The sequence below is a fragment of the Phenylobacterium sp. genome (assembly GCF_037968635.1).
GTDB lineage: Bacteria > Pseudomonadota > Alphaproteobacteria > Caulobacterales > Caulobacteraceae > Phenylobacterium.
The window spans coordinates 1-54612 of record NZ_JBBKVV010000115.1 but is presented as its reverse complement, the minus strand read 5'-3'; the positions used below and the strand labels follow the sequence as shown (position 1 = coordinate 54612).

The following is a 54612-nucleotide window of genomic DNA, read 5'->3' as shown; positions in this document are numbered from 1 at the left end:
CACGCCGATCGACGGGACCGCGATCGACATCAGGAAAGACGCCACCGTCAAGATAGCGAAGGCGGTGGCGAACACCTCCGCCAACTCCGACCATCGGAACCGCGACGCCATAACGATCCCGGCCAGGGTCGTGGCGTAGACGGCCACAACCCGACGCACCGTCAGGTCAGGGGCTGTTGACCACAGGATCGAAAAGCCGACCACGGCCATCAGAACGATCAGGAAGGGTGTTCGCATCACCGCGCTGAAGGCGCTGAGAGGCGTCAGGGCCAGCAGCAACAACGCCGCCCCGTAGGCCGGCAGATAGGCCACCCGGATCAAGCTGTCGAAGGTTGTGAGACCGGCGTCGCCCCGCAGGGGGAAAACCCAGCCCTCGCTGAAAATCAGCATGATGAAGACGCTGGTGGCGAAGATCGCCAGTCGCCACAGGTCCACCTGGGGCCGACCGCTGCCCACCGCGTTGTGCCAGATGGCCTGGGTCACGGCAGGATGGCCTTGAGGAAGCCGGGCTGACTCACCGTGACGCGATTGAAGAAGATGCCCGCCACCGTGCCCCCCGCGGCGACGATGGCGTCCCGCAGCTGGGCCGGCGCGCGGACATCGGCCTCGTCGGCGGCCACCACCAGCACCGTCTGGTCCATGAAGGGCGCGACGGTCAGCGCCGCCTGCGACCTCTCCGGCGACGGACAATCGACAATGATCACGTCGGCGTAGCGACGCAGAGCGGTCCAATAGTCGCCCGTGGGCAGGATATGGACCCCCTGCCGGCCCTTCAGGCCCTCACGGCGAAAGCGTGTCACCCACCAGCGGACCGCGCCCACGCGATGGGCTGACAGATATCGGGCGTCGGGCCAGGGCTGGCCGTCAGGACCACTGGACGACGGCTGAACCGTGAAGAAGATCGAACCGTCGGGGCTGGCGGCGGCCGGCTCGCCGAGTACGCCGTAACGGTCAGCCTCATCGCGCACCGCAAGGTACTGCGGCGAGGCCAACAGATCGAGGTCCACCAGCCAGACGGAGCGCCCTGCGCGCTTGGCCGCGAACCAGGCAAGCTCCCGCGCCACCGTGGACGTGCCCTCCCCCCGGCGTGCGGCCACGACCTGGATCACCCGCGCGCGGCCTGCGGCCGGCGCGCCCAGTGACGCCCAGAGGTCGGCCATCTCGGCGTTCAGGTCCACCATCCCTCGAATCGATACACGCGTGAGGCTTTCAAACTACCGCAAGTTCAAGGCGAGCGGACGGCGCCGGTTCCGCCTGATCCTAGCTGACCTTCATTTGCGCCGTGGCCAGCACCGGCAGATCCAGGGTTCGCGACGCCGACTGCGCCGTCGGCAGGCCGGGGCGCAGGAACATTCGCAGCAGGCCCGCGCACAGCGCGGTGAAGGCGGCGAACAGGAAGGCCAGCACAATCACCGGCTTCTTCAGGCTCTTGCCCTTGGTGGGGGCCACGGCGCGGCTGACGATGCGGATATTGTCGTTGGTGGTCGAGGCGATTTCGTTGGCCGCTCGGCTCTGCTCTTCCTTGACGGTGAAGTCGCGGACATTGGCTTGCAGTACGTCGCGGTCGAGGGACAGGGCCTGGAACCTGGGCTCCAGTTCGGCCAGGCGCAGCCGGCGCTCGGTGAGTTGGACGACCTGCCCCGCCAGTGCGGCCTGGGACTGTCTCAGAGCGGCCACCTCGGCGGTCAGCTGGATCTTCTCAGTCTGGATGGTCTGGTAGACAGGGTTGATGCCGAAGCGTTTGGCGCCGTCGGCCTGGGTACGCCCTGCCGCGATACCGGCCTCCAGCTGGGCGATCTGGGCGTCGAGTTCCTGCACCGGCCGCGCGTCGTTCTTGTAGCGCGACAGCAGGTCTTCACGCTGCAGCTTCAGGGTCACCAGCTTGTCGCCCACCGCGCTGGAGACGTCGCGATAGAGCCCCACCTCCTGCGACACTTGGCCCAACTGGGATCCGAGCATCGCCAGGCGCCCCATCCGGTCCTGGAGCTGGGCGTCTGTCTGATACTTCTGCTGCTCGATCTGCTGCTGAAGCTGACCGAGGGAGACTTTCTCGGCCATGAAATCGCCGATGCGGTTGTTGTTCAGGAAAGCCTCATAGGCGGCGTCAGCCTGGATCAGCCGTTCCTGGAAGGCCTCCCGCTGCCGGCCCAAGGCGGGCGACGTCGGGTCGATGAGCACAGATCGCCGATAGATCAGGTATTCTTCCAGGAGGGTGTTGAGCACCAAGGCGGCGGTGTCGGGATTCTCGTTGGTGAAACTCACCCGGATGATTGGCGTGTCCGGCGCGGTTTCGATCTTGGTGTTGGTGTCCAGGGCGCGCAGGGCCTGGCCCATGATCAACTTCTTTTCGGACGCGGTGGCGCCGGCGTACTTGGCGGCGAGCTCGGGATAGATCCGCGCCATGCCCAGTCTGTCGATGAGCCGCTGCTTGAGGGCGGCTGATCCAAGGATTTCCGTCTCCGACTGGATCAGGGCGTCGGCTTCCGGCACCGCGCCTCGGCCGGCGTCGCCCGAAAGCGGCTCATAGACATACTCCTGCCCCAGCCGGACCAGCACGCTGGCGTTGGCCGGATAGCTGGTCTTCATCATCAAGGCGGCGGCGGCCCCAAGGACAAAGATGATCGAAAATACGGCCACCATCAGGTAGCGCTCGCGCCAGAGCAGCGTGGCGAAGTCGGAGGCGGCATAGCGCGGCCGGCCGGCCCAGTCGGTCCGGACGGACGAGTCGTGCGATCTGATTGTCCAAGCCCCTGGCGCGGCCATGCGATTCCGACTGTTCTAGCCCTACGAAGGGGACCGTGGCGGGGGACGATTAACGTTCCATTACCCATTGTCGTTAAGGTTTGCGGTCATGCGTCCCAGCCTGAAATTCGCCTCCGCTCTGATGGCCTGCGCCAGCGTCGCGCTCGGCGCGTGCGGCGCTCACATTCCCCGCCTGCCACGCATGGACATGCTGGGCCGGATCGACGAGCCGGAGAGCCGCGAGCAGAGGGACGCGCGCGCCGCCCGAGAGGCTGGCGCCGGGTTCAGCAATATCCCCTACGCAAGCTGGAGTGACTATGAGCCGCCCTACCGCTTCTATCCGGGCGATGAGATCGAGGTGTCCCTCCCCTCCGCGCCGGAACTGAACAAGACCGTGACGGTCCAGCCGGACGGCCGCATCTCCCTGCCGCTGATCCCGGCGGTGATGGCGGCCGATCGCACGATCCCCGAGGTGCAGGGTTCACTGTCTCAGGCCTATGCGAGCCTGCTCCTGCGGCCGGCGGTGGATGTCTCCCCGAAGGCGGCGCCATTGAAGGTCTTCGTCGGGGGCGAGGTGGGCAATCCTGGCATCTTCGATATGGCCGGCGACGCCGACGCCCTGCGCGCGGTGATCCAGGCTGGCGACTTCAAGACCAGCGCCAATCGGGACGGCGTCATAATCCTGCGGCGCGGGGCGGACGGGCGCGGCATGATGCGGACGGTGAAGCTGGGCAAGGGTCTTCGGAATCCGAACGCGGACCTCGTGCCCTTGCGTCGGTTCGACATCGTCTACGTGCCACGCAGCGGCGTGGCCAACGCAGGCCTGTTCATCCAGCAGTACTTCCGCGATCTATCGCCGATCCAGTTCGGATTCAGCTACGCGCTCGGCGCACAGACCGCAGGGCAATAGCCGCAGGCGGCGACGCCAGCAAACGCCGGCGCCGGGGTTGGGACAGATCAGCCGTGGGCCAGCCATTCGCGCGCCTGGCGCTGGGCTTCGGCGACCTGGTCTGAGGCCATCTCCTGGCTCAGTTCCTTGCGATAGATCTTGGCTTCCATCGACCCGCGCATGGCGGCCAGGTTGAACAGCATGTGGGCCGACACGTAGTCCAGCGGCGCGCCGCCCTGACCGGTCGAATACAGCAGGCCCATGCGGAACAGTTCGTCCCCAGAGGCGTCGGCGGTCGGCAACGGCAGGCCGCCTTCCGGTTCCACGCTCGTAAGCATGACTAAGTTTCCCTCTCCTGATCGGCCATCCCCCATTCTGGGAGCGTGTCTCCGATCTTCACGAAACCAGAGAAGTCGATAGCGACTAAACATATGGTTAAACTGAAAGACTGCGTTGTTCGGCCGCAGTTCAACGCAGCATTCGCAGGCGTTGCTCGAGGGGAAGTCTGCGGCGCAGATGTATACCCATAATGGGCGCATTTCGAACCAGGGCTAACGCCGAGCGCGAGCCTCCATCGCCCGCCGCGAGAAGTGGGCTTACAGCCGCGCTTAGATTGCGTAGCCCTGTGGAACACATCCCCTGGCTGAGTTCGGGGACAATTCGACCAGGAGAGTTCGGCGTGAAGCGTTTTGGTTTGAGCATGACCGCCCTCGCGGCGATTTCCGGCGGTCTGGCGATATCCGCCACGGCCCAAGCCCAGTCCTGGGACTCGCGTTCGAACTCCAGCTACTCGCGCCAGAGTCGCGAGGAAATTTGCGACTGCTACGACTATGGCGCGCGCCGCGACGACTTCCCGCGTGATGATCGGAACGGTGGCTATCGCGGCGGCCATCAGGACCACCGCCAGGGCCACCGCCCGCCGCCGCCGGCCGGCAGCAGCTACTACGCCCCGCCCGGTGGTGGTCAGAGCAACATGGGCTATTTCGAGCAGTATGAGCCCGGCCGCAGCGCGTTCCGTCCCGGCCTGATCCTGCCGCCCTACTTCCGCGGCTACATGGTCACCGACAACCGCCTGGCCCGCAAGAAGGGCTTCGCCTGGTACAAGGTCGGCAACGAATACATCCGGGCCAGCACCTCCACCGGCGAAGTGACGAGCATCGTCACCTTCCCCTGAACCAGGCCCCGGTCGGCGGCGTTCCGTCTCCACGATGCGTTCAGGCCCGGTTCAGGCTGGCCGCGTCATCGTGAAGTTCGAGGGATGTCCGCCCATCAGGGCGTGGTGAAGGAGACGTGGGCATGAAACGTCTGATCTTGAGCTTGGCCGCCGTCGCGGCCGTCGCCGGCCCGATGGCCGCCACTGCCACCGCCGCCCAGGCGCAGGGCTACCATCGCGACCACCGGGATCGCCGCGACCATCGCGGACCTGACCGCTATGATCGGCGTGACTGGGATCGAGGCCGCCACAACGGCTACTACTACGGCGAACGCTGGAATTACGGCCCGCCGCCCCAGGCCTATTACGGCAACCCCTACTACCGCCCCGGCTACAACCAGTGGCGGCGCGGCGCGCCCCTGCCGGCCTATTACCGCGGCGCCCCGGTCTACGACTATGGCCGCTACCGCCTGCGCCAGCCGCCGCACGGCTACGCCTGGTACAGGGCCGGCAACGACTACGTGCTGGCAGCCATCGCCACCGGCATCATCTTCGAGATTATCAACAACTAGCGTTCCCGCGTCAGCAGGCCCCGGAGTTCAGGCTCCGGGGCCTTGTCCGTTCCGGGAGGTCAGTCGATTCCGAGCTTGGCCTTTAGCAGTTGGTTGACCGTGCCCGGATTGGCCTTGCCGCCCGTTTCCTTCATCAGTTGGCCGACAAACCAGCCGATGGCCTGAGGCTTTTCCTTCACTGCGGCGGCTTGACCCGGATTGGCGGCGATTAGTGTGTCGATCATCGCCTCCAGGGCGCCTGTGTCGGAGACCTGCTGCAGCCCCTGCTTGTCGACAATGGCGCGGGCGCCGCCCTCGCCCGCCCACATCCGATCGAAGACGTCCTTGGCGATCTTGGAGGAGATAACACCCTCCTCAATCAAGGCCACCAGTTCGGCGATGTCGGCGGGCTTCAGCGGGCTGTCCTGGATGTCCTGTCCGGCGCCGGTCAGCCGCGCCGCCAGTTCATTGGTCACCCAATTGGAGGTCAGCTTGGCGTCGCGGCCCTTGGCGGCCGCCTCGAAGAAGTCGGCGCGGGCCTGCTCGGTGATCAGCACCCCGGCGTCATAGGCTGAGAGGCCGTACTGGGTTTGCAGCCGCGTCTTCTTGGCGTCCGGCAGCTCCGGCAGCGAGTCCTCGATCCGCTTCACCCAGACCGGGTCGAGGATCAGAGGGAGCAGGTCAGGATCGGGGAAGTAGCGGTAGTCGTGCGCCTCTTCCTTCGAGCGCATCGAGCGGGTCTCGACCTTGTTGGGATCGAACAGCCGGGTCTCCTGCGTGATGGAGCCCCCGTCTTCGATGATCTCAATTTGCCGGCGGGCCTCGTACTCGATGGCCTGCTGGATGTAGCGGTAGGAGTTGACGTTCTTGATCTCGCAGCGCGTGCCCAGGTGGCTGAAGTCGCCGGTCGCCCGGAACTTCTCGTAGCTGCCTTCGCGGCAGACCGAGACATTGACGTCGGCGCGCAGGTTGCCCTTCTCCATGTCGCCGTCGCAGGTGCCAAGATAGACCAGGATGGTGCGGACCTTCTTCACATAGGCCGCGGCCTCGGCCGACGAGCGCATGTCGGGCATGGAGACGATTTCCATCAGCGCGGTGCCCGCGCGGTTCAGGTCGACATAGGTGGCGTTGGGGTCCTGGTCGTGCAGCGACTTTCCCGCATCCTGCTCCAGGTGCAGGCGCTCGATGCGCACAGTGAAGGTGGAGCCGTCGTCGTGTTCGACAATGACCTCGCCCTCGCCCACGACCGGATCCTTGAATTGGCTGATCTGATAGCCCTGCGGCAGGTCGGGATAGAAGTAGTTCTTGCGGTCGAAGCTGGAGCGCAGGTTGATCTGGGCCTTGAGGCCAAGACCGGTCTTCACCGCCTGCTCGACGCAGAAGCGGTTGATCACCGGCAGCATGCCCGGCATGGCGGCGTCAACGAGGCTCACCTGCTCGTTGGGACCGGCGCCGAACCCCACGGCGGCGCCGGAGAACAGCTTGGCCTTCGAAGCCACCTGGGCGTGGATCTCCAGCCCGAGAACGATTTCCCACGAGCCGGTTCGGCCCACGATCAGCTTGGAGGTGTCAGTCATGGGACTTTCCTAAACCGGGCCGCGCGCCAACGAAAGCACCTTGCAAGGCCAGAGATTTTGCAGCTTTGCTGTGGACGTAAAAACACCCCCTCGGGGAAGGGAACTCACCATGAAGAAGACTCTCGCCGCCGGCCTCGTCGGCCTGTCGCTTTCGTTCGGCCTGATGGCCACCGCTCCGGCGATGGCCCAGGCGCCCGCCGCGCTCTCGACCGAAAACACGCCGATCGAAACCCTGGTGGCCAACCCGGCCGCCAAGGCGGTCCTGGAAAAGAACATCCCGGGCATCACCACCCACGAAGCCTACGAGCAATTCAAGGCGATGACGTTGACCCAGGTCGCCCCGATGAGCCAAGGCGCGCTGACGGAAGAGATCATCAAGAAGGTTCAGGCCGACCTGGACGCGCTGCCGAAGTAAGCAGGTTTCTGACGTAGATCGATGGGCCCCCGCAGACCACGGCGGGGGCCTTTTTCGTCACCACCAGCGGGTGGGTTTGGCGCGGAAGTCCGCTGCTTCTTCAATCACTCCGCCGAGAGAGAACAGAGTCCCCTCGTCCAGGGCCTTGCCGATCAGCTGGAGACCCAGGGGCAGGCCCTTGTGGTCGACGCCGGCGGGGATGCTCATGCCGGGCAGGCCCGCCAGGTTCACCGTCACCGTGAAGATGTCGTTCAGGTACATGGCGACCGGATCGTCGGCGTTCTCGCCGAGACCGAAGGCGGCCGAGGGCGCGGTCGGGGTCAGCAGGGCGTCGACCTTCTGGAAGGCCTGGTCGAAGTCGTCGGCGATGCGGCGGCGGACCTTCAGCGCCTTGACGTAATAGGCGTCGTAATAGCCGGCGGAGAGCACATAGGTGCCGATCATGATGCGGCGCTTCACCTCGGTCCCGAAGCCCGCCGCGCGGGTGTTCTCATAGGTCTCGGTGAGGTTGCCGCCGTCGACGCGCAAGCCGTAGCGCATGCCATCATAGCGGGCGAGGTTTGAGGACGCCTCGGCGGGCGCGACGATGTAATAGGCCGGCAGGGCGTACTTGGTGTGCGGCAGGGACACCTCGACGATCTCGCAGCCTGCGTCCTTCAGCCAGGCGATGCCCTTTTCCCAGAGCTGTTCGATCTCGGCGGGCATGCCGTCGACGCGGTATTCCTTCGGAATGCCGATCCGCAGACCCTTCACCGACTTGCCGACAAAGCTCGGGAAATCAGGGACTTCGATGTCCAGGCTGGTGGAATCCTTGGCGTCGTGGCCGGACATCGACTTCAGCAGGATGGCGGCGTCTTCCACCGTCTTGGCGATGGGGCCGGCCTGGTCGAGGGACGAGGCGAAGGCCACCACGCCCCAGCGCGAGCAGCGACCATAGGTCGGCTTGATCCCGACCGTGCCGGTGAAGGCGGCAGGTTGGCGGATGCTGCCGCCGGTGTCTGTGGCCGTGGCTCCCAGGCAGAGGTCAGCGGCGACGGCGGTGGCCGAACCGCCCGACGAGCCGCCCGGGGTCAGCTTCCTGTCGGACCCTTCGGCGCGCCAGGGATTGACCACCGGTCCGAAGGCGCTGGTTTCATTGGACGAGCCCATGGCGAACTCATCGAGGTTGAGCTTGCCCAACATGACCGCCCCGTCGCGCCACAGGTTGGCGGTAATGGTGGATTCGTAAGTGGGGACGAAGTTGCCGAGGATGTTCGAGCAGGCCGTCGTGCGGACCCCCTCGGTGCAGAACAGGTCCTTGATGCCGAGCGGCGCGCCTTCCAGGGCGCCGGCCTCGCCCTTGGCCCGGCGAGTGTCAGCGGCGCGGGCCATGTCGAGGGCCTTCTCAGGCGTCTCAAGGACAAAGGCGTTCAGCGGCTTGGCCGCGGCGATGGCGTCAACGTGGGCCTCAGTCAGCTCCACCGCGGAGAAGGACTTGTCGGCAAGGCCCGCCAGGGCGGCCTTGAGGGTCAGGGAGGTCAGGTTGGTCATGAGCTTACTCGACCACCTTGGGGACGACGAAGAAGCCGCCCGTGGTCTTGGGGGCGTTGGAGAGCACGCGAGCGGCGCTGCCGCCTTCGGTGACGACATCCTCGCGCATGGGGGCGGCCACGGCCACGGCCGAGGTCATAGGCTCCACGCCGTCGGTGTTCACCTCGGAGAGTTGCTCGATCCAGTCCATGATGCCGCTGAGCTCCCTGGCCAGCGGTTCTATGCGGTCTTCGGGTTCGGCGATGCGGGCGAGTCTGGCGACCTTTCGAACGGTCGCCGCGTCGATGGCCATGGGGGCCTCCTGATTGTTCGACGCAGGGGTTAGCCGTGCGGCCCCGCCTTTGACAAGCGATCCCTGTGTGGAAACCGCCTCAGGCTGCCTGGGCGGCGGCTTGCGCAGCGCCGTCGAGGGCCGCTTCGATGGCGGCGAACAGCTTCTCGGCCTCGATGGGCTTGGAGACCACGCCCGTCATGCCGACGGCCAGATACTCCGCAACCTGCTCGGACATGACGTTGGCCGTGACCGCCACGATGGGGGTGGGCGGCGCGCCGCGCTCGGCCTCGCCCTGGCGGATTGCCAGGGTGGCCTGGACCCCGCTCATCTCCGGCATCTGGATATCCATCAGCACCAGGTCGAAGCCGCCCATGGCGAACAACTCGGTAGCCTCGCGCCCATTCTCGGCGATGGTGAGGTCGATCCCGAAGGGTTCCAGAAGGGAGGCGAGGATCAGTTGGTTGGTCTTGTTGTCCTCGGCCGCCAGCACGCGCAGCGGCACGGCGTCGGCATTGGGTTCAAGATCGGTCAGGGCTTCGGCCTCAGTTGGGGCCGCCGCGGCGGGGGGCAGCTTTTCCAGCGGAACCTCCAGGGTGAAGATCGACCCCCTGCCCTCCTCGCTGGCGACGGAGATCTTGCCTCCCATCAGGCCGGTGAGCTCGCGAGCGACGGAGAGTCCCAGGCCCGCACCGGCGGTGGCGCGGGTCGCCGAGGCGTCCACCTGGCTGAAGGCCTCGAAGACCTGCTCGATCCATTTGGTCGGGATGCCGACACCGGTATCGGCGACGCGGACGCGAACCGTGCCGTCCTGGTGATCGACGGCGACAGTGACCCCGCCCGACGGCGTGAATTTCACGGCGTTGGAAACCAGGCTGGCCAGCGCCTGGGTCAAGCGCTGGGCGTCGCCCCGCCAACGGCCCTGGCTTTCAGCGGCCACCACGACATCGAAGCTGAGCCCCTTCGCGGTCGCCGCCGCGCCATCAGCGGCGCAAGCGTCGCGCACCAGGGCGGCGAGATCGAAGTTCTGAACTTCAAGGGTCGTGTTGTCGGCTTTGGAGATTTCGAGAATGCCGTTGAGAATCTTCAACAGCGCCTCGCCGGACTCCCGGATCACCGACAGGCGCTTGGCGTGAGCGGCGTCGGCCGGCTCGCGGGCCATGATCTGCGCCATCCCGAGGATGCCGTTCAGGGGCGTGCGAATCTCGTGGCTCATATTGGAGAGGAAGTCGGTCTTGGCGCGATTGGCGGCCTGCGCCTTCTCGGTGGAGAGCGTCAGGGCGCGCTCGCGTTCACGGATGCCCTGGGCCATGGCGTTGAAGCTGCGTTCCAGGGATCCGATCTCGTCGGTTCCCTGGGCCTCGACCTGCACGGTCTCACCACGCTCCAGCCGCTCGGCGGCCTCGCGCAGCGCCAGTAGGGGGCGGGTGACATTGCGGGCCAGCGCCCAGCTGCCAGCGGCGAGCACACCGATGCCTACCAGGGCCAGCAAGAGCATGGCCCCCAGCAGCCAGTTGTAAGGCTCCAAGGCGCGCGCCAGCGGATATCGCAGCAGAAGGACGACCCGGTCCTGCGCGATGGAGGCTAGCGGCTTGATCACCGCCACAGCCGGGCCGATACGGGTGACGCTGGCCTGGCGCTTCGACTTCGGAGCGTCGAGGAAGCGAGCCACGGCCTCCAACTCAGCAGTGGAGGCGGCCCAGGTATTGGCCTTCCAGCCACCATCGGCGCCGCGCACCAGCACGACCGCCTGGAGGGGAATGGCGGAGAGCCGCTCCAGGGCCCTCATCTCAGCCTCATCCAGGCGAACGGCGAAGACCACCCAACCGCTGAGCATCGGAGCCATGATCGGCGCAGCGACGGTCTCGTAGGGTGTGCCCGCCATGACGATCACCCCGGCCGAGGTGTCCTGCCCGGCGATGGCCTCAAGAACTGCGTCACTGGGACGAGCGGAGGCCTTGCTGGAGGCGGTCAGGACCTGACCATCGAGGCCGATCACGAAGGCCGCATCTATGCCGAGGCGCTTACGCAGATTGTCCAGGGCCGATTGAATGGTGGCCGCGTCCTCGGTGGCCACAGCGGCGCGGAAGCCGAAGTCGCGAGCCAGGACATTGGCTCCGCTCTCCAGCTCCTTGGCGCGCAGGGTCCAGATGCGGTCGAAGACCATGCCGCTGACCGCCAGCTCGTCGCGGACGATGCGCTCGGCATTGCGAGCCACGGCGGCGTACACCGCCGAAAGGATCACAAACAGGATGGCGACGAAGAGGCCCGCATAAAGCACGGTCAGCTTGGTGCGCAGGTGCGTGAACCGCGGCGGCCAGGCGGGCTCGCCGCCAGTCTGTTTGAACGTTCTGGCCAGGTTCGGAAGCTTGGGCATCTCTCCCCGTCATCCCGGAGTGGCGACCCGCCACCTGAAGTCGAGCGATGACTAGCCCAGAGACTCTAAGGTCAGGTGAACGGTGTTCAGGCGGCGTGCGACAGGACGCCGCACCGCGGGGCGAAAGGCAGGGACGCCAGGCGGCGGGACGACCTTTCGCGCTGCTGAAAAGGTCGCGCCGGAATGGCGGTTAAGGACGGTCGAAGCCGGGGGCTAGCTCGGCGGGCGGAAATAGCCAGGCGCAGAGTCCCGCGGCCGCCACGGCGCCTGCGAATTGCATGGCGATGAAGGCTGGCGCCGAGGCCGGGGCGATTCCGGCGAAGGTGTCTGACAGGCTGCGCGCCAGCGTCACGGCCGGATTGGCGAATGAGGTTGAGGCCGTGAACCAGTAGGCGGCCGTGATGTAGAGGCCCACGGCGACGGCGGTGAAGTCGGGGCGGAACCGCTGCGCGCCGAAAATGGTCAGAAGCAGGCCGAAGGTGGCCACGAACTCCGAGAAGGCTTGCGCGGGGCCGTCCCGGAACTTGGTCGACAGTTGCAGGATGGGTTCGGCGAACATGGCGTGCGCGATAAACGTCCCGATGAGCGCACCACCGATCTGGGCGGCAACATAGGTGAGCGCCAGGCCTGCCGACACTTCCCGGCGCAGGGCGAATGCTAGGGTGACAGCGGGATTGAAGTGCGCGCCGGAGAGCGGGCCGAAGATCGTGATGAGAACGACCAGGGCGGCGCCTGTGGCCAAGGTATTGCCTAGCAGGGCGATGGCGTCATTCCCGCCAGCCAGACGCTCTCCCATGATCCCCGAGCCGATGACCACCGCGAGCAGCAACGCCGTTCCCAAAACCTCGGCGACGAGCCGTCGGGGGGTATCGACCGCCGCGCGGCGCGGCTCCCGATTGACCTCACTCATGCCGGTTGGGTGTCGTTGATCGTGCCAATGTCGCGAACACGCCGCTGCAGCGACATGCGGTCCAGTTGCGCGGTGGGAAGCGCCAGAAGCAATTCGATACGGGTTCGCAGCTGCCGGGCTGCGTCGCGGAAGGCCACCGCGATCTCGGCCTGGCTCCCGGTGGCCGCCGCAGGGTCGGGCACACCCCAGTGGGCGGTGATCGGCTGTCCTGGCCAGACGGGGCACACTTCGCCTGCGGCGTTGTCGCAGACGGTGATGACGAAATCGAGCACCGGAGCGCCCGCCACCGCGAACTCGTCCCAGGGCTTGGAGCGGAAGTCCTCATCCCTGAACCCCAGGGTCCGCACAAGCGGGAGGGCGTGTGGGTTGACCTCGCCCTTCGGCATCGAGCCCGCAGAAAAGGCGCGGAAGTGTTCCGCTCCCAGATGGTTCATCAGCGCCTCGGCCATGATCGATCTGGCCGAGTTTCCGGTACACAGGAAGAGGACGTTGAGGGGCTGGCTCATCAGCAGACTTTTCCTTCGGCCCCGCAGGGCTGGCTCGCGAGAGCGGCGAGCGGCGCGCAGATTTCCGGGTGACCCGCGCAGCAGTCCTCCATCAGGAAGCCGAGCAGGTCGCGCATCTGGTCATAGGCCGCGGTGTAGATGATCGACCTGCCGTCCCGACGCGACGCGATAAGGCCCGCTCGGTGGAGGATGGCGAGGTTGGCCGACAGGGTGCTCGCAGGGGCGTCGGTCGCCCTCGCGATATCTCCAGCGGCCATGCCATCCGCGCCGGCGCGGACCAGCCGACGAAAGATGTCGAGCCGCGCATCGTGGGCCAGGGCGCTGAGCGCCGAGACGGCTGAGGTCTTTTCCATGACCGGGCTTAGCAGCAGGGCGGCGCGGCCGCCACGGGGGTCGGGGCGCCGCAACAGGCGGCGGCGGGCGCTATCGCGAGAGCTTCGTCCTCTCCGTAGCTGGTGGCCTGGCCGAAGGTGTAAAAGGTCTCCCAGCGCAGGCCCGAGGGATCGTTCACCCAGCTCTTGTCCGACTTGGCGTAGCAGCAGGTCGTCGCTTCCTGATCGAAGGTGACGGCACCGGCGTCCTTGAGGCGGGTGGCGAGTTCGCCAAGCTCCGCGGCGCTGTCGACCTGGATGCCCACGTGGTCGACCCCACCGGCGCGGTCGCGCTGGGAAATCGCGAAATTCACACGCGGATCGTCCAGCATCCACTTGGCGTAATCGCCCTCCACCACCGAGGCGGGCGCCCCGAAAAGCGTTTCGTAGAACTGGATGGACCGGGCAAGGTCGGGCACGCTCACGTGCAGATGGATGCGCTTCATCGGGGAGATCCTTGTTTGTCGTTGTGTTCTCATTTCTATATTTCGCGTTTTATCGAATCGTCAAGAGGCAAGCCAGAAAATTGGGACGTAGTCGTGCCTGAGCCGCGAACCCCTGGGCCAGATCACGGCCTGGACCGACCAGGCAAACTCCCTGACGGTCGACAACGACGATGGGCACGCCCGGCCCGACCGCCTATGGAAGGCCATGGCCGTTGTAGACCTGACAGACCTCCCGCCCCTGCTTCCGCGCTATGGCGCCCTCGTCGGCCTCGACCTGGGTGAGAAGACCATAGGGGTCGCGGTGTCGGACACGACACGGATGGTGGCCAGCCCGCTGGAGTTGATCAGGAAGACCAAGTTCACCGACGATGCCAAGGCGCTGTTCAAGCTGATGGACGGCCGCGAGGTGGCGGGCGTCGTCATCGGTCTGCCGGTGAACATGGACGGCACGGAAGGCCCACGCGCCCAGTCCAGCCGCGCCTTCGCCCGCAACCTGCTGCGCCTGCGCTCGGAGCTGGTGATCGCCTTCTGGGACGAGCGGATGAGCTCGATGGCCATCAACCGCTTCCTGATCGACGAGGCCGACATCAACCGCGCGCGCCGCGCCGAGGTGGTGGACAAGATGGCGGCGGGCTGGATCCTGCAGGGAGCGTTGGAGCGGCTGCGGGGGCTGGGGGCCTGATCAGCCAATCCGCGCCAGCAGTCCATCGATGAAGGGCGCCTTGGCGGCCAGGTACTGGCCAATGCCGCCGGTGTTTTCGCGCTCCAGCCGGAGTTTCAGGGCCTGATAGGCGGCGCGATCCGCCGGATCGCCGCGGAGGTGATTGCGGAACCTCAGCATTCCGTCGATGCTCGTATGGCCCGGGTCGCAGACGTGGAGCTTGTGAGTGCGGACGCCCTCCACGTCGCGCTTGAAGAACCTGTGGCCGGGAGACAGGTCGCCGCCCCGGCCATAGCCCAGGTCGCCGAACCCCCTCGTCCAGGACTCCGGTACCACCGTTATGTCGACCACGGCGAGCAGGTCGATCTCCGGCTTCGCGGCGAGGTCGGGCACCGCTGTACTCCCGACGTGATGTAGGCCGACGAGAGCACGCCCGAAGATGGGGCTGAGCCGCAACGCCTCATCGGCGTATTTCCCCGGCCATGCAGGATTATAGAGCTGGATTGTGCTGGTGAGGGCCATCGATCCGAGCCTAGTCAGGGCTTTGGGAACTGCCAAGGTCCGCCCAGATTGTCGCCAGCAGATCAGGCCGCGACTAACAGAGCGTCCTCGTCGGCCTGCGGTTCCTGGAAGCTCGCCAGGAACCTGACGATCGTGGCCTCGTCGATGGGCAGGGCGGCGTTGGCGTCGAACCTGACGCTCCGCCCTGCGATGCGTGACCTCAGGAGATCTTCCGACGCCTTGAGATAGACGATCCGGTGTTTGCCGCCGCCCCGCGCCACGATGGCCGCGAAGTCCTCTCGGTGCGTCCGGCTCCAGAAGGCGGAGTCCACCACCACCGCCTGCGCCTGAGCGAGGGCGGCCTGGAGTTGGGTCTTGATGGTGATCCGCGCGGCGGCGACGGCCTGGTCATAGGCCTCGGGCGGGTAGTCGAGGCCATAACGTCCGGCGGTGTTCCAGACCTCCTCGTCCAGGGACAGCCGGACGAAACCCCTGGCCGCCAAGGCCTGGCTGAAGGTGGTCTTGCCGCTGCCCGCGACGCCGCACATCAGCACCACCAGGCGCGGCTCCGGGCTCAGCAGCGCCAGGGCGTCGGCGATGAGGATCGGATCGCGCATGGCGAAGGGTCGCCAGTTGGCGGCGCGATGGCAAGAGCCATCCCTCCCCCGAGCCCCGTTGTCGCCATCGACACCTGTGGGCGAAAAGGCGAGTTCACTTGGCGCCGCCTGCCGCGTCCGTTACGACGCGCCTTTAATGACATCCCTGCCCCCTGGTCTGAACGAGGTTCTTGGCAGAACCTTCCCGTTCCCGCGGCGACACTTCCTGTCCGTCACCGATCTGAACGAGGTGGAGGTGGCCAGCCTCCTCGACCTCGCCGACGGCTTTGTGTCGCTCAATCGCCAAACCTCCAAGAAGCTCGACCTGTTGAAGGGTCGGACGCTGATGAATCTCTTCTTCGAGAACTCGACGCGGACCCAGAGCTCCTTCGAGCTGGCCGGCAAGCGGCTGGGGGCCGACGTGGTCAACATGAGCCCGCGCTCCTCATCGATCTCCAAGGGCGAGACCCTGATCGACACCGCCGTGACCCTGAACGCCATGCAACCGGATCTGCTGGTGGTGCGGCACGCCTCGTCGGGGGCGGCCAGCCTGCTGGCCCAGAAGGTCACCTGCTCAGTGATCAACGCCGGGGACGGGCAACACGAGCACCCGACCCAGGCCCTGCTGGACGCGCTTTCCATGCGGCGCGCGTTCGGGCGAATCGCGGGGCTGCGCGTCGCCATCTGCGGCGACGTCCTGCATTCCCGGGTGGCGCGTTCCAATGTGAGCCTGCTTCAGATGCTGGGCGCCGAGGTGCGGCTGGTGGGGCCGCCGACCCTGATGCCGGCCGCCGTCGATCGCTGGAAGGCCCAGGTGTTCCACAACATGCGCGAGGGCATCGAGGGCTGCGACGTCGTGATGATGCTGCGCCTGCAACTGGAGCGTATGGACGGGGTGCTGGCGCCGTCGCAGCGGGAGTATTTCCGTTTCTACGGACTGGATCGCGAGAAGCTCGCCTGCGCCGCCCCCGGGGTGCGGGTGATGCATCCAGGGCCGATGAACCGAGGCGTCGAGATCGACTCCGACGTCGCAGACGACCTGTCCGTCAGTCTGATCCAGGATCAGGTGGAGATGGGGGTGGCCGCTCGGATGGCGGTGCTGGCCTCCATGGCCGCGCGTCTGGACAACGCCTGATGCGATCGGTCTGCGTATTCTGCGGCGCAAGCCCTGGCGGGGACCCGGCCTATATGGCCGCCGCGCGCGCCATGGGGACCGCCATCGCCGGTCGAGGGCTGGCGCTGGTCTATGGCGGGGCCAAGGTCGGGCTGATGGGCGCCCTCGCCGATACGGCCCTGGCGGCCGGGGGCGAGGTGTTCGGCGTGATGCCCGAGGCGCTGATGGACAAGGAAATCGCCCACACCGGCCTGACCCGCCTGGACGTCGTGCCGTCGATGCACGAGCGCAAGGCGCGAATGGCGGAGATGGCGGACGGCTTCGTCGCCCTACCTGGCGGCGTGGGCACGATGGAAGAAATCTTCGAGATCTGGACCTGGGGCCAACTGGGCTTTCACGCCAAGCCGGCCGGGTTCCTGAACGTTCTGGGCTATTTCGACCACCTGCGGGCCTTCGTCGACCACGCCGTCGGCGAGGCGTTCCTGAAGGCGCCACACCGCGACATGCTGGTGTTCAGCCAGGACTGCGGCGAGATGCTGGACAAGCTGGCCGCCTACAAGGCTCCCAAGGTGGAGAAATGGATCGGACGGCAGGAACTATGACCGCGCAGCCGACCGCCTTCATCAATGCCCGAATTGTCGACCCGGCCAGCGGCTGGGACGGCCCCGGCGCCCTGCTGGTCCGCGACGGCAGGATCGCCGACGTCAGCCATGGCGGCGACCTGGGCGGGCTGTCCCCCGACATCGAGATCATCGACGCCCGCGGCGCCATGCTGGCGCCGGGCCTGGTGGACCTGCGGGTCAAGACCGGCGAGCCGGGTTCGGAGACCAAGGAGACGCTGAAGTCGGCGGGCCTGGCCGCGGCGGCCGGCGGGGTCACCTCCATCGTGCTGCAGCCCGACACCGATCCGGTGATCGACGAGGCCTCGGTGGTGGACTTCATCCTGCGTCGGACCCGCGACATCGAACTGGTCCACGTCTATCCCGCCGGCGCCGCCACCAAGGGCGCGCGGGGCGAGCGGATGGCGGAGATCGGCCTGATGGCCGAGGCCGGCTGCGTCTACGTCACCGACGCCGACCGGCCGATCGTGAACTCCAAGGTGCTGCGCCGGGTGCTGGCCTACGCCAAGAGCTTCGGGGTTCTGGTGGCCCACCGTCCGGCCGATCCGTGGCTGAGCGCCGGGGCCGCGGCCACCGAGGGCGAGTTCGCCGGCCGCATGGGTCTGCCCAGCGCGCCGACCTTCGCCGAGAAGATCATGCTGGAGCGCGACCTGGCCCTCGTCGAGATGACTGGAGCGCCGTTCCTGGTGGACCAGGTGACCACCGCCTGCGCCCTGGAGACCCTGGCGCGGGGCAAGGCCAAGGGCCTGCCGATCACGGCGACGACCTCGATCAACCACCTGTCGTTCAACGAGGTGGATATCGGCGACTACCGCACCTTCATGAAGTTCGACCCGCCGGTGCGCGGTGAGGACGATCGCCAGGCGGTGATCGAGGCCCTGGCCACGGGGCTGATCGACATCGTGGTCTCGGCCCACGCGCCCGCGCCGGCCGAGGACAAGCGCCTGCCCTATGACGAGGCCGCGCCCGGCGCCATCGGCCTGCAGACCCTGCTGCCGGCCCTGCTGGCGTTCCACCACGAAGAGCGCATCCCGCTGATCGACCTAATGGCGGCGGTGACCAGCCGGCCGGCGAAGTTGCTGGGCCTGAACGCCGGGACGCTCTCCAAGGGCGCGCCCGCTGACCTGGTGCTGTGCGACCTGAACGCCCCCATCGTCATCGACGCCGACAAGCTGCGCTCGAAGTCCAAGAACTCTCCCTTCGACGGGCGGCGGCTGCAGGGCGAGATTCGCATGACCCTGGTGGATGGCCGGGTGGTCTACCGGGTCTGAGGTTGTCTGCGCGCGCGCCTCGACCTAGGCTTCCAGCGAAACTTAGCCAATTGGCGATATGACGAACGCACTCGCCTTCAAGGCCTTGGGCAACGACCGCCGCCTGCAGATCCTGGCGTGGCTGAAGAATCCCCGCGCCAACTTCCCGCCGCAGGTGGATGGCGACCTGGTGACGGACGGCGTCTGTGGTGTGCGAATCGCCGAGAAGCTGGGGGTCAGCCAGCCGACCCTTTCCGAACACATGCGGGTCCTGACCCAGGCCGGTCTGGTGACGCCCAAGCGGATCAAGCAGTGGACCTTCTACCGCCGTGACGAGACGCGGCTGGCGGCCCTGACCGCCGCTCTGGCGGAAGAGATCTGAGCGTGCGGCGAGTGGTGATGGTCTCGGGTGCGCCGGGCGCAGGCAAGTCGACCCTGGCCTATCCGTTGGCCGAGGCCCTGGCCCTCCCCCTGCTCTCCAAGGATGTCATCAAGGAACGGCTGGCCGACGTCCTGGGGCAGCGGGCAGAGCCGGAGGTCTGGACCAAGGCGCTGGGCAGCGCGTCCATGGAGCTGATCTGGACCCTGGCGGCCCTGTCGCCCGCCGTGGTGCTGGAGGCCAATTTCCGGCCAAAGAATCCCTATGAGCGCCGAATGCTGAGCGGCCTGGGCGGCCGGCTGGTGGAGGTCTATTGCCGCTGCCCACTCGACGAGGCCAGCCGGCGCTATTCGGCACGCTCGCTGATCGGCGAGCGCCACGCCATCCACGCCCTGCGCGACTTGCCCGCCTCGCTGCTGGCGGAGTTCGACCGCCCTGTCGGCCTGGGACGTGTCATTGAGGTCGACACCACCGAGCCGGTTGATATCGCCGCCCTCGCGGCGAGCGTCCGCGCGCTGCTGGATGACGAAAGCGCTCCGGGCAGCTAGCTTCCCGTCAACAGGGGGAAACCACATGTTCGAGTCACTCAGTCCCGTGCTGATCGCCGCCGCCGTTCTCGGAGGCTATCTGCTGGGCTCCATCCCCTTCGGAGTCATCGCCACCCGGCTCGGGGGCGCGGGCGACGTGCGCAGCATCGGCTCGGGCAGCATTGGGGCGACCAATGTCCTGCGCACCGGCCGCAAGGACCTGGCGGCCATCACCCTGCTGGGGGACGGCGGCAAGGGCGCGGTGGCCGTGCTGATCGCCTGGCTGGCGACGCGGGACGGCCCCAAGGAGGCCCAGGCGGTGCTGATCGCCCTGGCCGCGGCCAGCGCGTTCCTGGGGCATCTGTTCCCCGTCTGGCTGAAATTCAAGGGCGGCAAGGGGGTGGCCACCTTCTTCGGCACCCTGCTGGCCGCGGCCTGGCCCGTGGGGATCGCCGCCGGCGCCACCTGGCTGGTGGTGGCCTTCCTGTTCCGCATCTCGTCCCTGGCGGGACTGACGGCGGTGGCCTTGGCGCCGCTCTACGCCTTCGTCTTCCACCGCGGCCTGCCGATGATCTATCTGACCCTGTTCATGGCCGTGCTGGTCTTCTTCCGCCACGCCGACAACATCCGCCGGCTGCTGAAGGGCGAGGAGCCGCGCATCGGGGGCGGAAAGAAGGACGCCGCTTGAGCCGAACCCTAACCGAGGCCGGACGGCGCGACTGGCTACGGCTGGCGCGCACCGAGAACGTCGGGCCGGTCACCTTCGACCAGCTGATCTCCCGCTATGGCGAGGCCTCCCTGGCGCTGGCCGCCCTTCCCGACCTCGCACGGCGCGGCGGGCGGGTGTCGCCGCTGGGCGTGCCGAGCCTCGAGGATATCGAGACCGAACTGGCGGACGGCGCGGCGCTAGGCGCACGACTGCTCTGCGCTTGTGAAGCCGAGTTCCCGCAAGCCCTGGCGGCTCTTGACCCGCCACCGCCCCTCCTCTGGGTCTGGGGTGACGCCAAGCTGTTGCAACGCTCCATCGTCGCCATCGTCGGGGCGCGGGTAGCCTCGGCCGCCGGCCAACGCTTCGCGCGTGGGCTGGCGGCCGAACTCGGACAGGCCGGCCAAGTCATCGCGTCGGGCATGGCCCGCGGTGTGGACGGCGCGGCGCACGAGGGCAGCCTGCCGACCGGGACCATCGCCGTGCTGGGCGGCGGGATCGCCGACATCTACCCGCCCGAGCACCGGAACCTGCATGCCCGCATCGTCGAGGCCGGGTGCGTGGTCTCCGAAAGCCGGCCGAGACAGACCGCCCAGGCCAAGGACTTCCCCCGCCGCAACCGGATCATCGCGGGCCTGTCCCGCGCCGTCGTCGTGGTCGAGGCTGAGATTCGCTCCGGCTCGCTGATCACCGCCCGGCTGGCCAACGAACAGGGCCGCGAGGTGTTGGCCGTGCCGGGCTCGCCCCTGGATCCGCGCGCCAAGGGGACCAACGACCTGATCCGCCAGGGCGCGGCGATCTGCGAGGGCGCGGAGGACGTTCTGCGAGCGCTGGAAGGCTTCGGCGGCTTCCGAGAGCCGGATCAGGATCGCTACGCCGTGTCAGGCGACATCCCCGAGGCCGGGGCCGAGAAGCTGCGGGAAGCCATCGCCGACCTGCTCTCCCCCACCCCGGTGTCGCGCGACGAGATCGTGCGCGCGGCGCAGGCGCCCCTGCCCCAGGTTCTGGCGGCCTTGATGGAGCTGTCGCTGGCGGGCCGGGCCGAACTGCTGCCCGGCGGCATGGTGTCACGCGCCTAGCCTGGTCTATCCGGAGGACCGGCAGCGGCCCGAGCAGCGTCCAAGGCGGCCATCATCAGGGTCGTCGCAAGGGATTGGTAGCCCCGCGTCGACGCCAATTCCGCCAACTGGTTCAAGACCTCTTCGATAAAGGTCGCGGTCGCCTGAGGCGAAGCCTTTGGGTTCCACTGTTCCATGTGCCTGACACCGGATTATAACCGATTCTAACGCGCCAAGCGTGCAATGGTTGTGGCTCAACCCAACATTGCACAGCTTGAATTGAAATCGGCCCGTTGACAGCGCCTAGGTGGACACCCCACCTTCCGGGCCCTTGAAATTCGGGCGCTTCGGCCCTTGGACCACCCTTAAAACCGCATGAACCTCGTCGTCGTCGAGAGCCCGGCCAAGGCCAAAACCATCAATAAGTACCTGGGCTCGGACTATAAGGTCCTGGCCTCGTACGGCCACGTGCGCGACCTGCCGGCCAAGGATGGCTCGGTGAAGCCCGACGAGGACTTCCTGATGCTGTGGGACGTGGACGCCAAGTCCGCCAAGCGTCTGTCCGAGATCGCCGACTTCGCCAAGTCCGCCGACAAGATCATCCTGGCCACCGACCCCGACCGCGAGGGTGAGGCCATTTCCTGGCACGTGCTGGAGGTCCTTCAGAAGAAGAAGGCCATCAAGGGCGCCACGGTCCAACGGGTGGTTTTCAACGCCATCACCAAGTCGGCCGTCACCGAGGCGATGAAGCATCCGCGCGACATCGACATGGAGTTGGTGGAGGCCTATCTCGCCCGCCGCGCCCTGGACTACCTGGTGGGCTTCACCCTTTCGCCGGTGCTGTGGCGCAAGCTGCCGGGCTCGCGCTCGGCCGGCCGGGTGCAGTCGGTGTCCCTGCGGCTGGTGGTGGACCGCGAGATCGAGATCGAGCGCTTCAAGAACCAGGAATACTGGACCGTCGAAGCCGATGTCAGCGCCGGGGGCGACCCCTTCCTGGCCCGCATGGTCAAGCATGACGGAAAGCGGCTCACCAAGTTCGACCTGGGCGACGAGACCACCGCCATGGCCGCCAAGGCGGCCGTGGACGGCGCGGTCCTGAAGATCGCCTCGGTGGAAAAGAAGCCGGCGCGCAGGTCCCCGGCCCCGCCCTTCACCACCTCGACCCTGCAGCAGGAGGCTGCCCGCAAGCTCGGCTTCTCCACCCAGCGCACCATGCAGGCGGCGCAGAAGCTGTACGAGGGCATCGACATCGGCGGCGAGACCGTGGGTCTCATCACCTATATGCGGACCGACGGCGTTCAGTCGGCGCCCGAAGCCCTGGACGAGGCGCGCACCGTGATCGCCGGCGTCTATGGCAAGGAATACGTTCCCGAAGCCGCGCGGATCTACAAGACCAAGGCCAAGAACGCCCAGGAGGCCCACGAAGCCATCCGCCCCACCAGCCTGACCCGCAACCCCGGCTCCCTGCGGCTGGAGAGCGACCTTGGCCGGCTCTATGAGCTGATCTGGAAGCGGATGATCGCCTCACAGATGGAGGCCGCCCGCATCGAGCGGACCACCATCGAGCTGGAGAGCGCCGACGGGAAGACCGGCCTGCGCGCCACCGGCCAGGTGATCCTGTTCGACGGCTATCTCGCCGTCTACGAGGAAGGCCGCGACGACGATGCTGACGAGGAAAGCGGCCGCCTGCCCCAGGTCAACGAGGGCGCCGCCGCCAAGGTGATCACCGCCCGCGCCGACCAGCACTTCACCGAACCGCCGCCGCGCTATTCGGAAGCCAGCCTGGTGAAGAAGATGGAAGAGCTCGGCATCGGCCGGCCGTCCACCTACGCCTCCGTGCTGACCGTGCTGCGTGACCGGGAATACGTCCGCATGGACAAGAACCGGTTCATCCCGGAGGACAAGGGGCGGCTGGTCACCGCCTTCCTGGAGCAGTTCTTCAACCGCTACGTCCAGTACGACTTCACCGCCGCCCTGGAGGAGAAGCTCGACCTGGTCTCGGCTGGCGAGCTGAACTGGAAGGCGCTGCTGCGCGAGTTCTGGCAGGACTTCCACGCCGCCGTCGGCGAGATCGCCGAACTGCGCGTCACCCACGTGCTGGACGCCCTGAACGAGGCGCTCGGCCCGCACATCTTCCCGCAGAAGGAGGACGGCTCCGATCCGCGCGCCTGCCCCACCTGCGGCGCGGGGCAACTGTCCCTGAAGACCGGCAAGTTCGGGGCCTTCATCGGCTGCTCCAACTATCCGGAATGCCGCTATACCCGGCCCATCGCCCAGTCGGCCGATGACGCCGAGGGCGAGAGCGGCGACCGCGAACTCGGCGTGGATCCGGAGACCGGCGAGACCGTGTTCCTGAAGTCAGGCCGCTTCGGCCCCTATGTCCAACTGGGCGAGGCCGAGAAGCCTAAGCGTTCCAGCCTGCCCAAGGGCTGGTCGGCGCCAGCGATGGATCTGGAGAAGGGCCTGCGTCTGCTGCGCCTCCCCCGCGAGGTCGGCGCTCACCCGGAAGACGGCATCATGATCACCGCCGGCATCGGCCGGTTCGGGCCCTTCGTCCTGCACAACGGCACCTATGCCAACCTGCCGACCGCCGACGAGGTGTTCGAGGTGGGCTTGAACCGCGCCGTCACCCTGCTGGCGGAAAAGCGCGCCGGCGGCCGAGGCGGTCGCGGCGAGTCTGCGGCGCTGAAGGACCTGGGCGCCCACCCGGTGGACGGCCAGCCCGTGAAGATTCTCGCCGGGCGCTACGGCCCCTACATCAAGCACGGCTCCACCAACGCGAACGTGCCCAAGGGCTCCGATCCGCAGGACCTGACCCTCGAGGAGGCGGTCAAGCTGATCGCCGAGCGCGTGGAAAAGGGCGGCGGCAAGAAGCCAGCGAAGAAGGCCAAGGCGGCTCCGAAGGCGAAGGCCGCGGCCAAGCCCAAGGCGGAAGCCGGCGCGGCGGCGACGGTGAAGAAGCCGGCAGCCAAGAAACTCCCCGCCAAGAAGCCGCCGGCCAAGAAGGCGGCGAAGGCCTAGGGACAGATGCTGCTGCCCGTCAGCGACTTCTCCGCTTCGGGCTACCGATCGCTTCGGCAGATCGCCTATCCGGTCTCCAACCTGGAGGTCTTCGTCGGCGCCAATGGCGTCGGCAAGTCCAACCTCTATCGGGCCCTGGAGCTGCTGCGGGCGGCGGCGTCCAACACACTAGGCGCCGAGATCGCCCGCGAAGGGATGGAGGCCGCCTTCTGGGCCGGGACGCGGCAGAAGAACCAGCCGGCGCGGATGGCCTTCGCGGTCAAGCTGTCCGTGCCGGGCCGGCCGGGGGTCGGCTACCGCTACGAGGTGGAGGTGGGCTTCCCCTTCCCCACCGCGCCGGCCTTCCCCACCGAACCGCAGATCAAGACCGAACAGCTATCCTATCTCAGCGGCGCGCGGCCTGTGCGCCTATTGGACCGCAAGGGCGCATCCGTGATGGCCCGCGACGAGGAGGGCCGCCCGCAGGAGGTGGATATCGATCTGCTGGCCTCGGAAACCGTGCTGGCCCGGCTGGAGGATCCCGGTAAGTACCCGGGCCTGGATATCGTGCGTCGAACCCTGCTGGAGTGGCGGTTCTATCACGACCTGCGCACCGACGCCGCCTCACCCCTGCGTCGTCCCTGCACGGCGGTGGCGACCCCGACACTGGCCTCGGACGGCGCGAACCTGGCCGCCGTCTTCGCCACCCTGGCCCACATCCGGCAGGACACCGTGGAGCTGGACGCGTTGATCGACCAGGCCTTCCCCGGCGCGCGGCTTGTGGTCCCGCAACCGGATCGGACCGCCAGCTTCGGCATGAGCTTCCCGGACTTTCCCCGGCGGGTGTTCGAGGCCGCCGAGCTCTCGGACGGCACGCTGAAGTTCCTGGCCCTGGCCGGCGCCCTGATGGCCTATCGCCTGCCGGCCTTCGTGGCCCTGAACGAGCCGGAGTCCAGCCTGCACCCGGCCCTGATGACGCCCCTGGCCCGCCTGGTGGGCCAGGCGTCGGAGCGGTCGCAGGTCTGGTTGGTCACCCATTCCGAGGCGCTGGCGGCGCAGATCGCCGCCACGACCGTGGGCTCGGTCCGCACGGTCACCAAGACAGAGGGCGCCACCACCATCGAGGGTTTGACCCGCTTGGGCACGTTCCGCGAGGATGACTGAGGGGCAGGCTTTACAGGTCTGCCCCCGCGCCTAGAGTTCGCCCAACACAGGACGGGAGGACAACCGATGAAACTCGAAGGCGGATGCTATTGCGGCGCTCTGCGGTACGAAGCCGAGGGCGAGCCGATGATGCAGGCCCAGTGCCATTGCCGGGAGTGTCAGCACATCAGCGGCGGCTCGCCCAATGTGTTCATCGCCATGCCGATCCCCAGTTTCCGCTACACCAAGGGGGCCCCCAAGACCTTCACCCGCGCCGACTTGGAGCGTCCGGTCACCCGCGAGTTCTGCGCGGAGTGCGGCTCCCACATCCTCGCCCGGTCCCCAGGCTTCCCGGCGATGATCCTCAAGGTCGGCTCGCTGGATGATCCCAGTGTCTTCACGCCAGGGATGGCGATCTTCACCGTGGATCAGCAGGCCTTCCACCGCGTGCCTGAGGGCATCCCCAGCTTCGAACGGCTGCCGGGCTAGGGTTCACCTAGGCGAGGTACGCCGTTCCACGATACAAGGCGCCATGCCCAAGACCCGTGCGCCCAAGGCGTCCCGCTTCAAGTCCGCCGCCGCCAAGCCGGCCCAGGGCCTTCCCGACCGCGAAACCCTGCTGAAGTACATCCGCGAGGCGGGTGAAACCGACAAGGCCGAGATCGCCAAGGCGTTCGGGCTGAAGGGCGCCGACCGCAAGGCCCTGCGCGAGATGCTCAAAGAGCTGCAGGAGGGCGGCGAGCTGGGACGCCGCGGCCGCCGCGGCCTGGCCCAGGCGGGCGCCCTGCCCCCGGTCGGCGTGGTGGACGTCATCGAGAAGGACAACGACGGCGACCTGATGGTCCGCCTGACCAAGGGCGACGACACCGCCCTGGTGCGCCTGGCGCCGGGGCGCAGCGACCCCACCGGCGGGGCGCCGGGGCTCGGCGACCGGCTGCTGGTGCGGTTCGAAACCCTGGAGAACGGCGAGACCGAGGCCAAGCTGATCAAGAAGCTGGGGGCCAGCGTCCACAAGATCCTCGGCGTGATCCGCAAGTCCAACCGCGAGGTTCGGGTTGAGCCGGTGGACCGCAAGTCTAAGGAAAGCCTGATCCTCACCGATCCCAAGGCCCAGGAACTGCGTGACGGTGACCTGGTCCTGGCCCAGGTCGGGACCTCCGAACAACGCTACGGCCCCAAGCGCGGCAAGCTGCTGGAGGTGGTGGGCCGCGAGGACCAGCCCCGCGCCGCCTCGCTGATCGCCATCCACTCCCACGGCATCCCCACCGGCTTCCCAGCCGCTGCGGAGGCTGAGGCCGAAGCCGCCCAGCCGCCGACGCTGTCGGGCCGCGAGGACCTTCGCCAGGTCCCCCTGGTGACCATCGACCCGCCGGACGCCCGCGACCACGACGACGCCGTCTATGCCGAGCCGGATACCGAGGCCGGCAACAAGGGCGGCTGGGTCGTCTGGGTGGCCATCGCCGACGTGGCGGCCTACGTCCGCCCCGGCTCGTCCCTGGACACCACGGCGCGGGAGAAGGCCAACAGCGTCTACTTTCCCGATCGGGTGGAGCCCATGTTGCCTGAGCGGCTGTCGGCAGGGCTCTGCTCCCTGCGCGAGGGCGAGAACCGGGCATGCCTGGCGGTGCGGATGGTGTTCGACAAGTCCGGCCGCAAGAAGGGCCACAAATTCGTGCGCGGCCTGATGCGCTCAGCCGCCAAGCTCTCCTACGAGCAAGCCCAGGCGGCCATTGACGGTGAGCCGGACGATGTGACCGGCCCGCTGCTGGCGCCCATCCTGGAGCCCCTGTGGGCCGCCTACCGGTGCATGCTTCAGGGCAGGCTCGCCCGCTCGCCCCTGGCCATCGAGAGCGCCGAGCGCCGCATCCTGATCAATCCGGTGGGCGAGATCACGGCCATCACGCCGCGCGCGGCCCTTGAGGCCCACAAGCTGATCGAGGAGATGATGGTGCAGGCCAATGTCTGCGCCGCCGAGACCCTGGAGGCCAAGAAGACCCCGCTGATCTACCGGATCCACGACACGCCGAGCCAGGAGAAGGTGCAGTCGCTGTCAGAGTTCCTGGCCACCCTGGACATCCCCTGGAACAAGGGCGAGGCGCCGCGCACCGATCGTTTCAACAAGCTGCTGGCCGAGACCCGCGAGGGGCCGAACGCCGACATCATCAACGAGGTGGTGCTGCGCAGCCAGATGCAGGCGATCTACTCCACCGAGAACATCGGACACTTCGGCCTGAACCTGGCGCGCTATGGCCACTTCACCTCGCCGATCCGACGCTACGCCGACCTCATCGTGCACCGGGGCCTGATCCGCGCCCTGGGTCTGGGAGACGACGGCCTGAGCGACCAGGACATCAGCCAGATGAAGTCCACCGCCGAGCAGATCACCCTGGCCGAGCGCCGCGCCATGGCCGCCGAGCGCGACGCCACCGACCGCTATGTGGCCGCCTTCCTCGCCGACCGGGTGGGCGCGACTTTCGCGGGCCGGATCACCGGGGTGACGCGCTTTGGCCTGTTCGTTCGGCTGGCCGAGACCGGCGCCGACGGCCTGGTCCCGGTGTCCAAGCTGGGGGGTGAGTTCTTCATCCACGACGACCGCAGCCACGCCCTGGTCGGGGAACGCTCCGGCGCCCGCTGGCCGCTGGGCATGCAGGTGGAGGTCAAGCTGGTGGAGGCGACGCCGATCACCGGCGGCCTGCTGTTCGAGATGCTGAGCGAGCCGCAGCCTCGCGACCCCAACGCGGTCCGGCCCCGCCTGGGGGCCATCCGCCGCGCCCCGGGGTCCTTCGACGCCAAACGCAAGGGCGGGCCGCCCAAGGGGGTCCGGAAGGGCAAGCGGCGCTAAGCCGCAATGGCTTGACCCAACGGCAGGCTTCCCAGGCGGGCGGCTGCGGTCATACAGTTGTTTGATGTCACAGAGTCAGAACGAATCCGAGAACCCGCTGGGCGGCCGGGGCAACGGCGGCGGACCGCCCCGCAAGCCCGGTCAGAAGGCTGTACGTCCCCGCGACGCCGCCACCCTGATCATCGTGCGCCGCGACGCCGCCAAGCCGCGCCTGCTGATGGGCAGGCGGGCTAAGGGCCACGATTTCATGCCCGACAAGTGGGTGTTTCCGGGCGGCCGCATTGACCGGTCCGACTTCAACGCGCCCTACGCCACCGACCTGACGCCGGAGGTGACCGCCAAGCTCACCTACAACACGCCGGAACGCCGCGCCCGGGCCCTGGCGCTGACCGCCATCCGCGAGACCTTCGAGGAGGCCGGCCTGCTGCTGGCCAAGAAGGCCCCCGAGCGGCCCGGCGCCGGCCCCTGGCGGGAATTCCTGCAGCAGGGCGCGGCGCCGGACCTGGCGGCCATGCAGTTCGTGGCTCGCGCCGTCACTCCGCCCATGGTGGGCAAGCGCTTCGACGCCCGCTTCTTCATGGCCGAGGCCGATCGGCTGATCAGCCTGGAACGCCAGGCCGACTGCGGCGAGCTGGACGAGATCGCCTGGGTGGACCTGGACGAGGCCCTGGCCCTGGACCTGCCCAGCGTCACTCGCTTCGTGGTGCGTGAGGTGGCCCACCGCCTGGAGGTTCCGGAGCGGCCGATCCCCTACATGCGCTTCGTCCGCAAGGGCTCCCAGATCACCCACATCTAGTCATTCCTTTGAGCGGATTGACTTTGGGTTCGGGATTCGTATTGTCCGCGGCTCTTTAGAACCCAGCCGGCGCGACTGCGCAGCCGGCCGCGCGAGGACCGACCATGGCGAAGCCCGCCTCAATTAAGATCCGCCTGAACTCGTCGGCCGACACCGGCTTCTTCTACGTGACGAAGAAGAACGCTCGCACCAAGACCGACAAGCTGGTCATGAAGAAGTACGACCCGGTCGTGCGCAAGCACGTCGAGTTCAAGGAAGGCAAGATCAAGTAAGTCTGCCGACCTGCACGATTCGAAAACGCCCGGTCGCGAGACCGGGCGTTTTTCTTTTGCGTCAATGACTTGAAAGCCTAAGCCGCCCGGGCGATGACCTTGTTGCGGCCCGAAGCCTTGGCCTCGTAAACGGCTTCGTCGGCGCGCTTGAGCAGGGCTTCGGGGCGGTCCCCTGCCCCCAGCGTTGCGGCCACCCCGATAGAGATGGTGACGGTCAGCAGCTCAGAGCCATTCATCACCCGGAAGGGCGAGCCGGCCACATGCAGCCGGATGCGTTCGGCGATGCGCTCGGCGTCCTCGATCTTGGTGTCGGGCATGACCACCACGAACTCCTCACCGCCGTAGCGGCACGGCAGGTCGATGGCGCGCACATTGGAGGCCAGGCGCACGGCGAACTCACGCAGCACCTCGTCGCCGACATCGTGGCCGTAACCGTCGTTGATCTTCTTGAAGTGGTCGATGTCGATCAGCAGAGTGGCGACGGGATCGCCCCCCAGGGTCGCGCGCTTCACCAGGGCCTCCAGCTGCCCCACCATGTAGCGGCGGTTATGCAGGCCGGTGAGCTGGTCGGTGACGGCCAGTTCCAGGGAGTGGTCGAGATTGTCGCGCAGATAGTCTGTGTAGCGCTTGCGCCGGATCTGGGTCTTAGCGCGGGCTGAGAGTTCCTGCGGGTCGATCGGCTTGGACAGAATGTCGTTGACCCCGATTTCCAGGGCCTTCACCAGGCGCTCGCGTTCGTCGAAGTCGACGATGGCCAGGACCGGCAGATGGCGGGTCGCCTCGTCGGAACGGAGCTGGGCGGTGAAGCGCAGGCCGTCGAAGGCGCGGGCGGCCGCGTTGACGATCACCAGATCCACCGGCCCCTTGGCGGTCATCAGGGCTTTTTCGGGATCGCTCTCGATGATCGGCCGGTGCTCGATGGCCAGTTCGCTGGCGACGCGCTGAGCCTGGCGTTCATGGTCATCGACGATCAGCACCCGGCCGCCCGATCCGCCGAGGCGGGAGGCGGCGCCGGCGATGACCCCCATGCGGCGGCCGGAGGCCTCGCGGTCACGCAGTTCGTCGATCACCATTTTCAGGCGGGTCAGGCTCCGCACCCGGGCGAACAACATGACATCGTCGATGGGCTTGGTGAGGAACTCGTCGGCCCCGGCCTCCAGGCCGGCGATGCGGTCGGCGCGGCCGTCCAGGGCCGTGACCAGCACCACCGGCACGTGCCGGGTCTCAGGGTCATCCTTCAGCCGCCGACAGACCTGGAAGCCGTCCATGCCGGGCATCATGACGTCCAGCAGGACGATATCGGGTTTTTCCTTGGCGGCGATGGCGAGCGCTGTCGGGCCGTCATAGGCGATGAGCACTTCGTAATACTCAGCCGAGAGCTTGGCTTCGAGGAGGCGGACGTTGGCCTCGATGTCGTCGACAACCAGGATGCGCGCGGTCATGGCGGCTAACTCAACAGGCGGCGGATAGTGTCGAGGAAGTGCGACACCGAAATGGGCTTGGAGATGTAGGCCTCGCATCCGCCCTCGCGAATGCGCTCCTCATCCCCCTTCATGGCGAAGGCGGTGACGGCGACCACGGGGATATGGGCGAGGTCGTCATCTTCCTTGAGCCACTTGGTGACCTCCAGGCCGGAGATCTCGGGAAGCTGGATATCCATCAGGATCAGGTCCGGACGGTGCTCGCGTGCGAGCGCCAGCGCCTGCAATCCCTCACGGGTCTGCAGCGTTTCGTAGCCTTGGGCATCGAGCAGATCATGAAAGAGCTTCATGTTCAGCTCGTTATCCTCGACGATGAGGACCTTCTTGGCCATTTCGTCCGACGATCCTTGGTCTGGCGAATCGGTAACCGATCTCACCTTGGGCCTCTTGATCTCACGGATATCCTTAAACTCGCGTTAGTCGCATTTGGAGGCCCCCGTGGCCGAACCACCCCGCGCGCCCCGGCTGACCGACCTGGGGGTCGACACCACCCGTCCGCTGTTGATCGTCGACGTCGACGAGGTGCTGGGCCTTTTCATGCAAGGCTTTGGGGCCTTTCTGGAGGATCGGGGCCTGGAGTTCCGGGTCGACAAGTTCGCTCTGTTTCAGAACATCTACCGTCCAGGCGAGAGCGAACACCTGGCGATCGAGGACGGACGTAAGCACTACGACGACTTCTTTCGATACGGCTGCGGCGACATGACGCCGACGCCGGGGGGCTCCGCAGCTCTCCAGGCCCTGTCGAGGCAGGCCGGGATCGTGATCCTGACCAATGCGCCAGGGCCGGCCCGCTTGGCACGCGCCCGCTGGCTGGGCCGCCACGGCATGGACTATCCGCTCATTCTCAACACCGGACCGAAGGGGCCGCTCGCGGCGGGCCTGGCCGAGCAGACGGGCGGCCCCACGGTGTTCATCGACGACCTGATCTCCAACCTCGACTCGGTTGCGGTCTCTGCGCCCCAGGTGACCCGCTTCCAGCACGTCGCCGATCCCCGACTCCGCCCGCTGGCGCCGGCCAAGCTCGACCTGCACACCCGCATCGACGACTGGGACGAACTGCGGGCAGCCATCGAACAGACCATCGGCTAGCGGAACAAATCGGGTATGCTGGTCCCATGATCCGTATGGGCACCGGTCTGTGAGCGCGCTCTGCCGCGATTGCTTCCACCGCGGCGCGTTCGAGCGCCGCTGCCCCGCCTGTGGGTCGCCGCGGATCGTGGCGCACACGGAACTGGACAGCCTCTCCATCGCGCACATGGATTGCGACGCCTTCTACGCCTCGGTGGAGAAGCGCGACCGGCCGGAGCTACGCGACGTCCCGGTGATCGTCGGCGGCGGCCGGCGCGGCGTGGTGACCACCTGCTGCTACATCGCCCGCATCAACGGCGTCCGCTCGGCCATGCCGATGTACAAGGCCATCAAGGCCTGCCCTCAGGCGGTGATCATCAAGCCGGACTTCAGCAAGTACCGCACCGAGAGCCGGCGGATCATGGCGATGATGGCCAACCTGACGCCGCTTGTTCAGCCGCTTTCCCTGGATGAAGCCTGGATGGACCTTTCAGGAACCGAGCGCCTGCATGGCGCGACGCCGGCCGAAACCCTGGCGCGGCTGCAGAGCCGGATCGAGGACGAGGTGGGGATCACCGTCTCGATCGGCCTGGCGGCGAACAAGTTCCTGGCCAAGATCGCCTCGGATCTGGACAAGCCGCGGGGCTTCTCAGTGATCGGAGCCGAGGCCCAGGCGTTCCTGGCGAAGAAGCCCGTGGGCATTCTGCCGGGGGTTGGGCCGGCCATGGTGGCCAGCCTGGAGAGCTCAAACTTCATCACCGTCGGCGACATCGCCCGCGCCGACAGCAAGGATCTGGCCGCCCGCTTCGGTCCCAATGGCCTGCGCCTGCATGGGCTCGCCCACGGGCGCGACACCCGGGTCGTCAACCCCGACCAGATCCGCAAGTCCATCAGCGCCGAGACCACCTTCAACGAGGATCTGCGTTCTCAGACCGATCTGGAGGCGCAACTGCCGTGGCTGGCGGAAAAGGTCGGGCGGCAGGCGCGCGGCGGCAATGTGGCCGGTCGGGTCGTGACGCTGAAGCTGCGGGGCGCCGACTTCAAGATCATCACCCGGCGCAAGACCCTGCCCGTGCCGACCCAGACCACACGGTCCATCCTGGCCATCGGCAAGGAACTGTTGGCGGCGGAACTGAAGATCGGCGGGCGCAACCGCTCCTGGCGATTGATCGGCGTGGGGATCACCGACCTGATCGAACCACAGGACGTCGAGGACGACTTCTTCGGCGGCGATGAGCGCCGCACCCTTGCCGGCGAAAAGACCGCCGATGCGATCCGGGCGCGATTCGGAGCCGCGGCTCTTACCTCCGCACGCGCCCTACACGGGAAATCCTCGGCTCAGGATTGAAAACGAAGGGTCCGAGCCCCATCTGCGGCTCGTTAGCATGGTAAAAACTGTGGCCTTTGGAACGATCTCGCCCCGCGCGACCATTTCGACCCTTCCATACGGCCGTCTTTTCCATATCTAATCCATCTGTAGGGCGGTCCCGTGACCGTCGAGGAGACCTGTTCGATGGCCGAGCGAAAGCAAGGTGATCAGGAGACGGGCGTAAAATCGGCGGTCATCACACAGACCAAGCCGAAAACGCAGAAGCCGTCTCTGTACCGGGTGCTGCTCCTCAACGACGACTACACTCCGATGGAGTTCGTCGTTTATGTGCTTGAGCAGTACTTCCACAAGTCGCGCGAAGACGCGACGCGGATCATGCTGCATGTCCACCAACACGGCGTGGGCGTGTGCGGCGTGTTCACTTACGAAGTGGCGGAAACAAAGGTGGCCCAGGTCGTTGATACCGCGCGCCGGCATCAGCATCCGTTGCAATGCACCATGGAAAAGGATTGAGGCCCAGCTTGCCGTCATTCTCACGCCACTTAGAAGAATCCCTTCACCGCGCGGTGGCCTTCGCCAATCAGCGAAAGCACGAATACGCGACCCTGGAGCACCTGCTCCTGTCCCTCATCGACGATGAGGACGCCGCTGGCGTGATGCTCGCCTGTGACGTCGCGCTCCCGTCGTTGAAGACGACCCTGACCAACTACGTGGACAACGAGCTGCGATCGCTCGTGGTGGATGACGGCGAGGACGCCAAACCCACGCCCAGCTTCCAGCGCGTGATCCAGCGCGCCGTGATCCACGTGCAGTCCTCGGGCCGCGAAGAGGTGACCGGCGCCAACGTGTTGGTGGCCATCTTCTCTGAGCGCGAAAGCCACGCTGCCTACTTCCTGCAAGAGCAGGACATGACGCGCTACGACGCGGTGAACTACATCGCCCACGGCATCGCCAAGAAGGCCGGCGCCGAGGGCGCGGCCAAGCCCGTCAAGGGCGCGGAAGACGAGGACAAGCCCGCGGTGAAGACCGGCGGCGAGGCCCTCGAGGCCTACTGCGTCAACCTCAACGAGAAGGCCAAGCAGGGCAAGGTCGACCCCCTGATCGGACGTTCGTCCGAGGTGGAGCGCTGCATCCAGATCCTTTGCCGCCGCACCAAGAACAACCCGCTGCTGGTGGGCGACCCCGGCGTGGGCAAGACCGCGATCGCCGAGGGCTTGGCGCGCAAGATCGTCAACCATCAGGTCCCCGAGGTCCTCGCCAACGCCACCATCTTCTCCCTCGACATGGGTAGCCTGCTGGCCGGCACCCGTTATCGCGGGGATTTCGAAGAGCGCGTGAAGCAGGTGGTCAAGGAACTGGAGAGCCACGCCGACGCGATCCTGTTCATCGACGAGATCCACACCGTGATCGGCGCCGGCGCCACCAGCGGCGGAGCCATGGACGCCTCCAACCTGCTGAAGCCGGCCCTGGCCTCGGGCTCCCTGCGCTGCATGGGCTCGACGACCTACAAGGAGTTCCGTCAGCACTTCGAGAAGGATCGGGCGCTTGTCCGGCGCTTCCAGAAGATCGACGTGAACGAGCCGACGATCGAGGACACCATCAAGATCCTCAAGGGCTTGAAGACCTACTACGAGGAGTTCCACAAGCTCCGCTACACCAACGACGCCATCAAGGCGGCGGTGGAGCTGTCGGCCCGCTACATCACCGACCGCAAGCTACCCGACAAGGCCATCGACATCATCGATGAGGCCGGCGCCAGCCAGATGCTTCTGCCCGAGGGTCGTCGCAAGAAGACCATCGGCTTGAAGGAGGTCGAGGCCGTCGTGGCCAAGATCGCCCGCATCCCGCCCAAGTCGGTCTCCAAGACCGACACCGAGGCGTTGAAGCAGCTGCACGAGGACCTGAAGCGCGCCGTCTATGGTCAGGACGACGCCATCGAGCAGCTGTCGGCGGCCATGAAGATGGCCCGGGCCGGCCTGCGCGATCCCAACAAGCCCATCGGCTGCTACCTGTTCTCGGGTCCCACCGGCACCGGCAAGACCGAGACCGCACGCCAACTGGCCGGCACCATGGGCATCGAGCTCCTGCGCTTCGACATGAGCGAGTACATGGAGCGCCACACGGTCAGCCGCCTGATCGGCGCGCCTCCCGGCTATGTCGGGTTCGACCAGGGCGGCCTGCTGACCGACGCCGTCGATCAGCACCCCCACTGTGTGGTGCTGCTGGACGAGATCGAGAAGGCTCACCCGGACGTCTTCAACATCCTGCTGCAGGTGATGGACCATGGCGTCCTCACCGACTCCAACGGCAAGAAGGTCGACTTCCGCAACGTGGTCCTGATCATGACCACCAACGCCGGCGCTTCGGACGCCCAACGCAACGCCATCGGCTTCGGCCGAGGGAAGCAGGCCGATGAGGTCGACGAGGCCCTGAAACGCCTGTTCACGCCGGAATTCCGCAACCGTCTCGACGCGGTGGTGGCCTTCAAGCCGCTGACCCAGGACATCATCCGCCAGGTCGTCCAGAAGTTCGTGATCCAGCTGGAAGCCCAGCTGGCCGACCGCCACGTCACCATCGAAACCACGGACGAGGCCGCCGATTGGCTAGCCAAGAACGGCTTCGACGAGCTCTACGGCGCCCGGCCCCTGGCCCGCGTGATCCAGGAGCACATCAAGAAGCCGCTGGCCGACGAGATCCTGTTCGGCAAGCTGGTGAAAGGTGGCCACGTCAAGGTGGTGCTGAAGGACTCCAAGCTGGCCTTCGAGATCGAGGGCGAGAACACCGAGCCCGGCGCGCCGATCATCGAGAACCCCGCAGAGGACGCGGCGGCGGCCGCCCCGGAACTGGCTGGCTAAGCCCCACCAACAAGCTGAAATGGAAAACCCCGGTCTCGCGACCGGGGTTTTTCTTTGGCTAGACGATCTGCGCCGCGATCTGGTCCGCCAGCGCCTTGAGCTCCGTCGGGTCAGCCATGCCGCCCTCGCCGTGGCGGCCCAGGGCCTGGCCCTCCCAGCGCGGGATGATGTGGAAATGCAGGTGATAGATGGTCTGTCCGGCCGGGGCGCCGTTGAACTGCGTCACCACGATGCCGTCCGGCTTCAACGCCGTCCGCACCGCCCGAGTCACCCGCTGCACGCCCAGGATCAGGGGGCCGAGCGACGCCGGGTCCTCCTCCAACAGATTGCGGGCGGTGGAGTGCTTGGGGATCACCAGGGTGTGACCCCGCGCCTGCGGGAAGACGTCCATGAAGGCATAGACGTGACTGTCCTCGAAGACGCGCGCGCTGGGCATCTCCCCGCGCAGGATCCTGGCGAAAATGTTGCCGTCGTCGTAGGTCCCGTCCAAGCTCATGGCGCGCTCCTGATGAAGTCATGTGAAGCGTCCTAACACAGAGGGAGGCCCGCATGGGAACCGCCGACGCCGACAATGCGAAGGGCCTGAGCCCTCGCCAGCAGAAGTGGTTCGCCACCGCCCGGTCCAGCCTGGAGAAGGAGACCGGCAAGACTCTCGATGAGTGGGTCGCCATCGCCAAGACCTGCCCCGAGACCAAGACCATGACCCGCATCGCCTGGATGAAGGAACATCACGGCCTGGGAATGAACCGCGCCAATATGGTGATGTCGGCCGCCTTCCCCACCGGGTCAGGCTGGGACCAGCCCGAGAAGCTGCGCGCAGGCGTCTGGAGGGACCCGCAGGCGACCGCCATCTTCGAGGCGGTTGAACGCGCCTGCACCGCCCTGCCCGATGTGGTCACCGGCCAGCGCAAGGCCTTCACCGGCTTCTCGCGCAACTTCCAGTTCGCTTCGGCCAAGCCCATCAAAGGCGGCCAGGTGGTGCTGGGCCTGGCCGTGCCGCCGGACGCCGACCCGCGTCTCACGGAACCCAAGGCCGAGGGCTGGTCGGAGCGACTGAAATCCAAGCTCACCCTCGCCTCCCCCGCCGATCTGGACCCCAAGCTGATGGCCCTGATCGAGCAGGCATGGGAGGCTTCCTAGCTGTCCTGCCGGAATGGCGAAAACTCTTCGGCCAGCCACTCCATCTCGCCCTCCACCGCCTCACGCTCACGGGCGACAAAGTCCTCGACGGGTCCGCGCAGCATGGGGTCGGCGATGAAGTGCGCCGAACGGACGGGGCTGGGGAGGTAGCCACGGGCGATCTTGTGCTGGCCCTGCGCGCCCGCTTCCACCCTCGCCAAGCCGCGGCCGATGGCCCACTCGATGGCCTGATAGTAGCAGAGCTCGAAATGCAGGAAGGGGATGTCCTCGACGCAGCCCCAGTTGCGTCCGTAGAGGCAATCGCCGCCGATCAGGTTCAGGGCGCCGGCCACCCAGGCGCCGTTGCGCCGCGCCATCACCAGCAGCACCCTGTCGGCCATCCGCTCCCCCAGCAGAGAGAAGAACGGCCGGTTCAGATAGGGCCGCCCCCACTTGCGCGACCCGGTGTCCATGTAGAAGCCGTAGAAGGCGTCCCAGTGTTCCTCGGTGATGTCCGCGCCGGTCAGCGGCAGGATTTCCACTGCGGCCTGCGCATCCCGCCGCTCGCGCCGGATCGTCTTGCGGCGGCCTGACGACAGGGCGCCCAGGAAGGCGTCGAAGTCGGCATAGCCGGCGTTCTCCCAATGGTACTGCTGGCCCTCCCGCATCGAGAGCCCCTGCCCGCCCAGCCAGGTCCACTCGTCGTCCGTGGGGAAGTTGATGTGGAGGCCCGAGGAGTCGTAGCGCTCGCACAGCGTCACGGCCCCGGTGAGCAGGGTCTTGCGCGCCGTTTCCACGTCGACGCCGGGCCGCACAATCAGGCGCGGGCCGGTGGCGGGGGTGAAGGGGGCGGCCGAGATCAGCTTGGGATAGTAGCGGCCCCCGGCCCGCTCATAGGCCTCGGCCCAGCTGTGATCGAAGATGTATTCGCCCTGGCTGTGGGATTTCAGGTAGAGCGGCATGACCGCAGCGACTTGGCCGTCGGTATCCTCCACCGACAGGTGCTGCGGCCCCCAACCCATGCGCTCGATGGCGCAGCCGGACTGCTCGACGATATCCAGGAAGTCGAAGGAAACAAAAGGGTTGGCGGCATATTCTGGGTTGAGGGCACAGGCGTCCCAGGCCTCGCGGCCGATGTCAGCGATCCGGCGGCTGACCTTGACCGCCGACGTCAGACTCACGCGGCCCAACCCTCGAAGATCAGGTTGTCGCAGTGGTCTTTGAGCGCGTCCCACTGCTCTGGCTTGCGCACCGTCCAGGCCACGATGGGCATACCCTCGGCGCGGTGCTTCACCGCCGCTTCGCTTTGCACCATGTCCAGGCTCATGGCCAGGAAGTGCGGCCGGGCGATGGAGACCTGCTCCAGCCGCGCGAATGACTTCCGTTGTTCGGCCGAGAGGTGAGGCGTGTCCTCTTCCCAGCTGTAGCTGTCCAGGCCCCGCAGCACGCCCGGGAAGCGGTCGGCGAACCAGGCATGGGAATAGGGATTGAACCCGATCACGCAGGTGGGGCCGGCGTGATCGATGAGAACCTCGTGCACCCGTTGCTCCAGAGGGCCCACGGCCCCGAAGTCGGTCTTCAACTCGATATGGACCATGGCCCGATGGCCAATCAGAGCCAGAGTCTCCATGAGCGTCGGGATGCGCTCATCCGTCCCCTTGAGCCGAAGTTCGGCGAGCTCAGCCGCCGTTCGATCCTTCAGCTTGCCCTCGACTCCGGTCATGCGCTTCAGCCCATGGTCGTGGAAGACCACGGCCTCGCCATCCGCTGACAGATGGACATCCAGCTCGATGCCGTAGCCCGCATGGCAAGCCGCCTGAAAGGCGCCCAGGGAATTCTCCGGCGCGCCGTCCGGTGACCACAGCCCGCGGTGCGCGACGGGCGGATGGAACAGGAAGTCCCAGGCTTCGCCGAATTGAGTCTTGAGCTCGTTCACCGGATTTCCACCACGGCGTCGACCTCGACGGCGAAGTTCATCGGCAGGCGGTAGACACCCACCGCCGAACGGGCGTGCTTTCCGGCGTCCCCGAAGGCGGCCACCATCACGTCGGAGGCGCCGTTCACCACCTGAGGAATCTCGAAGAACCCAGGACCGGCCTGCACGAAGCCGCCCAGCTTCACCACCCTGACAACCCGGTCGAGGTCACCGTCGCAGGCGGCCCGCATCTGGGCGATCAGATTGATTCCGCATAGGCGCGCGGCCCCCTTGGCGGTCTCCATGTCGACATCTTCGCCGACGATCCCACGCACGCCACCGCTCGCATCCAGGGAGACCTGGCCGGAAATGTGGACGAGGCCGCCGACCCGGACGAACGGGACATAGTTGGCGACCGGGGCGACGGGCTGCGGGAGGGTGATCCCTTGCGCGGCTAAGCGTTCTTCGACCTGTGACATAGCCCAAGGTCTACCGCGCTTTCAGCGCTCTGGGAAAGCACGCGAAAAGTGAAAAGGCCCGAACCGTTTCCGGTCCGGGCCTTCGCAGGGTCCGCGCCAAATACGCAGGCGCGGCTGGAGGGACCTTGAAAGGCTTAGCGGACGGCCTGCAGCTTCTCGACAGCGGCGGTGACGCGCTCGTTGAGGGGCTTCATGGAGTCCTTCAGGGAGGCGGAAACGATCTCGCCCATCTTGGAGAGCTCGGCCATGTAGGCTTCCATCGAGGACTTGGCGAAGCTGGTCTGCAGCTCGACAACTTCCTGGATCGACTTGGCGCCCGACAGCGACTTGGCGGCGGCGACATTGGCTTCCACGGCCTTCTTGGAATAGGCGGTGGCCTGGGCGCCGAGGGCTTCAGCACCCTTGGTGGCGGCGGTCACCGAGGCGATGACGGCTTCCAGGTTCTTCTTGGAATGAGCGTTGGCGTCGGCGAGGCCGGCCAGGGACTTTTCGATGGCGTCCTTGAAGGCGGCGTTACCAGCGGTGGTGAACTGTTCGACGGTGTTCTTGACGGTTTCGGCGGCGGCCATGGTGTAAAACTCCGGAATAGTGGTTGACGGGCTTTGCCGCGTCGCACCACTCGGGCGTTGCGGCTCTTTGATCTCGCAGCCTATTTCTCATGTTGCAGTGCAGCAGTCAAGCGCTTTTGTTGCGGTGCAACATCGCCGTTTGCGCGAATTCGGCCGACCACCCGGGAAACTCGCAACGTGACAAATGGGCTCGCTCAAGAGGTGTTTACTCTCGCGCAAGCTCCGAGGTGTCATGATAGGGTTTCAGTACGGCGACCGGGGGGTCGTCCAACCCTTTGATTCGACGGACGAACCGCAATGTTCGAGCGCGCCCGCCGCCTGTTTGTCGCCCTTGGCGCCGCCGCCCTGACGGCGGCCTCCCCCCTGGCGACCTCCGCCCAGGCGCAAATACCTTATCTCTCGATGCCGTCCCTTCCCACGACCGCGCCAAAGTACGCGGCCATCGTGGTGGATGCGAAGACCGGCGAGGTCCTCTACGCAAAGCGCGCCGACAGCCCCCGCTATCCGGCCTCCATCACCAAGATCATGACGCTCTACCTCGCATTCGAGGCGCTGAGCTCCGGCCGCCTGCGGCCAGACGACACTATCATCATCTCGCCGCGCGCCGCGGCGCAGGCCCCCACCAAGCTCGGCCTGTCCCCTGGAGAGTCCCTGACGGTCAACGAGGCCATGCAGGCCCTGTCCATCAAGTCGGCGAACGACATCGCGGTAGCCATGGCTGAGAAGCTGGGGGGATCCGAGGCGCGTTTTGCAGCCATGATGACTCTCCGCGCCCAGGAACTGGGCATGGCCAACACCCGCTTCGTGAACGCCTCGGGCCTGCCCGACAGCCGCCAGCTCTCGACGGCCCGCGACATCGGCATCCTTTCGCGCGCCGTGATGCGCGACTATCCGCAATACTATCGGCTGTTCAGCCAGCAATCGTTCACGTTCCGCGGCGCCTCGATGAACAACCACAACGGCCTGTTGGGGGCGATGCCCGGCGTGGACGGGTTGAAGACCGGCTACACCAACGCCTCGGGCTACAACATCGCGATCTCGGCCGTGCGCGACAACCGCCGCCTGATCGCCGTGGTGCTGGGTGCGCCGTCCACCGCAAAGCGCAACAACAACGCCGAAGACCTGCTGCTCACCGGCTTCGATGTGATGAACCGCAGAGCTCGCGGCGAGCAGATCACCATCGCCCAGAACCTGTTCGAGCCCGAACCCGCCGGCCCTATCGAGCGGCCATCCATCGAACAGGGCGACGGTGAACAGGACGGTCTGCGGATCGTGCTGGCGTCGGCGCCGCCGCCGGCCTCCTTCTCCAGCAATGACTTTGTCTCACCCACCCGCAACCTCCTGCGCGGCTCGCAGTCAAGTGACACCTCGAAGGTCGAGAGCAAGAAAACGTCGGCCAAGGATGACAAGAAGCCCGGGGGAAAGTGGATCGTGCAGGTGGGCGCCTTCAAGTCCAGGTCGCTCGCCAAGGAGCAGCTTTCCCTCGTGGAACAGCGCTTCGGCAAGCACTTCGGCCGGGCGGACGGCGGCACCGATTCCATAGGCGGCACCTATCGCGCCCGCTTCTCGGGCTTCACAGAATCCTCGGCCAAGGATGCCTGCGGAGCGCTGAAGGCCAAAAAGCTTCCCTGCATGGTCGTCAAGCCGGGGTGAGAAGCGACAGGCGATGCGGATGCCGTCGTCGGCCCACCTCGTACGAAAGACCGCTACTTGCGAGTGAGCTTGTCGCGCGCCGCGTTGAGCTGGGCGGCTAGGCCGTCTGTCCCGCCCTTGTCGGGATGGGCCAGACGCATCAAGCGATTGTAGGCGGCCTGGATTTCCGCAGGCGTCGCCCCTGCCCCGACTCCCAGGATCGAGCGAGCCTCGACCTCGCTCATGGCCGCGCTGGCGCGGGGCGGCATGACGCCGGTGCGGCGGGTGGAGATCGCTAGCCCCATGCCCAACACCACCAGGACGATGGCCGAGCCCCAGGCGCCCTTGAGGCCCACATAGGCCGCGCCGGCGAAGGCCATGATCGCGAAGCCCCCGGAGAGAAAACGCCATTCGCGGCGCTTCAGGATCGCCTTGCCACCGCCGGCCCACATCAGCAGCGCCAGGATCACGCAGCCCAGCGCGATATAGGACACTACTGGGCGGCCATAAGCTCATCGCCCACGTCCAGGCCGAGCGACCCCACCAGGGCGCGAAGCTCCTGGCGGGCCGCCACATGCTGCAGCGACATGGCCACGGGGCGGATGGTGGGGGACAGGTCAGCGATGGTCAGGCCGAAGGGGAAGAGCTCGCGGTAGATGACCCGGTCACGCAGGCCCGGGCCGACCCGGAAGCCGACCCTGCGCGACAGGGCCTGGACCCGCTCATCGACCCGGCGACGGTTGCGGGCCTCGGTAGGCGCCAGGCGATTGCGCAGCACCACCCAGTCGATGGACTTGCCGCAGGCGGCCGCGCGAATCTTGCGGCTGTTCCAGACGGTCTCGGAATAGAGGCTGGGGCGCTTCAGATCGAGGGTCACCGGATCGACCACGCCCAGCATGTCGAAGTCGACGAAGCTGTCGTTCATCGGCGTGACGATCAGGTCGGCCATCCCGTGGGCGGCGCGGCTGACCGCGGTGTCGCCGCCGGGGGTGTCAATCAGGATGTAGTCGGAGGACTCGGCGGCGCTGAAGGCCTCTTCGAAGCGGCCCAGAGCCTCCTCGTCCGACGCCTTTGCCAGATCGGCGCTCAGGGGATGCTCGACGGGCATGGGCGCGGTGACGCCATTGGCGGCCAGCCAGGCGGCCCGGTGAGCGAAGAAATGCCCCATCGACTGCTGGCGCAGGTCGAGATCCAGCACGGAAACTCTCGCGTGGGAATGCAGCAGGGCGGTGGCGATGTGGATGGCGAGCGTCGACTTGCCGGCGCCGCCCTTCTCGTTGCCGATCACAATGACCTTGGGTTGGGACATGGTTCCTTAAAACTCCACACCATCTCAGCCAGCGGCGTCGCGCTGATTCGATTGGTTAACAGGTGAGGCCGCCACCCCTGCTCCGTCAACGCGCCTGACGCCGCCGCCTGTGGACGGATGCCCACATCAAAGTCATAAGCGGCCCGCCTTTTCGTGACGGAGCCTCCCCCATGCCCCTCGCCATCGTCCGTACCGTCGCAGACCTTCGCGCTCAAGTGGCCGCTTGGCGGCGGGCTGGAGAGACGGTCGGTCTGGTTCCCACCATGGGCGCCCTGCACACCGGCCACCTGTCCCTGGTGACCCTGGCCAAGACCAGGGCCCAGCGCGTCGTCGCCAGCGTGTTCGTGAACCCCACCCAGTTCGCGCCGCACGAGGATTTCGACGCCTACCCCCGCGACGAGGCCAAGGATGCGAGCCTGCTCGAGAGCGCCGGCTGCGACCTGCTGTTCGCGCCGACCGTCGCGGCGATGTACGCGCCGGACTTCTCCACCACGGTGACCGTGACAGGGGTCTCAGAGCCCCTGGACGGCGCGGCGCGGCCGGGCCACTTCGCCGGCGTGGCGACTGTGGTGAGCAAGCTGCTCCTCCAATGTGGGCCTGACGTCGCGGTGTTCGGCGAGAAGGACTACCAGCAGCTTCAGGTGATCAAGCGACTGGTGGCGGATCTGGACATCCCGGTGGAGGTGATTGGCGCGCCGACAGCGCGGGCCGATGACGGCCTGGCCCTCTCCTCGCGCAACGCCTACCTGACGCCGGTCGAGCGTGAGGCCGCCCCCAGCCTGGCCGCCGCCCTGCGCGACGCCGTGGGACGGCTCCGCGACGGTGTGGCGGTGGATCGCGTGGAGAACACCGGCCGCGCGGCCCTGGAGCGGGCCGGTTTCAGCCGTGTGGACTATTTCGAGGTGCGAGATGCGTCGAGCCTGGCTCAGCTCGGCCCCGGTCCGATCAGCGGCCCCGCCCGCATCCTGGCCGCCGGAATCCTCGGCAAGACACGACTCATCGACAATATGGCCGTCTAGCCTACCAGGCCCCGGCCTCCCGGAGCTGGCGCGCCAGTTCCATCGGAATTTCCCCATCGGGGCTGGTGTCTAGGTCCGGCGGCACGTCCTTCGGATCGAAATAGCGCCACCCCTGGAAGGCGCGGCGCGGGGTTGGCGCGACACGAATGATCTCGGGATCAAGGGTGATCTCGCAGCGCGCGTTGGGATGCTCCCCCACCGTGCGCACGGCGAGGATTTTCTGCCGACACAGGATCATGCCCTTGAAGATCCGGTAGAGCGACCCGCCGTCGATCAGTTCCTCGGCGCGCTTGGGGCTCATGCGGGTGTGCAGCAGCCAGGGTTCGCTGTCGTCGGGATGGTAGGCCAACAGGTCCTCGATGGTGTCGCAGCCGACGCAGAGGCGGAGCATATGCAGGGCCATCAGGCCGACGCCTTCAGCCGCGCCAAGGTTACGCCCTCGCTGACCTGATCGCCGACGGAGACGTTCAGGGCCTCCACCTCGCCGTCGAAGGGCGCAGTGAGGGCGTGCTCCATCTTCATGGCCTCCAGGGTCAGCAGCGCTTGGCCGCGTACCACAGTGTCGCCGACCGAGACGGCGACAGCCACCACCTTACCCGGCATGGGGGACCTCACCTGAGCGTCACCGGCCATATCGTCGAGATCTCGAAGGGGCGGACGGGTTGCCAGGACATAGGTCTCGCCGCCTTCAAAGACCACGACCTCGCCGTCCTCTGTCATCAGGATGTCAGCCTCGATGTCCCCATCCGGCAAGGGGGCGTCAAGGGGCCGCCCATCGAGGAACAGGCGCACGGCGGTCTCTGCCGCTGCGTTCATGCGGAACCCGGTCAATCCCTTCCAGGGATCGCCATGGTCCTCGTCATCCTCGGCCAGGGCGGCGGCGGCGGCCACCGCCAGAATTTCGTCGGAAGGGGCAGGCGTGGAGGCAAGATCGTCGAGGTGGCGCTCGATGAAACCGGTGTCCACCTCACCAGCGATGAAGTCGGGGTGATCCAGGCAGCGGGCCAGGAAGCCGGCATTGGTCTTCACCGGCCAGATCTCCACCTCGGCGCAGGCCTGAGCCAGTCGGTCGCTGGCGCCCTCCCGCGTCGACGCATGGGCGATCAGCTTGGCGATCATGGGATCGTAGAAGGGACTGACCTCGCCTCCCTCTTCCACCCCGGTGTCGACCCGAATGTCGTCGGGAAGGACGAAGTGCTCCAGCACCCCGATGGACGGTAGAAAGCCCGCGGCGGGGTTCTCGGCATAGAGCCGGGCCTCGACCGCGTGCCCGTTGAGATGAATTTGATCCTGCCGGAGCGGCAGAGGCTCACCCGAGGCGACGCGGAACTGCCATTCCACCAGATCAACACCGGTGACCGCCTCGGTGACGGGATGCTCCACCTGCAAGCGGGTGTTCATCTCCATGAACCATATCCGGTCCGGCCTTAGGCCTGCGCTGGCGTCAGCGATGAACTCCACGGTGCCGGCGCCGACATAGTTCACGGCCTTGGCGGCCTTGACCGCAGCCTCGGTCACGGCCGCGCGAGCGGCGGCGCTCATGCCCGGCGCCGGAGCCTCCTCAATGACCTTCTGGTGCCGGCGCTGCAGGGAGCAGTCGCGCTCGAACAGGTGGACCACGTTGCCGTGGCTATCCCCGAAGATCTGCACCTCGATGTGGCGCGGCCGGGTGACGTAGGTCTCGATCAGAACCTTGGCGTCGCCGAAGCTGGCGGCGGCCTCCCGCTGGCAGGAGGCGAGCGCGGCGGCGAAGTCCTCAGGCCTGTCGACCTTGCGCATGCCCTTGCCGCCACCGCCGGCCACGGCCTTGATGAGCACGGGATAGCCGATCTCTCCCGTCACCGCTTGCAGATGTTCCAGGGACTGGTCCTCCCCGAGATAGCCGGGAGTGACGGGAACTTTGGCGTTCTGCATCAAGGACTTGGCGGCGTCTTTCAGGCCCATGGCCTTGATGGCGGCTGGCGGGGGGCCGATCCAGATCAGCCCGGCGGCGACCACGGCTTCAGCAAAGGCGGCATTCTCTGAGAGGAAGCCATAGCCGGGATGGATCGCCTCGGCGCCGGTCTGCAGGGCGGCGCCGATGATCTTCTCACCCACCAGATAACTCTCGCGCGCGGCGGCGGGGCCGATCAGCACCGCCTGGTCCGCCTCGCGGACATGAGGCGCATCGGCGTCAGCCTGCGAATAGACGGCCACCGTGGCGATACCCATGCGCCGGGCGGTTCTGAAGACCCGGCGGGCGATCTCCCCACGATTGGCGACGAGGACGGAACTGATCATGCCGCGATCCTAGAGGGGCGTGGAGAGTCCTGCCAGCGCAGGATCAGACGACCCAGGACGCCTTGCGCTTTTCGAGGAAGGCGCGAACCCCCTCCTGACCTTCGGGGCTCACCCGGGTGCGGGCGATGCGCTTGGCGGTCTCTTCCATCACATCCTCAATAGGTCTATAGGCGACATCCTCGACCAACTTCTTGGAGTCGGCCACCGCGCCGGGAGCGCAGGCCATCATCTCGGCGGCGATGCGCGCGCACGCGACGTCGAGGGCTGCGGTGTCGGCCACCACCTCGGTGATCAGGCCGACCTTCTCGGCATAGGCGGCGTCGAACACCGAGCCCGTGGCGAACAGGGCGCGCGCCGTGCGAGGCCCGACAGCGCCCACCACATAGGGGCTGATGGTGCCGGCGATCAGGCCCAGGCGGACCTCGGAGAAGCTGAACTTGGCGGCCGCCGTGGAGATCGCCATGTCACAGGTGGCGGCCAGGCCGGCGCCGCCGCCAAATGCCCCGCCTTCCACCAGGGCCACGGTCAGGGCTGGTATGTCCCACAGGCTCTTGAGCATCTTGGCCATGGCGTAAGCGTCTTCGCGGTTGTCACTCTCCGTGCGGTCGGCGGCCTCGCGCATCCAATCGAGGTCAGCCCCGGCGCTGAAGGTTCCGCCAGCGCCCCTCAGGAAGACGACCCGAACCCCTTCCGCGCCCTGCAAGGTCTCGAAGGCCTCGGACAGGGCCGCGATCAGCCGCGCGTCAAAGGCGTTGCGACGTTGCGGACGATTGATGGTGACCATGGCGACACCCTCCCTCGTGGCCTCGATCTTCACCAGGGTCGCGTCCAGGTCGGTGTCGGGAACCTCGACCAGGGGATCGGCGATGGGATTGGTCATGAGTGCCTCGTTCGGAACGGTGTGATGGGGACATAAGCCCAACGCGGCGACTTGGACATAGGTCCTGGGTTCGCATGGGCGGTGAATGGCGATTCTGTCACCACGGCGGGAAAACCACCCCATTGCGGGCATATTGGCGGTTGATCCGCAGGCCGCTCTGTCCGAAACAGCAGATCGATACGCGACGCGCTTCCCCCCAACGTCGCGAAAAGGATTGAGCATGCGCAGGACCAACGACGAGCCCTCTCTGAGTCAGATTTTGGGCGCCCCCCGCTTCGCGACAGGCATCCCCCGCCGCCCACGGACGTCCGTCGCGCGCCGCGCGACGGCGAACCTCGCCTTGGTCCTCGGCGTCATGGCCACATCTGTCAGCCTCGGCGTGCTGGTGGGCCAGTTGGGCCGTGCGCTGATCGGCGGCTAGTCGAGCAGAGTATCGGCGCCCTCGGTCAGCCCCCCTCGAAACCCGCTACATCCGGAAGACGCCGAACCTGGTTTCCGGGATCGGCGCGTTAAGCGCCGCCGAGATCGAGAGGCCGAGCACATCGCGAGTTTGAGCGGGATCGATTATGCCGTCGTCCCACAACCGCGCCGTGGCGAAATAGGGATCGCCCTCGGTCTCATAACGGTCGCGGATCGGAGCCTTGAAGGCTTCTTCCTCGGCGGCCGGCCAATCGCCGCCTCGGGCCTCGACCCCGTCGCGGCGGATGGTGGCCAGCACGCTGGCGGCCTGCTCCCCGCCCATCACGCTGATGCGGCTGTTGGGCCAGCTCCACATGAAGCGCGGGGAATAGGCCCGGCCGCACATCCCGTAATTGCCGGCCCCGAACGAGCCGCCGATCAGGACGGTGAACTTGGGCACCTCGGCCGACGCCACCGCCGTCACCAGCTTGGCCCCGTCCTTGGCGATGCCGCCGGCCTCGTATTTCCCGCCGACCATGAAGCCGGAGATGTTCTGCAGGAAGACCAGCGGGATCCCGCGCTTGCAGGCCAGCTCGATGAAGTGGGCGCCCTTCAGCGCGCTCTCCGAGAACAGCACCCCGTTGTTGGCCAGGATGGCGACGGGCTGGCCCCAAATGCGGGCGAAACCGGTGACCAGGGTCGTGCCGTACAGCGCCTTGAACTCGTCGAACTCCGAGCCGTCGACGATGCGGGCGATCACCTCGCGCACATCATAGGGCGCGCGAACGTCGGTTGGGACGATGCCATACAGCTCCTCCGGGTCGAACAGCGGCTCGCGCGGCTCGGCCAGCACCACTTGCTCGGGCTTGCGGGTGTTCAGGTTGCCGACGATGGAACGGACGATCTGCAGGGCGTGCTCGTCGTCCACCGCCACGTGATCCACCACGCCCGAACGGCGTCCATGGGTGTCGGCGCCCCCCAGCTCCGTGGCGCTGATGACCTCACCGGTGGCGGCCTTCACCAGGGGCGGGCCGCCCAGGAAGATGGTTCCCTGGCTCTCCTCCCCCGCGCCGCGCACGATGACCGTCTCGTCGCTCATGGCCGGGACATAGGCCCCGCCGGCGGTGCAGGAGCCCATGACACAGGCGATCTGGGCGATCCCCGCGCCGCTCATCCGCGCCTGGTTGAAGAATATGCGGCCGAAATGGTCGCGGTCGGGGAAGACCTCAGCCTGGTGCGGCAGGTTCGCGCCGCCTGAGTCCACCAGATAGATGCAGGGCAGCCGGTTCTGCATCGCCACTTCCTGGGCGCGCAGGTGTTTCTTCACCGTCAGCGGGAAATAGGCCCCGCCCTTCACCGTGGCGTCGTTGGCGACGATCATCACCTCGCGGCCCGAGACCCGCCCGATGCCGGTGATGACACCGGCGCCAGGCGCCTCGCCGTCATAAAGGCCGTGGGCGGTGAGCGCCCCCACCTCCAGAAAGGGCGAGCCCGCGTCCAGCAGGCGCATCACTCGCTCTCGCGGCAGCAGCTTGCCACGACTCGCGTGGCGCTGGCGCGACGGCTCGGGGCCGCCGAGGGCGGCCGACGCCACCCGCTCGCGCAGCTGTGACACCAGGGCGCGATTGACCTGTTCGTTGGCCTGGAAGGCCTCGCCGTGGGTGTCGATGGCGGTCTTCAGTATGGGCATATCCAAGGCATAGCCGGGGCGAGCGACGCAGGCTAGCTTGCCCGCGTGGCGAACCTACCGGGCATCTCGACTGATTCCGCGCTCTCGCGCCTCTTCGAGGACGAGCGCGCCCAAGGCGAAGCCACCTGGTTTTCCCTGCCGGGCGGCGTGACCCTGTTCGACGCGGGCGAGCCGGCTGACCATCTCTATTTCGTGCGCGCCGGCCGCCTGGGCGCCTTCCGCCGCGAAGAGGGCCACGAGCCGCAGTTCCTCGGCGTGATCCGCCCGGGAGAGCCGGCCGGAGAGATGTCGATGATCTCGGGCGTGCCGCACTCGGGTCATGTGGTGGCCCTGCGTGACTCGGAGATCTTCGCCCTGCCCCGGGACGCCTTCTTCGACGCCTGTGACCGCGATTCCGAGGTGATGGTCGAGTTGGCCCGCCTGATGATCCTGCGCAGCCGCCAGGCGGCGAACAAGTCATCGGGCGCGGCGCCCTCGGTGTTCGGTTTCGTCACCATGGGCGAACCGGTGGCCGTGCGCCCGCAGGTCGACCGCATCGCCCGCGAAATCGGCAAGCTCGGCTACTCCGTCACCGTCGTCGGCGCCGAGGCCCAGCACGCGCCGACCGAATGGTTCTCCGAGGTCGAGCGCGACTACGATTTCGTTCTCTACTGCGCCGAGGCCGCCGATCTTGGGTGGCGCCAGGTCGTGGGTCGACAGGTGGACCGCCTGTTCCGCATGGGCCACGGCGACGCCGCCCCGCAGGCGATCCATCCGCACGTCGATGGCCCTCTGCAGGGCCAGAAACTGGTGGATTTGATCCTGATCCAGAAGCGGGACGCCAAGACCCCGGAGGGGTCGGAAGCCTGGATGGACGCCGCCAAGCCCGCCCGCCTTTTCCACATGCGCCGCGACCATGCGGGCGACGTCCAGCGCATCGCCCGCGTCCTGACAGGCCAAGCCGTGGGCCTGGTTCTGTCAGGCGGCGGGGCGCGGGCCTACGCCCACATCGGCGCCGTGAAGGCCCTGCGCGAGCGCCAGGTGCCCATCGACTTCGTCGGCGGCGTCTCCATGGGGGCGATCATCGCCGCCGGGGTCGCGCTGGGTTGGGACAAGGAAGAGATGGAGTGGCGCATCCGCGCGGCCTTCGTGTCCACCAGCCCGCTGGACGACATCGCCTTCCCGCTGCTGGCCATGACCCGGGGCGACAAGGTGCGTGAGCGGCTGGCCGAGCATTTCGGCGAGGTGCAGATCGCCGACATGTGGCTGCCGTTCTTCTGCCTGTCCTCGAACCTGACGACCGGCACCTACCAGCTGCACCGGCGCGGCCTGCTGCGCGAGGCGCTGCGGGCCACGATCTCCCTGCCCGGTATCCTGCCACCGGCCACCCACAACAACGAGGTGCTTGTGGACGGGGCGGTGATGAAGAACTTCCCGGCCGACGTGATGCGAATCAACGAGCTGGGGCCGATCATCGGCATCGACGTCTCGCGGGGCCGCTCGATCACCGCGGCCGACGTGGCGCGCCCATCCTCCGTGTGGCGCTGGATCTTCTCCGGCCAGTGGCGCAAGGGGCCGCCGATCGTCTCGCTGCTCATGCGGGCCGCCACCGTCTCGACAGGCCGAGATCTCATCGCGGCCCGCGACGCCACCGACGTGCTGGTGACGCCAGACGTGGCCGGTGTCGAGATCCGCGACTGGGCCGCCTTCGAACCGGCCGTGGCCGCGGGTTACGCGGCGATGATCGAGGCGCTCGACAAGCTGCCGCTCCCGGTCACCGACCTGCGCCGCCGTCCCAGCCTGCACGAGGAGGCCGCGGCCAGCGGACGACGGTAAGCCCGGCGCCGATTTCAGGTCGCCGAACACGTTCTCGGCATTGCGACAACGGCGACATTTGCGGATCGATCAAATTGGTCCCATATTCGAGGTCTTGTTCAACAACTGAAAGGAGGTGACCCAGTGTCTCATTGTCTTCATCCGCAGGTGGAAACCGTGCTCTGGGCCTCCGCTTACGAGGCTTGCGCGTAAGCGCTTCAGGTTGCGGGACCGCTGAGCGGTCCGACAATGGAACGGCCGGCCCCCACAACGGGTCGGCCGTTCGCATGTGTGGAACAGGCTTTCCGCCAATTAACGCAAAGTCTGAACGAAACCTTGATGCTGCCCTGCCAGGTTGGCGGCATGGACCCGATCACCGCCTACCCGGTCGCCGCCGACCACGCCCTACGGCGTCTCGTCACGCCGCCCAAGCCGGCTGACAACGCCGCACCCTTCACGCCCAATCCGGATCGCGCCTCGACAGTCGCCCGCAAACCCGAGCCCTTGCTGGCCAAGCCCGAGGAGGTCAAAAACCGGGAAACCGACGCACAGGTCACCCGCCAACGGGTCGAGGACAAGTTCCGAGGCACAATGTTCGACCTGCGGGCCTAGTCCCGCCAGCGCCGCGCCTTGGCCGCCATCTCGCCGGCCCGATCCAGCGGATCGCCCTCAATCATCCCGTCCACAGCCGCCAGCACCGCCGGCGCCGTGGCGCTGGCGGCCGGACGGTAGTCGAAGCTCTTGCTGGGGGCTGGGGCGGCCGTGGTCATCCGCGCGATCCAGCGGGGTCCTTCATGGCAGGCGATCCCGGCCATGCGCTGGGCGTCCGCTTGGAAGGTCCGGCAGTAACGGCCGTCGGCGGTCTTGAAACTGATGCCCAGACGCGTAGGTCCCGAGTTTGCCGAGAGGTTGTTGTCGAGCGCCTTGGCCAGACCACCCCGGGCCACCAGGGCCCCATCCATGCTGGGCGCCAGCACCCCGGCGTTCTGCTGCGAGATCAGATAACCCGCCACCACGCCCACCATCAGGGTCGCGGCCGCCGAGCTCCAGGCCGGCAGGGAAACCTTCATCTGCGGCTTGACGACGGGGGATGGTTTGCGACGATCTGCGAGCGTCACCACATTGTTGGGATCAGGCTTGGCGCCGGCTTGCGCGGCGGCCATCAGTTGGGCCGGGACGCTCTCTTGCACCACGGCCGCATAGGCGCCGGAGACCTTGGCCCGCAGCATTCGATGCTCTTCCAGGCGCACGCCCAGGACCGGATCGGCGGCCACGGCGGCTTCGACCTCGGCGCGACCGAAGGCGTCCAGTTCACCGTCGACATAGGCGATAAGTTTCCGGTCATCGATTTTCATGCCGCACCCCTCAGATCCGCCAACAGGGCGTTGCGGCCCCGGACCAGGCGGCTGGTGAGGGTTCCCTCCGGAATCTCCAGCACCGCAGCCGCTTCGCGATACGATAACCCCTCCACCAACACCAGCGCCACGGCCAGTCTCTGATCGTCAGGCAGGCGCGCCATCGCCTGGGCCACAGAGGCGGCCTGCAGGTGAGCCTCCATGGCCGCCTCCCCGTCGGCGCCGATGTTGAGCCCCTGTTCCTCCGGCGCGAATATGCGGGCCTGGCGGGTTCGGCTGCGGGCTTCGTCGATCCAGGCGTTCTTCATGATCCTGTACATCCAGCTGTCGAGACGGGTCCCAGGCGCCCACTGGTCGGCACGCACCAGGGCGCGCTCCACGGTGAGCTGAGTCAGGTCGTCAGCGTCCGCCACGCTCCGGGTGATCGCCCGCGCCATGCGGCGCAACCGGGGAAGCAGTTCGATGATCTCACGCTGAAAGCCGTCCAAGACCTCGCCCTTGTCTGGGGATGAAACGAGCCAGCCGGGTCGTTTCATCCATAACTCCCTCTGGCTGGTTGCGTTTTCGGACGCCGGACCGGCGTCCGTTTCGTCTGAAAACCCACATGTGGAACAAAACGCCATTGCCGCGCTTAGGTCTCCATCGGGATCAGGAATTCATGATGCGCCCCTATCAGCGCTGGATCGCCCGCTCGCTGAGCGTCCTGGCCATGAGCGTCATGGCCTTGCCGGCGAGCGCACAGTTGGGCGGGATCGGCTTGCCGTCGGCGCCCAGTATCGCCGGACGCCCACTGGAGGGATTCCCAGATCTGCCCCGGACACCACCCAGGCCCAACGTACGGGCCCCGAGCCTTCCCACCGCCGCGCCGACCTTGCCACCCGTGGGGGGCCTTGCCACGCTGCGCAGCACTCAGGTTCAGGCCCTCATCCGCGACCATGCCGACGTCATCGACGTCGATGATCAAGGCCAGGCCGTGGTTCGCAGCGAAGTGGTGGCGCTATCGCCTTCCCCGCAGTCCCTGGCCATCGCCAGCAAGGCCGGGTTCCGGATCGGCGAAGAGACGCCGCTGGACGGCCTTGGCCTCAGCACCGTCACCCTTCGCCCGCCCGCCGGGGTCTCCGTGCGAGAGGCGGTACGACGCCTCAAGGCGCTGGACCCGCAAGGGCAGTATGACTTCAACCACATCTATCTCGGCGCCGGGGCCGTGAACGCTCGCCCAAGTCGCCCCGCGGCAGGCGGCCATGGCGCTGGCGTCCGCATTGGCCTCGTGGACGGCGGAGTGTCGGCCCACCCGAGCCTCGGTCCAGTGGAACAGCGGGGGTTCGCGCCGGGAGGGCTGAAGGTCAGCGCCCACGCCACCGCCGTCGCCTCCCTGATGACGGGCCGCGCCGACAGGTTCCGAGGCGCCGCCCCAGGTGCTCGGTTGCTGGTGGCCGATGTGTATGGCGGCTCACCTACCGGCGGCTCGGCGGTGATCATCGCCCAGGCCCTGGCCTGGATGGCCCAAAGCAAGGTTCCGGTGATCAATGTCAGCCTGGTGGGCCCCCCCAATCTGACCCTGCGGGCCGCCGTCGCCGCCTTGGTGGCGCGAGGGCACCTGGTCGTGGCTGCCGTTGGCAATGACGGCCCTGCCGCTCCACCGCTCTATCCGGCGGCCTACCCCGGCGTGGTTTCGGTCACCGGGGTTGATGCCCAGCGCAAGGTGCTGCCCGAGGCCGGACGCGGCGGGCATGTGGATTTCGCGGCGCCCGGCGCCGACATGGCTGGGGCGTCAAACCAGGGTGGTTATGTGGCCCTGCGTGGCACCTCCTTCGCCGCACCACTGGTGGCCGGACGACTGGCGCTCGCCCTTCCGTCGCCCGACACGGGGGACGCGTCACGGGCGGTCGCCGCCCTGGCGCGCGATGCCCGGGATCTTGGCGCGCGAGGCCCCGACGCTGTCTACGGCAAGGGCCTGGTGGCCTTCGATCTGCGCACCTCCCCGGTGGCCGTCGGCGCCGGCCGCGCCCTCCTCGCGGGCCAGTGATCAGGAGAAATTGAAGAAGATTGGGATGAAAAACGACGCCACGAGCGTTTGACCTCCCAGAGACGCCTGAAGCGGCTCGCAAAATTGGGAGAACAACATGCGTACCACCACGATGATCGCGGCCGCGGCCGCCAGTGCTCTTCTCGCCCTTGGTACGGGCGCTCAAGCTCAACTCCTCGGCGGCGCCCTGGGTGGCGGCGGGGGCGCCG

58 protein-coding genes (1 of these 58 only partly in view) are annotated in these 54612 nt (G+C 67.1%); 29 read left to right on the top strand and 29 right to left on the bottom strand.

Annotated elements, in window-relative coordinates:
- The 3 genes from AAC997_RS13970 to AAC997_RS13960 all read right to left on the bottom strand — a co-directional run.
- A protein-coding gene (locus AAC997_RS13970; protein WP_340646308.1) for an O-antigen ligase crosses the window boundary here: on the bottom strand, nucleotides 1–483 show its 5' end (the start). The gene continues 783 nt to the left of window position 1, outside the view; the window shows 483 of its 1266 coding nt (coding positions 1–483); it begins with the start codon at nucleotides 481–483; its stop codon lies off the left edge, out of view.
- Nucleotides 480–1181: a sugar kinase gene (locus tag AAC997_RS13965; protein WP_340646307.1), complete on the bottom strand. Its 702-nt coding sequence runs from the start codon at nucleotides 1179–1181 to the stop codon at nucleotides 480–482. Before AAC997_RS13965 ends, AAC997_RS13970 begins: the two co-directional genes overlap by 4 nt.
- 79 nt (nucleotides 1182–1260) lie before the next feature.
- On the bottom strand, nucleotides 1261–2763 hold the full coding sequence (locus AAC997_RS13960) for a lipopolysaccharide biosynthesis protein (RefSeq protein ID WP_340646306.1): 1503 nt from the start codon (nucleotides 2761–2763) through the stop codon (nucleotides 1261–1263).
- Nucleotides 2764–2851: 88 nt separating this feature from the next.
- On the opposite strand from AAC997_RS13960, the gene AAC997_RS13955 reads away from it, so the two are divergent.
- Entirely contained in the window at nucleotides 2852–3652 is an 801-nt protein-coding gene (locus AAC997_RS13955; RefSeq protein ID WP_340646305.1) for a polysaccharide biosynthesis/export family protein, read from the top strand.
- Nucleotides 3653–3699: 47 nt separating this feature from the next.
- Here the strand turns inward: AAC997_RS13955 and AAC997_RS13950 are convergent, their stop codons facing one another.
- Complete coding sequence (locus AAC997_RS13950; RefSeq protein WP_293493044.1) at nucleotides 3700–3969, bottom strand: sel1 repeat family protein; 270 nt, start codon at nucleotides 3967–3969, stop codon at nucleotides 3700–3702.
- Between the two features lie 341 nt (nucleotides 3970–4310).
- On the opposite strand from AAC997_RS13950, the gene AAC997_RS13945 reads away from it, so the two are divergent.
- Nucleotides 4311–4805, top strand: a complete 495-nt coding sequence (locus tag AAC997_RS13945) for a hypothetical protein (protein ID WP_340646304.1) — start codon at nucleotides 4311–4313, stop codon at nucleotides 4803–4805.
- A gap of 122 nt (nucleotides 4806–4927) precedes the next feature.
- Nucleotides 4928–5356 carry an RcnB family protein gene (locus tag AAC997_RS13940; protein ID WP_340646303.1) on the top strand — a complete coding sequence of 143 codons (429 nt, stop codon included), beginning with the start codon at nucleotides 4928–4930 and terminating at the stop codon, nucleotides 5354–5356.
- A 59-nt stretch (nucleotides 5357–5415) separates the two neighbouring features.
- Here AAC997_RS13940 and gatB read toward each other — a convergent pair whose 3' ends face one another.
- Nucleotides 5416–6912: an Asp-tRNA(Asn)/Glu-tRNA(Gln) amidotransferase subunit GatB gene (gene gatB / locus AAC997_RS13935; RefSeq protein ID WP_340646302.1), complete on the bottom strand. Its 1497-nt coding sequence runs from the start codon at nucleotides 6910–6912 to the stop codon at nucleotides 5416–5418.
- Nucleotides 6913–7021: 109 nt separating this feature from the next.
- Here gatB and AAC997_RS13930 point away from each other — a divergent pair, with 109 nt between their 5' ends.
- Nucleotides 7022–7327, top strand: a complete 306-nt coding sequence (locus AAC997_RS13930; protein ID WP_340646301.1) for a hypothetical protein — start codon at nucleotides 7022–7024, stop codon at nucleotides 7325–7327.
- Between the two features lie 57 nt (nucleotides 7328–7384).
- Here the strand turns inward: AAC997_RS13930 and gatA are convergent, their stop codons facing one another.
- The 7 genes from gatA to AAC997_RS13895 form a co-directional block, all read right to left on the bottom strand.
- A complete protein-coding gene (gene gatA, locus AAC997_RS13925; RefSeq protein WP_340646300.1) occupies nucleotides 7385–8857 on the bottom strand; it encodes an Asp-tRNA(Asn)/Glu-tRNA(Gln) amidotransferase subunit GatA in 1473 nt (490 codons plus the stop codon).
- A gap of 4 nt (nucleotides 8858–8861) precedes the next feature.
- A complete protein-coding gene (gene gatC, locus AAC997_RS13920) occupies nucleotides 8862–9149 on the bottom strand; it encodes an Asp-tRNA(Asn)/Glu-tRNA(Gln) amidotransferase subunit GatC (protein WP_340646299.1) in 288 nt (95 codons plus the stop codon).
- A 79-nt stretch (nucleotides 9150–9228) separates the two neighbouring features.
- Nucleotides 9229–11505 carry an ATP-binding protein gene (locus tag AAC997_RS13915; protein WP_340646298.1) on the bottom strand — a complete coding sequence of 759 codons (2277 nt, stop codon included), beginning with the start codon at nucleotides 11503–11505 and terminating at the stop codon, nucleotides 9229–9231.
- A gap of 190 nt (nucleotides 11506–11695) precedes the next feature.
- Entirely contained in the window at nucleotides 11696–12415 is a 720-nt protein-coding gene (locus tag AAC997_RS13910) for an MIP/aquaporin family protein (RefSeq protein ID WP_340646297.1), read from the bottom strand.
- Complete coding sequence (locus AAC997_RS13905; RefSeq protein ID WP_340646296.1) at nucleotides 12412–12921, bottom strand: arsenate reductase ArsC; 510 nt, start codon at nucleotides 12919–12921, stop codon at nucleotides 12412–12414. Before AAC997_RS13905 ends, AAC997_RS13910 begins: the two co-directional genes overlap by 4 nt.
- Nucleotides 12921–13274 carry a metalloregulator ArsR/SmtB family transcription factor gene (locus AAC997_RS13900; RefSeq protein ID WP_340646295.1) on the bottom strand — a complete coding sequence of 118 codons (354 nt, stop codon included), beginning with the start codon at nucleotides 13272–13274 and terminating at the stop codon, nucleotides 12921–12923. Before AAC997_RS13900 ends, AAC997_RS13905 begins: the two co-directional genes overlap by 1 nt.
- Nucleotides 13275–13282: 8 nt before the next feature.
- A complete protein-coding gene (locus AAC997_RS13895; RefSeq protein ID WP_340646294.1) occupies nucleotides 13283–13738 on the bottom strand; it encodes an ArsI/CadI family heavy metal resistance metalloenzyme in 456 nt (151 codons plus the stop codon).
- 205 nt (nucleotides 13739–13943) lie between these two features.
- On the opposite strand from AAC997_RS13895, the gene ruvX reads away from it, so the two are divergent.
- Nucleotides 13944–14420 carry a Holliday junction resolvase RuvX gene (gene ruvX, locus AAC997_RS13890; RefSeq protein ID WP_340646293.1) on the top strand — a complete coding sequence of 159 codons (477 nt, stop codon included), beginning with the start codon at nucleotides 13944–13946 and terminating at the stop codon, nucleotides 14418–14420.
- On the opposite strand, the gene AAC997_RS13885 is transcribed toward ruvX, so the two are convergent.
- Both AAC997_RS13885 and AAC997_RS13880 read right to left on the bottom strand, forming a co-directional pair.
- Nucleotides 14421–14921, bottom strand: coding sequence for a GrpB family protein (locus AAC997_RS13885; protein ID WP_340646292.1), 501 nt, complete (start codon nucleotides 14919–14921; stop codon nucleotides 14421–14423).
- 62 nt (nucleotides 14922–14983) lie between these two features.
- Nucleotides 14984–15517, bottom strand: a complete 534-nt coding sequence (locus AAC997_RS13880) for an ATP-binding protein (RefSeq protein ID WP_340646291.1) — start codon at nucleotides 15515–15517, stop codon at nucleotides 14984–14986.
- 136 nt (nucleotides 15518–15653) lie between these two features.
- Between AAC997_RS13880 and AAC997_RS13875 the strand changes: the two genes are divergently transcribed.
- The 13 genes from AAC997_RS13875 to rpmG all read left to right on the top strand — a co-directional run bounded on the left by AAC997_RS13875 (nucleotide 15654) and on the right by rpmG (nucleotide 29203).
- Nucleotides 15654–16631 (top strand): aspartate carbamoyltransferase catalytic subunit, encoded by a 978-nt coding sequence (locus AAC997_RS13875; RefSeq protein ID WP_340646290.1) that lies wholly within the window; start codon nucleotides 15654–15656, stop codon nucleotides 16629–16631.
- The gene (locus tag AAC997_RS13870; protein WP_340646289.1) at nucleotides 16631–17212 is read left to right on the top strand and encodes a TIGR00730 family Rossman fold protein; all 582 of its coding nucleotides are present in this window, start codon (nucleotides 16631–16633) and stop codon (nucleotides 17210–17212) included. Before AAC997_RS13875 ends, AAC997_RS13870 begins: the two co-directional genes overlap by 1 nt.
- The gene (gene pyrC / locus AAC997_RS13865) at nucleotides 17209–18501 is read left to right on the top strand and encodes a dihydroorotase (protein WP_340646288.1); all 1293 of its coding nucleotides are present in this window, start codon (nucleotides 17209–17211) and stop codon (nucleotides 18499–18501) included. Before AAC997_RS13870 ends, pyrC begins: the two co-directional genes overlap by 4 nt.
- A gap of 58 nt (nucleotides 18502–18559) precedes the next feature.
- Complete coding sequence (locus tag AAC997_RS13860; RefSeq protein WP_340646287.1) at nucleotides 18560–18862, top strand: metalloregulator ArsR/SmtB family transcription factor; 303 nt, start codon at nucleotides 18560–18562, stop codon at nucleotides 18860–18862.
- A 2-nt stretch (nucleotides 18863–18864) separates the two neighbouring features.
- Nucleotides 18865–19407 (top strand): AAA family ATPase, encoded by a 543-nt coding sequence (locus AAC997_RS13855; protein WP_340646286.1) that lies wholly within the window; start codon nucleotides 18865–18867, stop codon nucleotides 19405–19407.
- Between the two features lie 25 nt (nucleotides 19408–19432).
- Nucleotides 19433–20074 carry a glycerol-3-phosphate 1-O-acyltransferase PlsY gene (plsY, locus tag AAC997_RS13850; RefSeq protein ID WP_340646285.1) on the top strand — a complete coding sequence of 214 codons (642 nt, stop codon included), beginning with the start codon at nucleotides 19433–19435 and terminating at the stop codon, nucleotides 20072–20074.
- Nucleotides 20071–21171 (top strand): DNA-processing protein DprA, encoded by a 1101-nt coding sequence (gene dprA, locus AAC997_RS13845; RefSeq protein ID WP_340646284.1) that lies wholly within the window; start codon nucleotides 20071–20073, stop codon nucleotides 21169–21171. The genes plsY and dprA overlap by 4 nt, the downstream gene beginning before the upstream one ends.
- A 354-nt stretch (nucleotides 21172–21525) precedes the next feature.
- Nucleotides 21526–24171 (top strand): type I DNA topoisomerase, encoded by a 2646-nt coding sequence (topA, locus tag AAC997_RS13840; RefSeq protein WP_340646283.1) that lies wholly within the window; start codon nucleotides 21526–21528, stop codon nucleotides 24169–24171.
- Nucleotides 24172–24177: 6 nt separating this feature from the next.
- Nucleotides 24178–25314, top strand: coding sequence for an AAA family ATPase (locus AAC997_RS13835; protein WP_340646282.1), 1137 nt, complete (start codon nucleotides 24178–24180; stop codon nucleotides 25312–25314).
- Nucleotides 25315–25380: 66 nt separating this feature from the next.
- Nucleotides 25381–25782 carry a GFA family protein gene (locus AAC997_RS13830; protein ID WP_340646281.1) on the top strand — a complete coding sequence of 134 codons (402 nt, stop codon included), beginning with the start codon at nucleotides 25381–25383 and terminating at the stop codon, nucleotides 25780–25782.
- A gap of 43 nt (nucleotides 25783–25825) precedes the next feature.
- Nucleotides 25826–28135 (top strand): ribonuclease R, encoded by a 2310-nt coding sequence (rnr, locus tag AAC997_RS13825; protein WP_340646280.1) that lies wholly within the window; start codon nucleotides 25826–25828, stop codon nucleotides 28133–28135.
- 64 nt (nucleotides 28136–28199) lie between these two features.
- Entirely contained in the window at nucleotides 28200–28931 is a 732-nt protein-coding gene (locus AAC997_RS13820) for an NUDIX hydrolase (protein ID WP_340646279.1), read from the top strand.
- A gap of 104 nt (nucleotides 28932–29035) precedes the next feature.
- Nucleotides 29036–29203: a 50S ribosomal protein L33 gene (rpmG, locus tag AAC997_RS13815; protein ID WP_215340033.1), complete on the top strand. Its 168-nt coding sequence runs from the start codon at nucleotides 29036–29038 to the stop codon at nucleotides 29201–29203.
- Nucleotides 29204–29280: 77 nt separating this feature from the next.
- On the opposite strand, the gene AAC997_RS13810 is transcribed toward rpmG, so the two are convergent.
- On the bottom strand, nucleotides 29281–30645 hold the full coding sequence (locus tag AAC997_RS13810; RefSeq protein ID WP_340646278.1) for a PleD family two-component system response regulator: 1365 nt from the start codon (nucleotides 30643–30645) through the stop codon (nucleotides 29281–29283).
- Between the two features lie 5 nt (nucleotides 30646–30650).
- Nucleotides 30651–31016 carry a response regulator gene (locus tag AAC997_RS13805; protein WP_340646277.1) on the bottom strand — a complete coding sequence of 122 codons (366 nt, stop codon included), beginning with the start codon at nucleotides 31014–31016 and terminating at the stop codon, nucleotides 30651–30653.
- 106 nt (nucleotides 31017–31122) lie between these two features.
- On the opposite strand from AAC997_RS13805, the gene AAC997_RS13800 reads away from it, so the two are divergent.
- The 4 genes from AAC997_RS13800 to clpA all read left to right on the top strand — a co-directional run bounded on the left by AAC997_RS13800 (nucleotide 31123) and on the right by clpA (nucleotide 35937).
- Nucleotides 31123–31773 (top strand): hypothetical protein, encoded by a 651-nt coding sequence (locus tag AAC997_RS13800; protein ID WP_340646276.1) that lies wholly within the window; start codon nucleotides 31123–31125, stop codon nucleotides 31771–31773.
- Between the two features lie 49 nt (nucleotides 31774–31822).
- On the top strand, nucleotides 31823–33100 hold the full coding sequence (locus AAC997_RS13795) for a DNA polymerase IV (protein WP_340646275.1): 1278 nt from the start codon (nucleotides 31823–31825) through the stop codon (nucleotides 33098–33100).
- 165 nt (nucleotides 33101–33265) lie between these two features.
- The gene (gene clpS, locus AAC997_RS13790; protein WP_340646316.1) at nucleotides 33266–33595 is read left to right on the top strand and encodes an ATP-dependent Clp protease adapter ClpS; all 330 of its coding nucleotides are present in this window, start codon (nucleotides 33266–33268) and stop codon (nucleotides 33593–33595) included.
- A gap of 8 nt (nucleotides 33596–33603) precedes the next feature.
- Nucleotides 33604–35937 (top strand): ATP-dependent Clp protease ATP-binding subunit ClpA, encoded by a 2334-nt coding sequence (gene clpA / locus AAC997_RS13785; RefSeq protein WP_340646274.1) that lies wholly within the window; start codon nucleotides 33604–33606, stop codon nucleotides 35935–35937.
- 58 nt (nucleotides 35938–35995) lie between these two features.
- On the opposite strand, the gene AAC997_RS13780 is transcribed toward clpA, so the two are convergent.
- Entirely contained in the window at nucleotides 35996–36433 is a 438-nt protein-coding gene (locus AAC997_RS13780; RefSeq protein WP_340646273.1) for an HIT family protein, read from the bottom strand.
- A gap of 53 nt (nucleotides 36434–36486) precedes the next feature.
- Here AAC997_RS13780 and AAC997_RS13775 point away from each other — a divergent pair, with 53 nt between their 5' ends.
- Nucleotides 36487–37077 carry a DUF4287 domain-containing protein gene (locus AAC997_RS13775; protein ID WP_340646272.1) on the top strand — a complete coding sequence of 197 codons (591 nt, stop codon included), beginning with the start codon at nucleotides 36487–36489 and terminating at the stop codon, nucleotides 37075–37077.
- Here AAC997_RS13775 and AAC997_RS13770 read toward each other — a convergent pair.
- From AAC997_RS13770 to phaP, 4 genes are all read right to left on the bottom strand, one after another.
- Complete coding sequence (locus tag AAC997_RS13770) at nucleotides 37074–38237, bottom strand: GNAT family N-acetyltransferase (RefSeq protein WP_340646271.1); 1164 nt, start codon at nucleotides 38235–38237, stop codon at nucleotides 37074–37076. The genes AAC997_RS13775 and AAC997_RS13770 overlap by 4 nt on opposite strands.
- Nucleotides 38234–38992 carry a glycerophosphodiester phosphodiesterase gene (locus tag AAC997_RS13765; RefSeq protein ID WP_340646270.1) on the bottom strand — a complete coding sequence of 253 codons (759 nt, stop codon included), beginning with the start codon at nucleotides 38990–38992 and terminating at the stop codon, nucleotides 38234–38236. Before AAC997_RS13765 ends, AAC997_RS13770 begins: the two co-directional genes overlap by 4 nt.
- Nucleotides 38989–39450, bottom strand: a complete 462-nt coding sequence (locus AAC997_RS13760) for a RidA family protein (protein ID WP_340646269.1) — start codon at nucleotides 39448–39450, stop codon at nucleotides 38989–38991. Before AAC997_RS13760 ends, AAC997_RS13765 begins: the two co-directional genes overlap by 4 nt.
- 134 nt (nucleotides 39451–39584) lie before the next feature.
- Nucleotides 39585–40019 (bottom strand): TIGR01841 family phasin, encoded by a 435-nt coding sequence (phaP, locus tag AAC997_RS13755; RefSeq protein WP_215340021.1) that lies wholly within the window; start codon nucleotides 40017–40019, stop codon nucleotides 39585–39587.
- A 297-nt stretch (nucleotides 40020–40316) separates the two neighbouring features.
- Between phaP and AAC997_RS13750 the strand changes: the two genes are divergently transcribed.
- Entirely contained in the window at nucleotides 40317–41672 is a 1356-nt protein-coding gene (locus AAC997_RS13750; RefSeq protein WP_340646268.1) for a D-alanyl-D-alanine carboxypeptidase, read from the top strand.
- A 53-nt stretch (nucleotides 41673–41725) separates the two neighbouring features.
- On the opposite strand, the gene AAC997_RS13745 is transcribed toward AAC997_RS13750, so the two are convergent.
- Both AAC997_RS13745 and AAC997_RS13740 read right to left on the bottom strand, forming a co-directional pair.
- The gene (locus AAC997_RS13745; protein WP_340646267.1) at nucleotides 41726–42145 is read right to left on the bottom strand and encodes a molecular chaperone DnaJ; all 420 of its coding nucleotides are present in this window, start codon (nucleotides 42143–42145) and stop codon (nucleotides 41726–41728) included.
- A complete protein-coding gene (locus tag AAC997_RS13740) occupies nucleotides 42145–42960 on the bottom strand; it encodes a division plane positioning ATPase MipZ (protein ID WP_340646266.1) in 816 nt (271 codons plus the stop codon). Before AAC997_RS13740 ends, AAC997_RS13745 begins: the two co-directional genes overlap by 1 nt.
- 170 nt (nucleotides 42961–43130) lie before the next feature.
- Between AAC997_RS13740 and panC the strand changes: the two genes are divergently transcribed.
- Nucleotides 43131–43979 carry a pantoate--beta-alanine ligase gene (panC, locus tag AAC997_RS13735; protein ID WP_340646265.1) on the top strand — a complete coding sequence of 283 codons (849 nt, stop codon included), beginning with the start codon at nucleotides 43131–43133 and terminating at the stop codon, nucleotides 43977–43979.
- A 1-nt stretch (nucleotide 43980) separates the two neighbouring features.
- Here the strand turns inward: panC and AAC997_RS13730 are convergent, their stop codons facing one another.
- Genes AAC997_RS13730 through AAC997_RS13720 form a run of 3 tightly spaced genes read right to left on the bottom strand, consistent with a single transcriptional unit; the run spans nucleotide 43981 to nucleotide 47139 of the window.
- A complete protein-coding gene (locus AAC997_RS13730) occupies nucleotides 43981–44382 on the bottom strand; it encodes a DUF1489 family protein (protein WP_340646264.1) in 402 nt (133 codons plus the stop codon).
- Nucleotides 44382–46259, bottom strand: coding sequence for an acetyl/propionyl/methylcrotonyl-CoA carboxylase subunit alpha (locus tag AAC997_RS13725; RefSeq protein ID WP_340646263.1), 1878 nt, complete (start codon nucleotides 46257–46259; stop codon nucleotides 44382–44384). Before AAC997_RS13725 ends, AAC997_RS13730 begins: the two co-directional genes overlap by 1 nt.
- 43 nt (nucleotides 46260–46302) lie before the next feature.
- Nucleotides 46303–47139 (bottom strand): enoyl-CoA hydratase-related protein, encoded by an 837-nt coding sequence (locus AAC997_RS13720; RefSeq protein ID WP_340646262.1) that lies wholly within the window; start codon nucleotides 47137–47139, stop codon nucleotides 46303–46305.
- Nucleotides 47140–47359: 220 nt separating this feature from the next.
- Here AAC997_RS13720 and AAC997_RS13715 point away from each other — a divergent pair, with 220 nt between their 5' ends.
- Nucleotides 47360–47560 carry a hypothetical protein gene (locus tag AAC997_RS13715; protein ID WP_340646261.1) on the top strand — a complete coding sequence of 67 codons (201 nt, stop codon included), beginning with the start codon at nucleotides 47360–47362 and terminating at the stop codon, nucleotides 47558–47560.
- A gap of 45 nt (nucleotides 47561–47605) precedes the next feature.
- Here the strand turns inward: AAC997_RS13715 and AAC997_RS13710 are convergent, their stop codons facing one another.
- Nucleotides 47606–49228, bottom strand: a complete 1623-nt coding sequence (locus AAC997_RS13710) for a carboxyl transferase domain-containing protein (RefSeq protein WP_340646315.1) — start codon at nucleotides 49226–49228, stop codon at nucleotides 47606–47608.
- 45 nt (nucleotides 49229–49273) lie between these two features.
- Between AAC997_RS13710 and AAC997_RS13705 the strand changes: the two genes are divergently transcribed.
- Together AAC997_RS13705 and AAC997_RS13700 are read left to right on the top strand one after the other, a co-directional pair.
- A complete protein-coding gene (locus AAC997_RS13705) occupies nucleotides 49274–51043 on the top strand; it encodes a patatin-like phospholipase family protein (protein WP_340646260.1) in 1770 nt (589 codons plus the stop codon).
- Between the two features lie 318 nt (nucleotides 51044–51361).
- Nucleotides 51362–51634 (top strand): hypothetical protein, encoded by a 273-nt coding sequence (locus AAC997_RS13700; RefSeq protein ID WP_340646259.1) that lies wholly within the window; start codon nucleotides 51362–51364, stop codon nucleotides 51632–51634.
- Here the strand turns inward: AAC997_RS13700 and AAC997_RS13695 are convergent.
- Nucleotides 51631–52377: an anti-sigma factor gene (locus AAC997_RS13695; protein ID WP_340646258.1), complete on the bottom strand. Its 747-nt coding sequence runs from the start codon at nucleotides 52375–52377 to the stop codon at nucleotides 51631–51633. The genes AAC997_RS13700 and AAC997_RS13695 overlap by 4 nt on opposite strands.
- Nucleotides 52374–52913 carry a sigma-70 family RNA polymerase sigma factor gene (locus AAC997_RS13690; protein ID WP_340646257.1) on the bottom strand — a complete coding sequence of 180 codons (540 nt, stop codon included), beginning with the start codon at nucleotides 52911–52913 and terminating at the stop codon, nucleotides 52374–52376. Before AAC997_RS13690 ends, AAC997_RS13695 begins: the two co-directional genes overlap by 4 nt.
- A 122-nt stretch (nucleotides 52914–53035) precedes the next feature.
- Between AAC997_RS13690 and AAC997_RS13685 the strand changes: the two genes are divergently transcribed.
- Complete coding sequence (locus AAC997_RS13685) at nucleotides 53036–54403, top strand: S8 family serine peptidase (RefSeq protein WP_340646256.1); 1368 nt, start codon at nucleotides 53036–53038, stop codon at nucleotides 54401–54403.
- Nucleotides 54404–54612: the final 209 nt, after the last annotated feature.

Excerpts from the sequence above, each read along its gene's own strand:
- AAC997_RS13710 (WP_340646315.1), bottom strand. The coding sequence starts at position 49,228 with ATGCCCATACTGAAGACCGCCATCGACACCCACGGCGAGGCCTTCCAG.
- AAC997_RS13835 (WP_340646282.1), top strand. The coding sequence starts at position 24,178 with ATGCTGCTGCCCGTCAGCGACTTCTCCGCTTCGGGCTACCGATCGCTT.
- AAC997_RS13900 (WP_340646295.1), bottom strand. The coding sequence starts at position 13,274 with ATGGAAAAGACCTCAGCCGTCTCGGCGCTCAGCGCCCTGGCCCACGAT.
- AAC997_RS13685 (WP_340646256.1), top strand. The coding sequence starts at position 53,036 with ATGATGCGCCCCTATCAGCGCTGGATCGCCCGCTCGCTGAGCGTCCTG.
- AAC997_RS13895 (WP_340646294.1), bottom strand. The coding sequence starts at position 13,738 with ATGAAGCGCATCCATCTGCACGTGAGCGTGCCCGACCTTGCCCGGTCC.
- AAC997_RS13750 (WP_340646268.1), top strand. The coding sequence starts at position 40,317 with ATGTTCGAGCGCGCCCGCCGCCTGTTTGTCGCCCTTGGCGCCGCCGCC.
- AAC997_RS13910 (WP_340646297.1), bottom strand. The coding sequence starts at position 12,415 with ATGAGTGAGGTCAATCGGGAGCCGCGCCGCGCGGCGGTCGATACCCCC.
- AAC997_RS13905 (WP_340646296.1), bottom strand. The coding sequence starts at position 12,921 with ATGAGCCAGCCCCTCAACGTCCTCTTCCTGTGTACCGGAAACTCGGCC.
- AAC997_RS13810 (WP_340646278.1), bottom strand. The coding sequence starts at position 30,645 with ATGACCGCGCGCATCCTGGTTGTCGACGACATCGAGGCCAACGTCCGC.
- ruvX (WP_340646293.1), top strand. The coding sequence starts at position 13,944 with ATGGCCGTTGTAGACCTGACAGACCTCCCGCCCCTGCTTCCGCGCTAT.
- AAC997_RS13880 (WP_340646291.1), bottom strand. The coding sequence starts at position 15,517 with ATGCGCGATCCGATCCTCATCGCCGACGCCCTGGCGCTGCTGAGCCCG.
- AAC997_RS13695 (WP_340646258.1), bottom strand. The coding sequence starts at position 52,377 with ATGAAAATCGATGACCGGAAACTTATCGCCTATGTCGACGGTGAACTG.
- AAC997_RS13950 (WP_293493044.1), bottom strand. The coding sequence starts at position 3,969 with ATGCTTACGAGCGTGGAACCGGAAGGCGGCCTGCCGTTGCCGACCGCC.
- AAC997_RS13830 (WP_340646281.1), top strand. The coding sequence starts at position 25,381 with ATGAAACTCGAAGGCGGATGCTATTGCGGCGCTCTGCGGTACGAAGCC.
- AAC997_RS13730 (WP_340646264.1), bottom strand. The coding sequence starts at position 44,382 with ATGGCCCTGCATATGCTCCGCCTCTGCGTCGGCTGCGACACCATCGAG.
- AAC997_RS13760 (WP_340646269.1), bottom strand. The coding sequence starts at position 39,450 with ATGTCACAGGTCGAAGAACGCTTAGCCGCGCAAGGGATCACCCTCCCG.
- AAC997_RS13965 (WP_340646307.1), bottom strand. The coding sequence starts at position 1,181 with ATGGTGGACCTGAACGCCGAGATGGCCGACCTCTGGGCGTCACTGGGC.
- AAC997_RS13775 (WP_340646272.1), top strand. The coding sequence starts at position 36,487 with ATGGGAACCGCCGACGCCGACAATGCGAAGGGCCTGAGCCCTCGCCAG.
- AAC997_RS13940 (WP_340646303.1), top strand. The coding sequence starts at position 4,928 with ATGAAACGTCTGATCTTGAGCTTGGCCGCCGTCGCGGCCGTCGCCGGC.
- AAC997_RS13930 (WP_340646301.1), top strand. The coding sequence starts at position 7,022 with ATGAAGAAGACTCTCGCCGCCGGCCTCGTCGGCCTGTCGCTTTCGTTC.
- AAC997_RS13870 (WP_340646289.1), top strand. The coding sequence starts at position 16,631 with ATGCGATCGGTCTGCGTATTCTGCGGCGCAAGCCCTGGCGGGGACCCG.
- gatB (WP_340646302.1), bottom strand. The coding sequence starts at position 6,912 with ATGACTGACACCTCCAAGCTGATCGTGGGCCGAACCGGCTCGTGGGAA.
- AAC997_RS13700 (WP_340646259.1), top strand. The coding sequence starts at position 51,362 with ATGCTGCCCTGCCAGGTTGGCGGCATGGACCCGATCACCGCCTACCCG.
- AAC997_RS13960 (WP_340646306.1), bottom strand. The coding sequence starts at position 2,763 with ATGGCCGCGCCAGGGGCTTGGACAATCAGATCGCACGACTCGTCCGTC.
- phaP (WP_215340021.1), bottom strand. The coding sequence starts at position 40,019 with ATGGCCGCCGCCGAAACCGTCAAGAACACCGTCGAACAGTTCACCACC.
- AAC997_RS13740 (WP_340646266.1), bottom strand. The coding sequence starts at position 42,960 with ATGTCCCAACCCAAGGTCATTGTGATCGGCAACGAGAAGGGCGGCGCC.
- rnr (WP_340646280.1), top strand. The coding sequence starts at position 25,826 with ATGCCCAAGACCCGTGCGCCCAAGGCGTCCCGCTTCAAGTCCGCCGCC.
- clpS (WP_340646316.1), top strand. The coding sequence starts at position 33,266 with ATGGCCGAGCGAAAGCAAGGTGATCAGGAGACGGGCGTAAAATCGGCG.
- AAC997_RS13690 (WP_340646257.1), bottom strand. The coding sequence starts at position 52,913 with ATGAAACGACCCGGCTGGCTCGTTTCATCCCCAGACAAGGGCGAGGTC.
- rpmG (WP_215340033.1), top strand. The coding sequence starts at position 29,036 with ATGGCGAAGCCCGCCTCAATTAAGATCCGCCTGAACTCGTCGGCCGAC.
- AAC997_RS13780 (WP_340646273.1), bottom strand. The coding sequence starts at position 36,433 with ATGAGCTTGGACGGGACCTACGACGACGGCAACATTTTCGCCAGGATC.
- AAC997_RS13805 (WP_340646277.1), bottom strand. The coding sequence starts at position 31,016 with ATGGCCAAGAAGGTCCTCATCGTCGAGGATAACGAGCTGAACATGAAG.
- AAC997_RS13955 (WP_340646305.1), top strand. The coding sequence starts at position 2,852 with ATGCGTCCCAGCCTGAAATTCGCCTCCGCTCTGATGGCCTGCGCCAGC.
- AAC997_RS13820 (WP_340646279.1), top strand. The coding sequence starts at position 28,200 with ATGTCACAGAGTCAGAACGAATCCGAGAACCCGCTGGGCGGCCGGGGC.
- plsY (WP_340646285.1), top strand. The coding sequence starts at position 19,433 with ATGTTCGAGTCACTCAGTCCCGTGCTGATCGCCGCCGCCGTTCTCGGA.
- AAC997_RS13715 (WP_340646261.1), top strand. The coding sequence starts at position 47,360 with ATGCGCAGGACCAACGACGAGCCCTCTCTGAGTCAGATTTTGGGCGCC.
- pyrC (WP_340646288.1), top strand. The coding sequence starts at position 17,209 with ATGACCGCGCAGCCGACCGCCTTCATCAATGCCCGAATTGTCGACCCG.
- AAC997_RS13860 (WP_340646287.1), top strand. The coding sequence starts at position 18,560 with ATGACGAACGCACTCGCCTTCAAGGCCTTGGGCAACGACCGCCGCCTG.
- gatA (WP_340646300.1), bottom strand. The coding sequence starts at position 8,857 with ATGACCAACCTGACCTCCCTGACCCTCAAGGCCGCCCTGGCGGGCCTT.
- AAC997_RS13875 (WP_340646290.1), top strand. The coding sequence starts at position 15,654 with ATGACATCCCTGCCCCCTGGTCTGAACGAGGTTCTTGGCAGAACCTTC.
- AAC997_RS13725 (WP_340646263.1), bottom strand. The coding sequence starts at position 46,259 with ATGATCAGTTCCGTCCTCGTCGCCAATCGTGGGGAGATCGCCCGCCGG.
- gatC (WP_340646299.1), bottom strand. The coding sequence starts at position 9,149 with ATGGCCATCGACGCGGCGACCGTTCGAAAGGTCGCCAGACTCGCCCGC.
- panC (WP_340646265.1), top strand. The coding sequence starts at position 43,131 with ATGCCCCTCGCCATCGTCCGTACCGTCGCAGACCTTCGCGCTCAAGTG.
- topA (WP_340646283.1), top strand. The coding sequence starts at position 21,526 with ATGAACCTCGTCGTCGTCGAGAGCCCGGCCAAGGCCAAAACCATCAAT.
- AAC997_RS13720 (WP_340646262.1), bottom strand. The coding sequence starts at position 47,139 with ATGACCAATCCCATCGCCGATCCCCTGGTCGAGGTTCCCGACACCGAC.
- AAC997_RS13885 (WP_340646292.1), bottom strand. The coding sequence starts at position 14,921 with ATGGCCCTCACCAGCACAATCCAGCTCTATAATCCTGCATGGCCGGGG.
- AAC997_RS13915 (WP_340646298.1), bottom strand. The coding sequence starts at position 11,505 with ATGCCCAAGCTTCCGAACCTGGCCAGAACGTTCAAACAGACTGGCGGC.